Annotated in this window: 59 protein-coding genes and 1 tRNA gene (2 of these 60 only partly in view); 29 read left to right on the forward strand and 31 right to left on the reverse strand. The window is 67.1% G+C overall.

The annotated features are described in order from the left end of the window. Nucleotides 1–43: the start of an FMN-dependent NADH-azoreductase gene (locus K2W61_RS04370; protein WP_175134529.1), read on the reverse strand. The gene continues 590 nt to the left of window position 1, outside the view; the window shows 43 of its 633 coding nt (coding positions 1–43); it begins with the start codon at nt 41–43; the stop codon falls past the left edge of the window. Between the two features lie 124 nt (nt 44–167). Between K2W61_RS04370 and K2W61_RS04375 the strand changes: the two genes are divergently transcribed. Further along, nucleotides 168–1,109 (forward strand): LysR family transcriptional regulator, encoded by a 942-nt coding sequence (locus K2W61_RS04375; RefSeq protein WP_175134528.1) that lies wholly within the window; start codon nt 168–170, stop codon nt 1,107–1,109. Here the strand turns inward: K2W61_RS04375 and K2W61_RS04380 are convergent. The 6 genes from K2W61_RS04380 to K2W61_RS04405 all read right to left on the reverse strand — a co-directional run bounded on the left by K2W61_RS04380 (nt 1,103) and on the right by K2W61_RS04405 (nt 7,163). Further along, entirely contained in the window at nt 1,103–2,032 is a 930-nt protein-coding gene (locus K2W61_RS04380; RefSeq protein ID WP_175134527.1) for a 2-hydroxyacid dehydrogenase, read from the reverse strand. The two genes, K2W61_RS04375 and K2W61_RS04380, sit on opposite strands and share 7 nt — an antisense overlap. Before the next feature lie 113 nt (nt 2,033–2,145). Beyond that, nucleotides 2,146–3,669 carry a tripartite tricarboxylate transporter permease gene (locus tag K2W61_RS04385; protein ID WP_175134526.1) on the reverse strand — a complete coding sequence of 508 codons (1,524 nt, stop codon included), beginning with the start codon at nt 3,667–3,669 and terminating at the stop codon, nt 2,146–2,148. Nucleotides 3,670–3,675: 6 nt separating this feature from the next. Beyond that, nucleotides 3,676–4,104, reverse strand: coding sequence for a tripartite tricarboxylate transporter TctB family protein (locus tag K2W61_RS04390; protein ID WP_175134525.1), 429 nt, complete (start codon nt 4,102–4,104; stop codon nt 3,676–3,678). Between the two features lie 279 nt (nt 4,105–4,383). Then, on the reverse strand, nt 4,384–5,916 hold the full coding sequence (locus K2W61_RS04395; protein WP_236755107.1) for a sensor histidine kinase: 1,533 nt from the start codon (nt 5,914–5,916) through the stop codon (nt 4,384–4,386). A 7-nt stretch (nt 5,917–5,923) separates the two neighbouring features. Beyond that, the gene (locus tag K2W61_RS04400; protein ID WP_020925157.1) at nt 5,924–6,610 is read right to left on the reverse strand and encodes a response regulator; all 687 of its coding nucleotides are present in this window, start codon (nt 6,608–6,610) and stop codon (nt 5,924–5,926) included. Then, nucleotides 6,591–7,163, reverse strand: coding sequence for an RNA pyrophosphohydrolase (locus tag K2W61_RS04405; protein WP_175141610.1), 573 nt, complete (start codon nt 7,161–7,163; stop codon nt 6,591–6,593). The genes K2W61_RS04400 and K2W61_RS04405 overlap by 20 nt, the downstream gene beginning before the upstream one ends. Before the next feature lie 65 nt (nt 7,164–7,228). Here K2W61_RS04405 and K2W61_RS04410 point away from each other — a divergent pair, with 65 nt between their 5' ends. The 10 genes from K2W61_RS04410 (at nt 7,229) to K2W61_RS04455 (ending at nt 16,231) form a co-directional block, all read left to right on the forward strand. Beyond that, entirely contained in the window at nt 7,229–8,959 is a 1,731-nt protein-coding gene (locus K2W61_RS04410) for a proline--tRNA ligase (RefSeq protein ID WP_175134523.1), read from the forward strand. A 67-nt stretch (nt 8,960–9,026) separates the two neighbouring features. Continuing rightward, nucleotides 9,027–9,449, forward strand: coding sequence for a tol-pal system-associated acyl-CoA thioesterase (ybgC, locus tag K2W61_RS04415; RefSeq protein ID WP_175134522.1), 423 nt, complete (start codon nt 9,027–9,029; stop codon nt 9,447–9,449). A 2-nt stretch (nt 9,450–9,451) separates the two neighbouring features. Further along, nucleotides 9,452–10,132, forward strand: a complete 681-nt coding sequence (gene tolQ / locus K2W61_RS04420; protein WP_175134521.1) for a protein TolQ — start codon at nt 9,452–9,454, stop codon at nt 10,130–10,132. Further along, on the forward strand, nt 10,132–10,590 hold the full coding sequence (locus tag K2W61_RS04425; protein ID WP_175134520.1) for an ExbD/TolR family protein: 459 nt from the start codon (nt 10,132–10,134) through the stop codon (nt 10,588–10,590). The genes tolQ and K2W61_RS04425 overlap by 1 nt, the downstream gene beginning before the upstream one ends. A gap of 30 nt (nt 10,591–10,620) precedes the next feature. Then, a complete protein-coding gene (tolA, locus tag K2W61_RS04430; RefSeq protein WP_175141611.1) occupies nt 10,621–11,742 on the forward strand; it encodes a cell envelope integrity protein TolA in 1,122 nt (373 codons plus the stop codon). A 16-nt stretch (nt 11,743–11,758) separates the two neighbouring features. After that, nucleotides 11,759–13,081: a Tol-Pal system beta propeller repeat protein TolB gene (tolB, locus tag K2W61_RS04435; protein WP_175134518.1), complete on the forward strand. Its 1,323-nt coding sequence runs from the start codon at nt 11,759–11,761 to the stop codon at nt 13,079–13,081. A gap of 31 nt (nt 13,082–13,112) precedes the next feature. Beyond that, nucleotides 13,113–13,613 (forward strand): peptidoglycan-associated lipoprotein Pal, encoded by a 501-nt coding sequence (gene pal, locus K2W61_RS04440; RefSeq protein ID WP_175134517.1) that lies wholly within the window; start codon nt 13,113–13,115, stop codon nt 13,611–13,613. An 88-nt stretch (nt 13,614–13,701) separates the two neighbouring features. After that, the gene (gene ybgF, locus K2W61_RS04445) at nt 13,702–14,394 is read left to right on the forward strand and encodes a tol-pal system protein YbgF (RefSeq protein ID WP_175134516.1); all 693 of its coding nucleotides are present in this window, start codon (nt 13,702–13,704) and stop codon (nt 14,392–14,394) included. Next, the gene (locus K2W61_RS04450; RefSeq protein ID WP_236755108.1) at nt 14,394–15,437 is read left to right on the forward strand and encodes a FecCD family ABC transporter permease; all 1,044 of its coding nucleotides are present in this window, start codon (nt 14,394–14,396) and stop codon (nt 15,435–15,437) included. Before ybgF ends, K2W61_RS04450 begins: the two co-directional genes overlap by 1 nt. Next, nucleotides 15,434–16,231, forward strand: coding sequence for an ABC transporter ATP-binding protein (locus K2W61_RS04455; protein ID WP_236755109.1), 798 nt, complete (start codon nt 15,434–15,436; stop codon nt 16,229–16,231). The genes K2W61_RS04450 and K2W61_RS04455 overlap by 4 nt, the downstream gene beginning before the upstream one ends. Before the next feature lie 33 nt (nt 16,232–16,264). Here the strand turns inward: K2W61_RS04455 and K2W61_RS04460 are convergent, their stop codons facing one another. Further along, a complete protein-coding gene (locus tag K2W61_RS04460) occupies nt 16,265–16,762 on the reverse strand; it encodes a YbaK/EbsC family protein (RefSeq protein WP_236755110.1) in 498 nt (165 codons plus the stop codon). 141 nt (nt 16,763–16,903) lie between these two features. Here K2W61_RS04460 and K2W61_RS04465 point away from each other — a divergent pair, with 141 nt between their 5' ends. Next, nucleotides 16,904–17,713, forward strand: a complete 810-nt coding sequence (locus tag K2W61_RS04465; RefSeq protein WP_175134512.1) for an alpha/beta fold hydrolase — start codon at nt 16,904–16,906, stop codon at nt 17,711–17,713. Nucleotides 17,714–17,726: 13 nt separating this feature from the next. Here the strand turns inward: K2W61_RS04465 and K2W61_RS04470 are convergent, their stop codons facing one another. After that, a complete protein-coding gene (locus K2W61_RS04470; protein WP_175134511.1) occupies nt 17,727–18,197 on the reverse strand; it encodes an Lrp/AsnC family transcriptional regulator in 471 nt (156 codons plus the stop codon). A 244-nt stretch (nt 18,198–18,441) separates the two neighbouring features. Here K2W61_RS04470 and K2W61_RS04475 point away from each other — a divergent pair, with 244 nt between their 5' ends. Next, nucleotides 18,442–19,398 carry a DMT family transporter gene (locus K2W61_RS04475; RefSeq protein WP_236755111.1) on the forward strand — a complete coding sequence of 319 codons (957 nt, stop codon included), beginning with the start codon at nt 18,442–18,444 and terminating at the stop codon, nt 19,396–19,398. A gap of 45 nt (nt 19,399–19,443) precedes the next feature. Here the strand turns inward: K2W61_RS04475 and fusA are convergent, their stop codons facing one another. From fusA to K2W61_RS04495, 4 genes are all read right to left on the reverse strand, one after another. Continuing rightward, nucleotides 19,444–21,555 (reverse strand): elongation factor G, encoded by a 2,112-nt coding sequence (gene fusA / locus K2W61_RS04480; RefSeq protein WP_175134510.1) that lies wholly within the window; start codon nt 21,553–21,555, stop codon nt 19,444–19,446. A 281-nt stretch (nt 21,556–21,836) separates the two neighbouring features. Beyond that, nucleotides 21,837–22,301, reverse strand: a complete 465-nt coding sequence (locus K2W61_RS04485) for a universal stress protein (protein WP_006388728.1) — start codon at nt 22,299–22,301, stop codon at nt 21,837–21,839. Between the two features lie 87 nt (nt 22,302–22,388). After that, entirely contained in the window at nt 22,389–22,733 is a 345-nt protein-coding gene (locus K2W61_RS04490) for a protein tyrosine phosphatase family protein (protein ID WP_175134509.1), read from the reverse strand. 46 nt (nt 22,734–22,779) lie between these two features. Next, nucleotides 22,780–24,219 (reverse strand): aminotransferase-like domain-containing protein, encoded by a 1,440-nt coding sequence (locus tag K2W61_RS04495; RefSeq protein WP_236755112.1) that lies wholly within the window; start codon nt 24,217–24,219, stop codon nt 22,780–22,782. A gap of 136 nt (nt 24,220–24,355) precedes the next feature. Between K2W61_RS04495 and K2W61_RS04500 the strand changes: the two genes are divergently transcribed. Further along, nucleotides 24,356–25,282 carry a DMT family transporter gene (locus K2W61_RS04500; RefSeq protein ID WP_175134508.1) on the forward strand — a complete coding sequence of 309 codons (927 nt, stop codon included), beginning with the start codon at nt 24,356–24,358 and terminating at the stop codon, nt 25,280–25,282. After that, nucleotides 25,279–25,920, forward strand: coding sequence for a LysE family translocator (locus K2W61_RS04505; RefSeq protein WP_175134507.1), 642 nt, complete (start codon nt 25,279–25,281; stop codon nt 25,918–25,920). Before K2W61_RS04500 ends, K2W61_RS04505 begins: the two co-directional genes overlap by 4 nt. Nucleotides 25,921–25,972: 52 nt before the next feature. Here the strand turns inward: K2W61_RS04505 and K2W61_RS04510 are convergent, their stop codons facing one another. Both K2W61_RS04510 and K2W61_RS04515 read right to left on the reverse strand, forming a co-directional pair. Next, on the reverse strand, nt 25,973–26,665 hold the full coding sequence (locus tag K2W61_RS04510; RefSeq protein WP_175134506.1) for an LrgB family protein: 693 nt from the start codon (nt 26,663–26,665) through the stop codon (nt 25,973–25,975). Next, nucleotides 26,655–27,059, reverse strand: coding sequence for a CidA/LrgA family protein (locus tag K2W61_RS04515; RefSeq protein WP_175134505.1), 405 nt, complete (start codon nt 27,057–27,059; stop codon nt 26,655–26,657). The genes K2W61_RS04510 and K2W61_RS04515 overlap by 11 nt, the downstream gene beginning before the upstream one ends. Before the next feature lie 92 nt (nt 27,060–27,151). Here K2W61_RS04515 and K2W61_RS04520 point away from each other — a divergent pair, with 92 nt between their 5' ends. Together K2W61_RS04520 and K2W61_RS04525 are read left to right on the forward strand one after the other, a co-directional pair. Next, nucleotides 27,152–28,039, forward strand: coding sequence for a LysR family transcriptional regulator (locus K2W61_RS04520; protein ID WP_175141615.1), 888 nt, complete (start codon nt 27,152–27,154; stop codon nt 28,037–28,039). A 71-nt stretch (nt 28,040–28,110) separates the two neighbouring features. Next, the gene (locus K2W61_RS04525; RefSeq protein ID WP_175134503.1) at nt 28,111–28,998 is read left to right on the forward strand and encodes an alpha/beta hydrolase; all 888 of its coding nucleotides are present in this window, start codon (nt 28,111–28,113) and stop codon (nt 28,996–28,998) included. On the opposite strand, the gene K2W61_RS04530 is transcribed toward K2W61_RS04525, so the two are convergent. Then, complete coding sequence (locus K2W61_RS04530) at nt 28,977–29,441, reverse strand: multidrug/biocide efflux PACE transporter (RefSeq protein WP_175134502.1); 465 nt, start codon at nt 29,439–29,441, stop codon at nt 28,977–28,979. The two genes, K2W61_RS04525 and K2W61_RS04530, sit on opposite strands and share 22 nt — an antisense overlap. 113 nt (nt 29,442–29,554) lie before the next feature. On the opposite strand from K2W61_RS04530, the gene K2W61_RS04535 reads away from it, so the two are divergent. Beyond that, entirely contained in the window at nt 29,555–30,418 is an 864-nt protein-coding gene (locus K2W61_RS04535) for a LysR family transcriptional regulator (RefSeq protein ID WP_175134546.1), read from the forward strand. On the opposite strand, the gene K2W61_RS04540 is transcribed toward K2W61_RS04535, so the two are convergent. Further along, nucleotides 30,415–31,293: a ChbG/HpnK family deacetylase gene (locus tag K2W61_RS04540; protein WP_236755113.1), complete on the reverse strand. Its 879-nt coding sequence runs from the start codon at nt 31,291–31,293 to the stop codon at nt 30,415–30,417. The genes K2W61_RS04535 and K2W61_RS04540 overlap by 4 nt on opposite strands. Before the next feature lie 36 nt (nt 31,294–31,329). Between K2W61_RS04540 and K2W61_RS04545 the strand changes: the two genes are divergently transcribed. After that, nucleotides 31,330–31,725, forward strand: coding sequence for a GtrA family protein (locus tag K2W61_RS04545; RefSeq protein WP_236755114.1), 396 nt, complete (start codon nt 31,330–31,332; stop codon nt 31,723–31,725). Here K2W61_RS04545 and K2W61_RS04550 read toward each other — a convergent pair. Both K2W61_RS04550 and K2W61_RS04555 read right to left on the reverse strand, forming a co-directional pair. Continuing rightward, nucleotides 31,682–33,271 (reverse strand): glycosyltransferase family 39 protein, encoded by a 1,590-nt coding sequence (locus tag K2W61_RS04550; RefSeq protein WP_236755115.1) that lies wholly within the window; start codon nt 33,269–33,271, stop codon nt 31,682–31,684. The two genes, K2W61_RS04545 and K2W61_RS04550, sit on opposite strands and share 44 nt — an antisense overlap. Next, complete coding sequence (locus tag K2W61_RS04555; RefSeq protein WP_175141618.1) at nt 33,271–34,323, reverse strand: glycosyltransferase family 2 protein; 1,053 nt, start codon at nt 34,321–34,323, stop codon at nt 33,271–33,273. Before K2W61_RS04555 ends, K2W61_RS04550 begins: the two co-directional genes overlap by 1 nt. 264 nt (nt 34,324–34,587) lie before the next feature. Here K2W61_RS04555 and K2W61_RS04560 point away from each other — a divergent pair, with 264 nt between their 5' ends. The 5 genes from K2W61_RS04560 (at nt 34,588) to K2W61_RS04580 (ending at nt 38,724) form a co-directional block, all read left to right on the forward strand. Then, nucleotides 34,588–35,091: a GNAT family N-acetyltransferase gene (locus K2W61_RS04560; protein ID WP_175141619.1), complete on the forward strand. Its 504-nt coding sequence runs from the start codon at nt 34,588–34,590 to the stop codon at nt 35,089–35,091. Between the two features lie 152 nt (nt 35,092–35,243). Beyond that, the gene (gene gltS, locus K2W61_RS04565; protein WP_175134497.1) at nt 35,244–36,452 is read left to right on the forward strand and encodes a sodium/glutamate symporter; all 1,209 of its coding nucleotides are present in this window, start codon (nt 35,244–35,246) and stop codon (nt 36,450–36,452) included. After that, nucleotides 36,449–37,951, forward strand: coding sequence for a TAXI family TRAP transporter solute-binding subunit (locus K2W61_RS04570; RefSeq protein WP_175134496.1), 1,503 nt, complete (start codon nt 36,449–36,451; stop codon nt 37,949–37,951). Before gltS ends, K2W61_RS04570 begins: the two co-directional genes overlap by 4 nt. 42 nt (nt 37,952–37,993) lie before the next feature. Next, on the forward strand, nt 37,994–38,257 hold the full coding sequence (locus K2W61_RS04575; RefSeq protein WP_175134495.1) for a hypothetical protein: 264 nt from the start codon (nt 37,994–37,996) through the stop codon (nt 38,255–38,257). After that, nucleotides 38,257–38,724, forward strand: coding sequence for a YaiI/YqxD family protein (locus K2W61_RS04580; protein ID WP_175134494.1), 468 nt, complete (start codon nt 38,257–38,259; stop codon nt 38,722–38,724). The genes K2W61_RS04575 and K2W61_RS04580 overlap by 1 nt, the downstream gene beginning before the upstream one ends. A 46-nt stretch (nt 38,725–38,770) precedes the next feature. On the opposite strand, the gene K2W61_RS04585 is transcribed toward K2W61_RS04580, so the two are convergent. The 7 genes from K2W61_RS04585 to K2W61_RS04615 form a co-directional block, all read right to left on the reverse strand. Further along, nucleotides 38,771–38,938, reverse strand: a complete 168-nt coding sequence (locus tag K2W61_RS04585; protein ID WP_006388695.1) for a hypothetical protein — start codon at nt 38,936–38,938, stop codon at nt 38,771–38,773. Between the two features lie 303 nt (nt 38,939–39,241). Further along, a tRNA-Val gene (locus K2W61_RS04590) sits at nt 39,242–39,316 on the reverse strand. Between the two features lie 60 nt (nt 39,317–39,376). Next, nucleotides 39,377–40,099 (reverse strand): DNA polymerase III subunit epsilon, encoded by a 723-nt coding sequence (dnaQ, locus tag K2W61_RS04595; protein WP_175134493.1) that lies wholly within the window; start codon nt 40,097–40,099, stop codon nt 39,377–39,379. Between the two features lie 4 nt (nt 40,100–40,103). Continuing rightward, nucleotides 40,104–43,220 carry an efflux RND transporter permease subunit gene (locus K2W61_RS04600; RefSeq protein WP_175134492.1) on the reverse strand — a complete coding sequence of 1,039 codons (3,117 nt, stop codon included), beginning with the start codon at nt 43,218–43,220 and terminating at the stop codon, nt 40,104–40,106. Nucleotides 43,221–43,250: 30 nt separating this feature from the next. Continuing rightward, nucleotides 43,251–44,336 carry an efflux RND transporter periplasmic adaptor subunit gene (locus K2W61_RS04605; RefSeq protein WP_175134491.1) on the reverse strand — a complete coding sequence of 362 codons (1,086 nt, stop codon included), beginning with the start codon at nt 44,334–44,336 and terminating at the stop codon, nt 43,251–43,253. 174 nt (nt 44,337–44,510) lie between these two features. Continuing rightward, nucleotides 44,511–44,972: a ribonuclease HI gene (gene rnhA / locus K2W61_RS04610; protein ID WP_175134490.1), complete on the reverse strand. Its 462-nt coding sequence runs from the start codon at nt 44,970–44,972 to the stop codon at nt 44,511–44,513. A gap of 53 nt (nt 44,973–45,025) precedes the next feature. Further along, nucleotides 45,026–45,805 (reverse strand): class I SAM-dependent methyltransferase, encoded by a 780-nt coding sequence (locus K2W61_RS04615; protein ID WP_175134489.1) that lies wholly within the window; start codon nt 45,803–45,805, stop codon nt 45,026–45,028. A gap of 20 nt (nt 45,806–45,825) precedes the next feature. Between K2W61_RS04615 and gloB the strand changes: the two genes are divergently transcribed. From gloB to fabI, 3 genes are all read left to right on the forward strand, one after another. Then, a complete protein-coding gene (gene gloB / locus K2W61_RS04620; protein ID WP_236755116.1) occupies nt 45,826–46,647 on the forward strand; it encodes a hydroxyacylglutathione hydrolase in 822 nt (273 codons plus the stop codon). A 7-nt stretch (nt 46,648–46,654) separates the two neighbouring features. Next, a complete protein-coding gene (locus K2W61_RS04625; RefSeq protein WP_175134487.1) occupies nt 46,655–48,064 on the forward strand; it encodes a transglycosylase SLT domain-containing protein in 1,410 nt (469 codons plus the stop codon). A gap of 122 nt (nt 48,065–48,186) precedes the next feature. Further along, nucleotides 48,187–48,972, forward strand: a complete 786-nt coding sequence (gene fabI / locus K2W61_RS04630; RefSeq protein WP_175134486.1) for an enoyl-ACP reductase FabI — start codon at nt 48,187–48,189, stop codon at nt 48,970–48,972. A 74-nt stretch (nt 48,973–49,046) separates the two neighbouring features. Here the strand turns inward: fabI and K2W61_RS04635 are convergent, their stop codons facing one another. Further along, nucleotides 49,047–49,445 (reverse strand): OsmC family protein, encoded by a 399-nt coding sequence (locus K2W61_RS04635; RefSeq protein WP_175134485.1) that lies wholly within the window; start codon nt 49,443–49,445, stop codon nt 49,047–49,049. Nucleotides 49,446–49,623: 178 nt separating this feature from the next. On the opposite strand from K2W61_RS04635, the gene K2W61_RS04640 reads away from it, so the two are divergent. Further along, nucleotides 49,624–50,301, forward strand: coding sequence for a tellurite resistance TerB family protein (locus K2W61_RS04640; protein ID WP_175134484.1), 678 nt, complete (start codon nt 49,624–49,626; stop codon nt 50,299–50,301). An 82-nt stretch (nt 50,302–50,383) separates the two neighbouring features. On the opposite strand, the gene K2W61_RS04645 is transcribed toward K2W61_RS04640, so the two are convergent. From K2W61_RS04645 to K2W61_RS04655, 3 genes are all read right to left on the reverse strand, one after another. Beyond that, nucleotides 50,384–51,370, reverse strand: coding sequence for a tripartite tricarboxylate transporter substrate binding protein (locus tag K2W61_RS04645; RefSeq protein WP_175141625.1), 987 nt, complete (start codon nt 51,368–51,370; stop codon nt 50,384–50,386). A 28-nt stretch (nt 51,371–51,398) separates the two neighbouring features. Further along, the gene (gene nadC, locus K2W61_RS04650) at nt 51,399–52,277 is read right to left on the reverse strand and encodes a carboxylating nicotinate-nucleotide diphosphorylase (protein ID WP_175134482.1); all 879 of its coding nucleotides are present in this window, start codon (nt 52,275–52,277) and stop codon (nt 51,399–51,401) included. 84 nt (nt 52,278–52,361) lie between these two features. After that, complete coding sequence (locus K2W61_RS04655; RefSeq protein WP_175134481.1) at nt 52,362–53,294, reverse strand: NUDIX hydrolase; 933 nt, start codon at nt 53,292–53,294, stop codon at nt 52,362–52,364. Nucleotides 53,295–53,551: 257 nt separating this feature from the next. Here K2W61_RS04655 and K2W61_RS04660 point away from each other — a divergent pair, with 257 nt between their 5' ends. Then, nucleotides 53,552–53,770, forward strand: coding sequence for a hypothetical protein (locus K2W61_RS04660; protein WP_175141626.1), 219 nt, complete (start codon nt 53,552–53,554; stop codon nt 53,768–53,770). 39 nt (nt 53,771–53,809) lie between these two features. On the opposite strand, the gene K2W61_RS04665 is transcribed toward K2W61_RS04660, so the two are convergent. Beyond that, nucleotides 53,810–53,929, reverse strand: partial view of an STAS domain-containing protein gene (locus K2W61_RS04665; RefSeq protein WP_175134479.1) — the end only. 216 nt of this gene lie beyond the right edge of the window; 120 of the gene's 336 nt are visible here — the last part of the coding sequence; its start codon lies off the right edge, out of view — the gene reads right to left on this strand; its stop codon occupies nt 53,810–53,812.

The raw sequence follows: 53,929 nt of genomic DNA on the forward strand, positions 1-53,929 counted from the left end.
AGCGGCTGCCGAGAATCGAGGACAGGATGACAAGGGTCTTCATAACGTGATCTCCAGTGCGGACCGCGAAAAGCGCGGGTCTTGAGTGCATGGCGTCACTGTAGATCGCTTAATTGATCACATAAACCCAGGTATGATGAACTGTTCGTTCCAAACATAGAACAATCATGCAAGATCTAAACGACCTCTATTATTTTTCCCAAGTCGTCGAACAAGGCGGTTTCAGCGCTGCGGCGCGGGCCCTGGATATTCCCAAATCCCGCCTGTCACGCCGCATTTCGCACCTGGAAGAAAGCCTGGGCGTGCGGCTCCTGCAACGCACCACGCGGCGCCTGCGCCTGACCGCCGCCGGTGAACGCTATCTGCACTACTGCCGCGAGATGGCCGCCTCGGCCCGCGCCGCCGACGACGCCATGCGCCAGCTGCAGGCCGAGCCCACCGGGCCGGTGGTGGTCAGTTGTCCGGTCTCGATCGCGCAGGACGTGCTGGCGCCGCTGCTGCCGGAATTCCTGGACGCCTGGCCGGCCATTTCAGTGCAGTTGCTGGTGACCAACCGCCGGGTGGACCTGATCCGCGAGGGCGTGGATCTGGCGCTACGCGTGCGCACCAAGCTCGACACCGACGCCGAATTGGTGGTGCGCCATCTGGGCACCGCGCGCGGCACGCTGGTGGCCAGCCCGGCCTACATCCAGCGTCACGGCGCGCCCGACACGCCGCAGGATCTGGCATCGCATACCACGCTGAGTTTCAGCGACCCGCAGAACGAGGTGCGCTGGCCGCTACGCAACGACAAGGGTGAAGAGGTGCATATCGAGCTCAAGCCGCAGCTGTCATGCAATGACTTCATCGTGCTGGTGGAAGCCGCCGTGCGCGGCCGCGGCATCGCGCTGTTGCCATCGATCGCGACCCAGGAAGAACTGCGCCGCGGCCAGTTGGTGCCGGTGCTGCCGCAATGGCAATCCCCGGAAGGCATCGTGCACTGCATTTACCCGTCGCGGCGCGGCATGATGCCGGCCGTGCGCACGTTGCTGGACTTCCTGTCGCAGCGCCTGCCCCCCACCTATCAGCGGCTGGAGAAGCAAGGCGCCACGGCGCCTGCGGCTCAATAGCCGCGCGCGCGCTCGACCACGCCGGTGATGGGTTCGCCGCGCATCAGCCGGGCGACCTTGCCGGCGATCTGCTCGATGCTCTCGTCGCGCAGCGTGCGGGCGGCGATGTGCGGCGTGACATGCACCCGCGGATCGCGCCAGAACGGATGGTCCTTGGGCAGCGGCTCGGTATGGAACACGTCCAGCGTCGCGCCGGCGATTTCCCCTTCTTCGAGCATCTGCACCAGGTCTTCCTCGACCAGGTGTTCACCCCGGCCGACGTTGACCAGATGCGCCTCGGGCAGCAACTGGCCGAGCGTGTCACGGTTGAGGATGCCGCGGGTGTCGGACGTGAGCGGCAGCACGTTCACCAGGAAGCGGGTGCGGGCCAGGAACGCCGGCAACGCGTCCTGGCCGGAAAAGGATTGCACGCCAGGGATCTCGCGCGGGCTGCGCGACCAGCCCGCGACCGGATAGCCAAATTCGGCCAGCGTCTGCGCCACGCGCGCGCCGACCTGGCCCAGGCCCAGCACGCCCACCGGCCAATCGGCCTGGCGCGTGCCTTCGCGGGTGTCCCAGTGCTGGCGCGCCTGCGACTCGTCGAAAGCCTGGAAATCGCGCGACACGCGCAGCAGCGCATAGAGCGCGTACTCGGCCATCTGCACCGACATGCCGGCGTCCTCGAGGCGGACGATGCGCACGTGCGGCGGAATCTCTTTCATCTGGAGCAACGCGTCCACGCCAGCACCCAGGTTGAACAGCGTCTCGATGCGGGTCTCGTGCTGGAACAGCTCGACCGGTGGTTTCCATACCAGGGCGACCTCGGCGCCGGACGGCGGGCCATCGGGATTCCAGACGGAAATGCGACAGCCGGGCATGGCGGCTTCCAGGCGCGGGACCCAGACGTCGGGGTCGTGCAGGGGACAGGCAAACAGGATATGCATGGCGGGAATCCGGACGAGCGAGAGAAACCGCAAGCATGGAGGAAGATGGCGCGTAAATCAAACGGCCCGGCATGAAGCCGGGCCGTTCGCCAGAAACAACGACCGCAAGCCGATCAGGCCGCTTGCGTCACCGCAGGCTTGTTCTTGTTGCGGTTGCGGCGCGCAAAGGCCCACAGTTGCAGCACGACCAGCAGCGTACTGGCGGCGATGAACCAGGCGCTGATGGGGCGCTCGATGAACACGGCCAGGTTACCGCGCGACAACAGCAGAGCACGGCGGAAGTTCTCTTCGACCATGGGCCCCAGCACGAAGCCGAGCAGGATGGGCGCGACCGAGAATTCCAGCGTCATCAGAATGGCGCCGATCACCCCGAAAGCCAGTACTTCCCAGATCTGGAACAGGCTGTTCTGGGTACTGAAGACGCCCACCGCGATGAAGAACATGGCCGACGGGAACAGATACCGGTAAGGCACCTGCAGCAGCTTGACCCACACGCCGATCAGCGGCACGTTGAGCACCATCAGCAGCACGTTGCCGACCCAGAAGCTGGCGATCAGGCCCCAGAAGATGTCCGGGTGCTCGGTAATGAGCTGCGGACCAGGCTGGATACCCTGGATCAGCAGGGCCCCCAGGATCAGCGCCATCACCGCGTCACCAGGAATGCCCAGGCTCATGGTCGGGATGAAGTCGACCTGCGTCTTGGAGTGCGACGAGGCTTCCGGCGAGGCCACGCCGGCGATCATGCCGGTGCCGAACTTCTCGGGCGTCTTGGAGATCTTGCGCTCCAGGGCGTAGGCCACGAAGGTGGTGATGGTGGGACCGGTGCCGGGCATGGCGCCGAACAGCGTGCCGACGGCCGTGCCGCGCACCATCGGCCAGAAGGCCTTTTTCAGTTCCTGCTTGCTCGGACGCATGTCGCGCAGGCTCAGCTTGGCGCCGCTGCCGATGATGGTCATGCGGTTGACGCTCATGAGGAAGTCGGCCACGCCGAACAGGCCCATCGAGATCGCCACCAGTTCCAGGCCATCGGACAGGTCGAGCAGGCCGAACGAGAAGCGGATGGTGCCGGTGTTCACGTCGGTGCCGACCACGCCGCACATCAGGCCGAACAGCGTCATGGCCACGCCCTTGAGCGGCGAACCACGCGACATGGTGGCGCCGGCCAGCAGGCCCAGCAGCATGATCGAGAAGATCTCGGTCGGGCCGAACTTGAACGCGATTTCGACCAGCAGCGGCGAGGCGAAGATCATGACGATGATGCCGACCGACGCCGCGAAGAACGAGCAGATCATCGTGATACCGAGCGCCGTCCCGCCCTTGCCCTGCTTGGTCATCGGATACCCGTCAAGGCAGGTGACCGCGTGCGGCGGGTGCGAAGGCAGGTTGAGCAGGATCGCGCCGATGGCGCCACCGTATTGCGAGCCATAGAAGATGCCGGCCAGCATCAGGATGGCAGGCACCGGGTGCATCACGTAGGTGAGCGGCAGCAGGATCGAGATGGCCGACAGCGCGCCCATGCCCGGCAGCACGCCAATGAGGTTGCCCACCAGCACGCCGAAGAACGACCACATCAGATTGTGGAGCTGGAACGCGACGCCGAAGCCGTACCAGAGGTCGGTCAAAGCTTGAGAAATCATGGCGTATCAACCCCAACGAAACAGCGGCAGCTGCAGTTGCAGCGCCCACCAGAAAACCACCACCGCGATGACGGACATGCCGACCGACAACACGAACGCCTGCTTGACCGTATTCTTGCGGTCGCCCAGGGCCGAGATGAACACAATGGCAAACGTGGCCGGCAGCAGCCCGCCGTAATGGCCCAGCAACAGGAAGGCCAGCGTGCCCAGCAGAATGCAGGCGCTGCCACGGAAATCCGGCAGTCCGTGCGCATGGCCGTCGCCAGGCGCGGGAGGCGTGGATTCGCCGGAACGCGCCGAGATCGCGATCAGGATCCCGGTTAGCGCCAGCAGTGCGCCCAGTGCCGCGGGAAAGAACCCCGGCCCCATGTGACTGAGCGTTCCGATGTGATAGTCCGTACCACCATAGATCGCCCCCAATCCGACAAGGACCATCAGCGCACCGCCGTAATAGTCCTTTCTATTAATTGTTTTTTGCACTTCCTTCCTCCTGAAGCAGGGTCGTGCGGACCCTCGGGACGGCACCCAAGACGTGCGCCGTCCGGCTTTTTCCAGCAAGCCGGCTGGCAGATTACGGAAGGAAGCTGCTAATTCGCTTTCTGTGCGCTGTCGCGATGCTGAATTCGGGGGTTATCCCTGATGGGAATCCGAGCGAAGCGCAAGATCGAGGAGGACAACCGAATGAAAGCTTGGGCGCGGCTGCGCGCCCGCCGGTCATTGTTCGCCGCTGAACTCGGCGTCGGCCGGCCGCGGGTATTGCGACACGGTCGTCGCCAGCGGCAGCCACAGCACCGCCGCCAGGCCCACTCCGCCCTGGGCGTTGGGCTCGCCGTCGCGCAATTCGATATCGCCGTCATTGCGGCGGGCATAGGCGCGGGCGATGGCCAGCCCCAGCCCCGACCCCGAGGAAGCCACCGGCTTGTCGGTGCCGACCCGCTCGAAACGGGCGAAGGCCCGGGCGCGCAAGAGCGGTTCCAGGCCAGGACCGTTGTCGGACACGGCCACCTCGATACGCTTATCGACCCGGCCGACCGAGACCGTGATGCGCGCGCCCACCGGCGCGTAGTGGATGGCGTTGTGCACCAGGTTGGACAACGCTTCGTGCAATTCAGCTTCGTTGCCGGACGCCGGCGCCTCGGCTTCCTGGCCTTGCTCGTTGACGGCCTGCACCCAGCCCAGATCCTGCTGTTTCTCGTGCGCCAGCGGCAGGTATTGCAATACCACTTCACGCGATACGGCATTCATGTCGAGCAATTGCCGTGGCACCTGGTCCGACTGGTTGGCGTGGGCCAGCGACAACAACTGCTCGGTCAGGCGCCGGGTGCGTCCCAGTTGGTCGACGATCGCGCGCAATCCCTCCTGGGCCCGGGCCGGATCGCGCTCGCGCAGGGCGTATTGCGCCTGGGTCAGCATGATGGCCAGCGGCGTGCGCAATTGGTGCGACGCGTCCGCCAGGAAGTGTGATTGCTCTTCGAGCACGCGGCGGTAGCGGGCGATGTGGTGATTGACGGCATCGACCAGCGGCGCCACCTCGCTGGGCACGCGCGATGCGTCGAGCGCGGTCAGGTCGTCGGGCCGGCGGTTGCGGATGTCGGCGCGCAGGCGGCGCAACGGCTTCAGGGCCCAGGACACGCCCCACCACACCAGCAGCACCACCAGCGCCAGCATGCGGGCATCGCGCAGGATTTCCTGCCGGCGGGCGCTGTTTTCGGCCTCGATGCGCTTGCCGGTGCTTTCGGCGACCAGCACCAGCACCTGGCGATGCGCCCCTTGGTAGTACAGGTCACGCACCAGCGACACCACCCGCACCGGGTCGTTGCGGTAGACGCCGTCGTAGAACACCGGCGGGCCATTGGAACGCGGCCAGCTCGGCGGGCGCGGCAGCTCGGGCATGCCCAGCAGGGTCTTGCCCTGCGCGGTCGGCACCGGCGCACCGTCCGGCAGCGGCGGATCGATCTGTTCGATGCGGAAGTACTTGCGCAGCCCGGCGCGCGATTCCAGCATGACCTGGGCGTACAGGGGCGTGGCCACCTGCAGCGACCCGTCGGGCGTGAACTCCAGACTGCTTTCCAGGACCCGGGCGGGTTCGACCAGCGCGCTGTCGTAGGCCTCGTTGGTGATTTCGGAAAGGGTGCGGTAGTCGTTCAGGCTGTCGATGACCAGCAGCGCCACCACGCCGGGCAGCAGCAGGATGATCAGCAGCGCGCGGATGCCGACCCGCGGCAACCCAGGAATCCGGAGGCTCACGTGGGGGTCAGGAGTCGGCGGCTTCGCTGGCGACGCTTTCCAGCATGTAGCCCAGCCCGCGCACGGTGACGATGCGCACGTCGCTGCCAGCCAGCTTCTTGCGCAGGCGATGCAGCACCACCTCGATGGCGTCGGGGTTGGCCTCGCTGTCGTGGGTGAACACCTTGCCGAACAGTTGCGACTTGTCCACCGGATAGCCGCTGCGCGTCAGCAGGGCCGCCAGGGCGGCGTGCTCGCGCGGGGTCAGGAACAACAGCGAACCGTCCAGCGTGAAGGCGCGGCTTTCGCTGTCGTAGGACAGCGAGCCGCACTGCAGGCGCGGATGCTGGCGGCCGCGGCTGCGGCGCACCAGCGCGGTCAGGCGGGCTTCCAGTTCTTCGAGGGCGAAGGGCTTGGTGAGGAAGTCATCGGCGCCCAGGTTCAGCCCGCGCACCCGGTCCTGCAGCGCGCCCTGGGCGGTCAGCAGCAGCACTGGGGTGCGGTCGTCGCGATTGCGCATCTCGCGCAGCACCACCAGGCCATGCTTGTCGGGCAGGCGCAGGTCCATGACGATGGCATCGTATTCGGTGCCCGCCATGAACGCTTCGGCCGTGCGCGCGTCGGCGGCGTGATCCGGCACAAACCCGCTTTGCGCGAGCGCGCGCATCAGCCAGGACGCCATGTCCCGTTCATCTTCAACCAACAATATGCGCATGACCGTCCGTTCCTTCGGGCAAGTTTTCTGCCGTCCGCTGCCCATGCACGCGCTGACGCAGGTAGCGGGTTTCGTGATGACGCCGAAAGAGGATTGCCGACAACTCGTTCAACGCCTGGGTGTAGACGTCGCGCTTGAACTCGATCACGGCATCCAGCGGCACCCAGTACTGGCTCCAGCGCCAGGCGTCGAATTCCGGATGCTGCGTCGCGCGCAGGCAAACGTCGCTGTCACGTCCCACCAGGCGCAACAAGAACCAAATCTGCTTTTGTCCTTTATAGTGGCCGCGCCACTCACGCCGGACGAAGTGATCGGGCACGTTATAACGTAACCAATCGCGTGTACGCCCCAAAATACGGACATGCTCGGGCTTCAGGCCCACCTCTTCATGGAGCTCGCGATACATGGCCTGCACCGGGCTTTCGCCGTACTTGATGCCGCCCTGCGGGAACTGCCAGGCATGTTCCCTGATACGCTTGCCCCAAAAGACCTCGTTTCTGTTATTGACGAGAATGATGCCGACATTGGGGCGGTAGCCTTCGCGGTCAAGCATGGGCCACCCCCACCGAATTCAATACAATTACAGTCGATTATACGTATCTGCTGCCACCTTTAAACATGCGCGCATCCAACTACCACATCAACACCCTCAAAGAAGCCCCTTCCGAAGCCGAAGTCGCCAGCCACCAGCTGATGACCCGGGCCGGCATGATCCGCAAGCTCGCGGGTGGCATCTACACCTACATGCCCCTGGGCCTGAAGATCATCCGCAAGGTCGAGGCGATCGTCCGGGAGGAAATGAACGCCTCCGGCGCCATCGAACTGCTGATGCCGGTGGTCCAGCCGGCCGAACTCTGGATGGAATCGGGCCGCTGGGAGCAGTACGGCGCCGAACTGCTGCGCATCAAGGACCGGCACCAGCGCGATTTCGTGCTGCAGCCGACCTCCGAAGAGGTGATCACCGACATCGCCCGCAACGAGATCCACAGCTACCGGCAGTTGCCGTTGAATTTCTATCACATCCAGACCAAGTTCCGGGACGAGCGCCGCCCCCGCTTCGGGTTGATGCGCGGCCGGGAATTCACCATGAAGGATGCCTACTCCTTCGACCGCGACGAGGCCGGCGCCCAGCGCAGCTACGACAACATGTACGCCGCCTACATGCGCATCTTCGGCCGACTGGGCCTGGAGTTCCGCGCGGTGGCGGCCGATACCGGCTCCATCGGCGGCAGCCGCAGCCATGAATTCCAGGTGATCGCCGACACCGGCGAGGACCTGCTGGTCTACAACGCCGATTCCGACTACGCCGCCAACATCGAACTGGCCGAGGCGCCCTGCCTGTACGCCGAGCGCGGCGCGGCCACCCAGCCGATGGCCGACGTGGCCACCCCGGGCGCGGCCAAGTGCGAGGACGTGGCACGCCTGCTGGGGCTGCCGCTGGAGCGCACGGTGAAGTCCATTGTCCTGGCCACCGACGGCGACAAGGGCAAGGTCGACATCTGGCTGCTGCTGCTGCGCGGCGACCACGAACTCAACGAAATCAAGGCCGGCAAGCTGCCGGGCCTGGCCGGTTTCCGTTTCGCCACGGAAACCGAGATCGTCGAGCATTTCGGCTGCAAGCCCGGCTACCTGGGGCCGGTGCGCACCGTGCGCCCGGTACACGTCATCGCCGACCGCACCGTGGCCAACATGGCCGATTTCGTCTGCGGCGCCAACCGCGAAGATTTCCACATCCAGGGCGTGAACTGGGGCCGCGACCTGCCCGAGCCGGAACGGGTGGCCGACCTGCGCAACGTAGTGGCCGGCGATCCCTCGCCGGATGGCAAGGGCACGCTGTCGATCCAGCGCGGCATCGAGGTCGGCCACGTTTTCTACCTGGGTAAAAAGTACTCCGAAGCCCTCAAGGCCACCTTCCTGGACGAGACCGGCAAGCCGGCCGTCCTGGAAATGGGCTGCTACGGCATCGGCGTCACCCGCATCGTCGGCGCCGCCATCGAGCAGAACCACGATGCCCGCGGCATCATCTGGCCGCGCGCCATCGCACCGTTCGAAGTCGTCATCTGCCCGGTGGGCTGGGGCAAAAGCGAAACCGTGCGTAACACCTCTCTGAAACTGTACGAATCGCTGCTGGCGCGCGGCGTGGACGTCATCCTGGACGACCGCGACGCCCGCCCGGGCGTGATGTTCGCCGAGTGGGAATTGATCGGCGCGCCGCTCCGTGTAACAGTTGGAGAACGCGGCTTGAACGACGGTGTGGTGGAATTGCAGGCCCGTCGCGAAACCGAAGCGGCCAAGATTCCGGTAGAGTCCGCGCTTGAAGCCGTGCTGACGAAACTCGACACGCTGTGAACCGCCTTAAACCCTGAAGCAAGAACGGACTTTCCGCGTCCCGACCCGCATTATCGAAACCCGCATCGTGACCGATCCGAAGTCCGCCGAATCCCTCCTGCAAGTCCGTGTCTATTACGAGGACACGGACGCGGGCGGGGTGGTTTTCTACGCCAACTACTTGAAATTCCTGGAGCGCGCCCGCACCGAATGGCTGCGCGACCTGGGGGTCAACCAATCCGGCCTGGCCGCTAGCGAACAGCGGCTGTTCGTCGTCCGCTCGCTGGACATGTCCTATCGCAAGCCGGCCAGACTGGACGATTTGCTTACCATACGCAGCCGGGTCACACGACTGGGCCGCGCTTCGATACACTTCGCGCAGCGCGCAGAACGGGACGGGGAACTGCTTGCCGAAGGCAATATCCAAGTCTGCTGCGTCGATGCCGTCCACATGCGGCCGGTGGAACTGCCGGCCGACGTCCGCGCCAAACTGGAATCAATTCAGGAATAACCATGCAAGCCACCAACGACATGTCGTTGCTTTCGTTGATTACGCACGCCAGCGTGCCGGTCCAGTTGATCATGCTGATGCTCCTTGGCATTTCGATCATGTCCTGGACCTACATCTTCGCCAAGCGGCTGGCCATCAAGCGCGCCCATGCCCAGACCCGCCGTTTCGAGGACGACTTCTGGTCGGGCGGCGACCTGTCGATGCTGCAACAGGCCGTGGCATCGCGCCGCGACGAGCAAGGCGCGCTGGCCCGCATCTTCGACGCCGGCATGACCGAATTCCTGAAAGCCCGCCGTGGCGGCGCCGTCAATGACGCCACCGCCCTGCTCGACGGCCCGCGCCGCGCCATGCGCGCCGCCTACCAGCGCGAAATGGACGCGCTGGAGTCGCACCTGAACTTCCTGGCTTCGGCCGGCTCGGTTTCGCCCTATATCGGCCTGCTCGGCACTGTCTGGGGCATCATGCACGCCTTCATCGGCCTGTCGAACATGCAGCAGGCCACGCTGGCCTCGGTGGCCCCCGGCATTGCCGAAGCGCTGATCGCCACCGCCATCGGCCTGTTCGCCGCCATCCCCGCCGTGGTGGCCTACAACCGCTTCACCAACGACATCGACCGCATCTCGATCCGCTTCGACAGCTTCGTCGATGAATTCCTGAACATTCTGCAACGGCAGGTGCGCTGATGCCCTCGCTAAGCTCGCGCGGCAGGTCCGGCCGCCGCATGAAGGCCGACATCAATGTGGTGCCCTACATCGACGTGATGCTGGTGCTGCTGGTCATCTTCATGGTGACCGCGCCGCTGATCACGCCGGGCCTGATCCAGCTGCCCTCGGTTGGCGCGGCGTCGGACGTTCCGGTCAAGCCCCTGGAAGTCCAGATTTCGGAAGACGGCAAGATCGCGCTGCGCATTCGCGAACCCGGCGCCACGATGCAGGACATCGCCCGCCCCGAGCTGGTGGCGCAGGTGCGTTCGCGCATCACGGCCGAGACGCCGGTGGTGATCGCGGCCGACGGCAAGGTGCCTTACGAAACGGTGGTGAAGGTCATGGACGAACTGCGTACCAATGGCATCACCCGCCTGGGCCTGCTGGTGGACCAATCCGCCGGCGGCAATCAGCCCGCTCCTGCGAAAAAACGCTAACGCGAGGCCTTCCGCCGGCTCGCAATGCCCATGACCCCACCCATTATTCGACACCACAGCGGCCCGCCGGCCACGCCCCCCAACAACGACAACCGGATCGCCCTGATCCTGGCGTTGCTGGTGCACGCGCTGCTGCTGGCCGTGTTGATCGTCAATCTGAACTGGCACACCGAAAATCCCGGTCCGGTGCAAGTGCAATTGTGGGCCGACGGCAATTCACCGGTCTCACCCCCGCCGCAGCCCGAACCGCCCAAACCCGAGCCCAAGCCGCAACCGGAGCCCGAGCCCGAGCCGCAGAAGCAGCCCGAGCCGGCGCCCGCGCCGCCGCCCAAGCCGGAACCGCAGGCCCAGCCCAAAGCGGAAGAAGTGGATCCGGAAATCGCCCTGCAGGAAGCCAAGAAAAAGCGCGAGCAGGAAGAACAGGCTCGCCAGGAGGCCGAGGCTGCAAAGGAAAAGGCGCGCCTGGCGGAAGAGCGCAAACAGGCCGAGTTGAAGGAAAAGAAGCGCCTCGAACAGGAACGCCAGGCAGCCGAGAAAGCCGCCGCTGAAAAGGCCGCAGCCGAAAAGGCCGCCGCGGACAAGGCGGCGGCGGACAAGGCCGCGGCCGAGAAGGCGGCTGCCGAAAAGAAGGCCAAGGAAGATGCCGCCAAGAAGGCGGCCGCCGAAAAGGCGGCGGCGGAGAAAGCCGCGGCCGAGAAAGCCGCAGCCGAGAAAGCCGCCGCGGCGAAGGCCGCTGCCGAGAAGAAGGCCAAGGAAGAAGCCGCCAAGAAGGCCGCGGCCGACAAGGCGCTCAAGGACGCGTTCCGCAACGACGCCCTGGGCGCGGCCGGCATCCCCGGCGGCACCGCGGATCGCAACCAGGCCGGTGGCGGCAACGACAGCGGCTATGGCGCCAAGGTCCGCGCCTGCGTGCAACCTGGCGTGGCCTACCCGCCTCCGCCGCGAAGCGGCTCGAACAATCCGACAGCCCAATACCGGGTAAAGTTAGGTTCTGACGGGAAGGTGAACGGGGTCACATTGACCAGTTCCTCCGGCAACGCGGGCTTCGACCGTGCGGTCGAGACCGGCATCCGCCGCTGCAACCCCTTCCCCAAGCCTTCGACCGGCCGCTACGAGCCCATCATTGACGTTGTCTACAGAATGTATGATTGACAGGAGATTGCTGATTATGACTCCCGCCCCTAGCCGACGAGTTCCCCCCCTCGCTCTCTGGCGATCGTATGGACTCGGCCTGCTGCTGTTGGCGCTTGCCTGCCTGATGGCCATGAAGCCGGCCCAGGCGCAGTTGCGCGTCGACATTTCCGGCACCGGTGCCACCCAATACCCCGTGGCGATCGCCGACTTCGCGGTGGACGACGCCCATGGCCGCGCCCTGGCAGAGGTGATCCGCGCCGACCTGACCCGCACCGGCCAGTTCCGCCTGATCAGCGCCGCCGGCTCGGGCCTGAATGTCGATTCCCCCATCGCCCACGACGACTGGCGTGCCAAGGGGGCCGACTTCATTGCCTATGGCAGCATCGTGCGCGGCAATGACGGCCGCTACGACGTCCGCTACCGCCTGGCCGACACGGTCAAAAAGAACCAGCTCGATGGCGTGGCGTTCTCGGGCACCGAACAGGAACTGCGCCGCGTTGCCCACCAGATCGCCGACCGCATCTACGAAAAGATCACCGGCGTGCGCGGCGTGTTCTCGACCCGCATCGCCTACGTGCTCAAGCAAGGCGCCACCTACGAACTGCAGGTGGCTGACGCCGACGGCCAGAATCCCCAGGTGGCCCTGCGCTCGCGCGAGCCGATCATCTCGCCGGCCTGGTCGCCCGATGGCTCCAAGCTGGCCTACGTGAGCTTCGAATCCGGCAAGCCCGTGGTGTATGTGCATACGCTGGCCACCAGCGCCCGCGTGCCGGTCGCCAACTTCAAGGGCAACAACAGCGCTCCCGGCTGGTCGCCCGATGGCACGCAGCTCGCCGTGGCCCTGACGCGTGATGGGCTGTCGCAAATTTACATCGTCAGCGCGGCCGGCGGCTCGAATATGAAGCGCGTTACGCGTTCTCCCGGGATTGACACCGAGCCGAGCTTTACGCCGGACGGCCGTTCCATTATCTTTACCAGTGACCGCAGCGGCGGGCCGCAAATTTATCAAACCGGCCTGGACGGTGGCGATGCTCGCCGCCTCACGTTTAATGGTGGTTACAACATCTCACCCCGAATTTCCCCAGATGGATCGACGCTGCTGTACGTTGCCAGACGAGACGGCGCGTTCCGTATCGCATCGTTGAACCTGTCCTCAGGCACGGAGACCTTGCTGACCGATGGTCGTGACGATCAGTCGCCAAGCTTCGCGCCGAATGGCATGCAAGTCCTCTACGCCGCCATCCAAAACGGACGTAGCGTGCTTGCTGGTGTTTCGAGCGATGGTCGCGTACGGCAGACGCTTTCGGTACTGAATGGGGAAATACGTGAACCGACTTGGGGCCCATTTACCCGATAACACGTGTGACTCTCTTTGCAAAGGAACTATCATGAAGTCGCGCATTGCCAAAAGCCTAACCATCGCCGCGCTGGCTGCCACCCTGGCAGCTTGCAGCTCCGTCCCTCTCGACGATAAAGCGGGTCAGGGCGGAGGCGCTGGCCAAGGATCCTCGGCTACTGGCCAGATCCTTGATCCCTTCAACCCTCAAAGCATCCTGGCGCAACAGCGCTCGGTATACTTTGACTTCGACAGCTACACGGTCTCCGACCAGTACCGTGGCCTGGTGGAGACCCACGCCCGCTACCTGGCTTCGCACCAGCAGCAAAAAATCAAGATCGAAGGCAACACCGACGAACGCGGCGGCGCCGAATACAACCTGGCCCTGGGCCAGCGCCGTGCCGACGCCGTGCGTCGCATGATGACCCTGCTGGGCGTCAGCGACAACCAGATCGAGACCATCAGCTTCGGCAAGGAAAAGCCGAAGGCGACTGGCTCGTCGGAAGCCGACTTTGCGGAAAACCGCCGCGCCGATATCGTCTATCAGCGTTAAGCTTTCCGTATAGTTAAGTGCCCCACCACGCGTCGGGACGGTCAGCCGGCCGTTCCGACGTTTGTTTTTTTGATCCCTGGGAATTTTCATGCGCGATACCGTTCTGTCCCTGCGTCCCTTGCTGGCGGCCACCGGCCTGGTGCTGGCTGCCCTGGCGGCGCCTGCCCACGCTTTCTCCGATGATGAGGCCCGCAAGGCCATCCTGGATTTGCGCCAGCAGGTGCAGCAACAGAACGAGCAGAACCAACGCGCCAAGCTGCAACTGGCCGACCAGATCCAGGCCCTGCAGCAGGAAATCGCCCAGTTGCGCGACCAGCTCGAACTGGTATCGCGCCAGCAGCCCAGCGGCAACCGGCCGGGAGGCGCCCCGGGCGGCGCCAACCCGCCGGGCGCCACCGCGGGCGATCCGCAGGAACAAGCCGCCTACGATGGCGCCATCGACCTGTTCCGCAAGGGTCAGTACAAGGACGCCTCCGAATCGCTGGCCGCGTTCACCGCGCTCTACCCGGCCAGCCAGCTCGCGCCCAGCGCCCAGTTCTACCTGGGCAGCAGCCGCTATGCGCTGAAGGACTTCAAAGGCGCGATCGAGCAGTTGACCGCCATGGTGCAGAAAGCCCCCGACAACGCCCGCGCGCCGGACGCCCTGCTGGTCATCGCCGGCAGCCAGATCGAGCTGAACAACCGCGCCGGCGCCAAGACCACGCTGCAACGCATCGTGCGCGACTATCCGACCACGCCGGCCGCCACCACGGCCAAGAGCCGCCTGCAACTGCTGCAGTAATGGCGCAAGCCGCCACCGCGGTTGCCGCCTACCGGCACATTCTGCGCCGCCGCGCGGGGCTCATCGCCCTGCTGCTGGCGGCGATTTGCATTGGGCTGCTGCTGGACTTCACCGTGGGGCCGTCCGCGCTGAGTGCCGCCGAGTTGTGGCAGGCCCTGAGCGCGCCAGCCTCGTCCGACCCGACGCTACGCGTCATCGTCTGGGATATCCGGCTGCCCTACGCGCTGATGGCCGCGCTGGTGGGCATGGCGCTGGGCCTGGCTGGCGCCGAAATGCAGACCATTCTGAACAACCCCCTGGCCAGCCCGTTCACACTGGGCGTGTCGTCGGCGGCCGCCTTCGGCGCATCGCTGGCGATCGTGCTGCACCTGGGCGTGCCCGGGGTTTCCGAGGGCTGGCTGATCGCCGGCAACGCCTTCCTGTTCGCCATGCTGGCGGCGCTGTTGCTGGACGGCGTCGCGCGCCGGGGGGGCCTGAATACCCCGGGCGTGGTGTTGTTCGGCATCGCCATGGTGTTCACCTTCAACGCGCTGGTGTCGCTGGTGCAGTTCACCGCCAGCGCCGAGGCCCTGCAGAACCTGGTGTTCTGGACCATGGGCAGCCTGACGCGCTCCAGCTGGACCACCGTGGCCATCCTGGGGCTGGCGTTCGCGCTGGCGCTGCCGCTAGCCATGCGTCAGTCCTGGAAATTGACCGCGCTGCGGTTGGGCGAGGAACGCGCCGCCAGTTTCGGCGTGGACGTGCGCCGCGTGCGCGTGGCGGCGCTGGCCCGCGTCAGCCTGCTGTCGGCGCTGGCCGTGGCGTTCGTCGGCACCATTGGCTTCATCGGCCTGATCGCGCCGCACATCGCCCGCCGCCTGGTGGGCGAGGATCACCGCTTCTTCCTGCCGGGGAGCGCGCTGGTGGGCGGCGTCATCCTGTCGCTCGCTTCGGTGGCGTCCAAGAATCTGGTGCCGGGCGTGATCGTGCCGGTGGGCATCGTCACCTCGCTGATCGGCATTCCATTCTTCGTGGCGGTGGTGCTGCGCCGGAGCCTGCCATGACGGGCGCCGCGCCGGCGCTGGCGGTCGGCGGTATCACCGCCGGCTATGGCGGCACGCAGGTGCTGCACGACCTGTCGCTGCCCCGGTTGGGCGCCGGCGAGGTCACGGCCCTGCTGGGTCCCAATGGCAGCGGCAAATCGACGCTGCTAAAGGCGCTGGCAGGGCTGGTGAAAGTGCGCGCCGGCCATGCGCGACTGGACGACCTGGACCTGGCGCGGCTGGATTTCGCGGCCCGCGCGCGCCACCTGGCCTATCTGCCGCAAAGCCTGCCGGCCGCCGTGCACCTGCGGGTGTTCGAGTCAGTGCTGGTGGCGGCCCGCGCCAGCGAAGCCGAGGGTCCGCCGGCGGACCTGCCGGGGATCGACCGGCTGCTGGAACGGCTGGGCATCGGCCACTTGGCGCTGTCTTATCTGGACGCGCTGTCCGGCGGCCAGAAGCAGCTGGTGGGCTTGGCGCAGGCGCTGGTGCGCCGGCCGCGTGTGTTGTTGCTGGACGAACCGCTGTCGGCGCTGGACCTGAATTACCAGTTCCATGTGATGCGGCTGCTGAAGCAGGAAACCGCGCAGCACGGGCTGATCACGGTGATCGTGTTGCACGACTTGAACGTGGCATTGCAACACGCCGAGCGGGCCGTGATGATCCATGGCGGCCGGCTGGCCGCCGCCGGCGCGCCGGCCGAGGTCATCACGCCGGCATCGCTGGCCACGGTGTATGGGGTCCAGGGACGGGTCGAGGCCTGCTCGCGCGGGCGCTTGCAGGTGTTGATCGACGGCCTTGACGCGCACCCGCGCTGAACAGGGGGCCACGCGGCGCGGAACGCTGATGTACTAGGCGCGCTGCGCCACATCGGCGACCGGCGCGCCGGTCATGGCGGCCAACTGCTGCGGCGTCAGGTTGAACACCGCGTGCGGGTGCCCCGCCGCCGCCCACAGACTGTCGTACTGGAACAGGTCCTGGTCGAGCAGCATGACAGGCTTGACCGCGTGGCCGATGGGGCAGACGCCGCCGATGGCATAGCCGGTCATGTCGCGCACGAACTTGGCATCGGCCTTGGCCAGCGCGCCGACCTGGCTGGCGACCTTGGCCTCGTCGACGCGATTGACGCCGCTGGCGATGACCAGCACCGGCGCATCGTCCGAGGCGCGGCGGAAGATGATCGACTTGGCGATCTGCGCCACCTCGCACCCCAGGCCAGCCGCCGCTTCCGCCGAGGTCTTGCCGGTCTGCGGCAGCACCACTACCGGCTTATCGTGGCCCAACTCGGCCAACAGGCGGGCGACGCGCCGGGCGGACTCGGGAAGATCGGCGGGGGTAGCGATGGACATCTGGCGAACTCCGTTCAAGACAAAAAGATCGGGTGACGAGTTTATCAGTCTCGCCAATGCCCCCGCCGTGGGCGCGGGCGTGACGCTGCCGCGGGGGTGAAACGGCTAGAATGCCCGCCTGGATTTCCCGACCCCGACCCGATGCGTTCCGAACCTGTCCTGCCCCTGCAAAGCGCCAATATCGGCGGCTATGCCATGTCCTACACCGAGTACGGCGAAGGCGCGCCGCTGGTGCTGGTGCATGGCTCGCTGTCCGACTGCCGCTACTGGAAATCGCAGATGGCGCCGCTGGGCCGCTCGTTCCGCGTGCTGGCGGTGTGCCTGCGGCGTTACTGGCCAGAAAGCTGGGATGGCGAGGGCGAGGGCTTCTCGGTGGCGCAGCACGGCGCCGACGTGCTCGATTTCATCGACCGGGTGGCCGGCGGGCCGGCCCATCTGGTGGGCCATTCACGCGGCGGCCGCGTGGCGCTGGAAGCGGCGCTGGCGCGCCCCGACGCGCTGCTCAGCCTGACGCTGGCCGATCCGGGACTGCCCCTGCCCGGCGGCGACGATACCCGCGGCGGGTTTCGCCAGCGGGCGCTCGAACTGATCCGCGGCGGCGCCGTGGAAGAAGGCCTGGCGCTGTTCGTGGACACCGTGACCGGGCCGGACACCTGGCAGCGCATGGTGCCCTGGTTCAAGGAAATGGTGCGCGACAACGCCGGCACGCTGTTCGGCCAGGCGCGCGAAACCCCGGCGGCCCTCGCGCCGGAACAGATCGGTTCGCTGACGCTGCCGACGCTGCTGATCGGCGGCGCGCTCAGCCCGTCGCCTTATCCCGCGGTGCTCGACGCGCTGGCGCAATGGCTGCCGCAGGCGCAGCGGGTGAATATCGCCGGTTCGTCGCATGGCATGAACCTGGGCAACCCGCGCGCCTTCAACGGCGCCATCGAATCGTTCCTGCGCGGCTGAGCCGCGCGCGCCGTCAGGGTTCGACCGACGGCGTGTGCTTGAGGCGTTTGAGCACGAAGGTCGAGCGGCTGTGCCGCACGCCAGGCAGCTTGTAGAGCCGCTTGCGCAGGAATTCCTCGTAGCCTTCGGTGCCGGCCACCGCCACCTTGATCAGGTAGTCGTATTCGCCTGTCACCAGGAAGGCCTCAACCACTTGCGGCAGGCGCGTGATCGCCTCGCCGAAGCGCGCCAGGGTGTCGTCATCGTGGTGCTCGAGCGTGACCTCGATCATGACGGTGTCGGGCAGACCCAGCGCCTTCTGGTTCAACAGGGCCGCGTAGCCCTCGATCACCCCCGCGTCTTCCAGCGCCTTAACCCGGTTCCAGCAGGGCGTGGGCGACAGGCCGACCTGCTCGGCCAGTTTCAGGTTGGTGAGGCGGCCGTCGGCGCGCAAGGCGCGCAGGATCCTGCGGTCGGTTTCGTCGATTTTGGGTGGGCTGGACACGGCGGAGGCTCTTTAGAAGAGAATATCCCTGAAAAACCTGATTCTAGAGGACATATATTCCTCCATTACCGCCAGAATGGCGAGAATCAGGAAACCTATTTTCCCGCTCCCGCCGTAGACTTTCCTGCAAGACGGGCATTACCCCGCCCGTCGGATCCCGCGCCCGCGCCGTGGCACAACCCGGCCTTGGCGCCGGTGTCGTCCACCGCAGTATGCCGCGCGCCGATCCGCGCGGCGGGAAATCATGTCTCACGCAGCAGCAGTACCCGCAAGAACCGGCCTGGGCTGGTCCGGCGCCGCCATGCTCCTGGCCGCGCCGGCGCTATTCGCCTCCAACATGGTGGCTGCCCGCTGGGCCCACGACGCCGCCCTGCCCCCCGTATTCCTGGCCTTCGGCCGCTGGCTGATCGCCTTCCTGATCCTGTTGCCGCTGGCCGGACCGGCCCTGCTGCGGCATCGCCAGGCATTGTGGCATGGCCTGCCCACGCTACTGCCGCTCGCGGTGTTGGGCATGGGCGTGGCGGTGGCGCCGCAATACATCGGCGCCCAGAGCACCAGCGCCACCAACATCGCCCTGATCTTCTCGTGCAGCCCGATCCTGGTGGCGCTGCTGGAAGCGGTGATCTGGCGCAAGCCGCTCTCGCCGCTGCGCGCCACCGGCCTGACGCTGGCGCTGGGCGGCGTGCTGGTGGTGTTGACGCGCGGCGACGCCTGGGCGCTGGCGCGGCTGGCGTTCGGCCAGGGCGACCTGTGGGTGCTACTGGCCGCCACCGGCTGGGCGTTCTATACCGTGCTGCAAAAGCGCCTGACGCTGCCGGCGGTGCCGGACGGCGCGCGGCTGGCCGCGATGATGCTGGGCGGCGCGATCGCGCTGGCGCCATTCGCCGGCATCGAGGCCGCCGCTGGCGCCGTTGCGCCCTGGAGCGATCCACGGCTGGCGGCGGTGCTGCTGTTCCTGGCGGTGGTGCCCAGCCTGGGCGCGTACTACGTCTACGGCCGGCTGATCAGCCGCGCCGGTCCGGCCACGGCGGGCCTGTCGATGTTCCTGGTGCCGGTGTATGCGGCGCTGCTGGCCTGGCCGCTGCTGGGCGAGACGCCGCAACTGTTTCATGCCTACGGCTTCGTGATGATCCTGCTGGGCGTGAAGCTGGCATCCTCGCGCATGCGGGCCACAACGGCCGGCGCCGCGGCGCCGGCCTGAAAACAAGCCGCCGGATCGGCGGCCCCTGCCATCGCATGACGGCAATCAGCGGCCCGCGCCCTGGGCCGCCATCACTTCCTGCGCCACCTGGCGCGGCGCTTCGGCGTAGTGCTTGAACTCCATCGTGTAGGTAGCGCGGCCCTGCGTCAGCGAACGCAGCGAGGTGGAGTAGCCGAACATCTCGGCCAGCGGCACCTCGGCGCGCACCACTTTACCGCCGCCGCCAGCGATGTCTTCCATGCCCTGCACCATGCCACGGCGCGACGACAGATCGCCCATGACGTTGCCGGTGAAGTCCTCGGGCGTTTCCACCTCGACCTGCATCATCGGTTCGAGCAGCACCGGATCGGCACGCCGCATGCCTTCCTTGAACGCCATCGAGCCGGCCATCTTGAAGGCGTTTTCGTTCGAGTCGACGTCGTGGTACGACCCGAAGAACAGCGTCACCTTCACGTCGACCACCGGATAGCCCGCCAGCACGCCGGCGTTGAGCGCTTCGCGGATGCCCTTGTCCACCGCCGGGATGAACTCGCGCGGCACCACGCCGCCCTTGATGGCGTCGACGAACTCGTAGCCCTTGCCCGGTTCCTGCGGTTCGAGCTTGAGCACTACGTGGCCGTACTGGCCACGGCCGCCCGACTGCTTGACGAACTTGCCTTCGACTTCGTCACAGGTCTTGCGGATGGTCTCGCGGTAGGCCACCTGCGGCTTGCCCACCGTGGCCTCGACGCCGAACTCGCGCTTCATGCGGTCGACCAGGATTTCCAGGTGCAGCTCGCCCATGCCGGAGATGATGGTCTGGCCGGATTCCTCGTCGGTACGCACGCGGAACGACGGGTCTTCCTGCGCCAGCCGGCCCAGGGCGATGCCCATCTTTTCCTGGTCGGCCTTGGTCTTGGGCTCGACCGCCTGCGAAATGACGGGCTCGGGGAACACCATGCGCTCCAGCACGATGACGTGCGACGGGTCGGTCAGCGTGTCACCGGTGGTGACGTCCTTGACGCCCACCGCGGCGGCGATGTCGCCGGCGTAGACTTCGGTGATCTCGCGCCGCTCGTTGGCGTGCATCTGCAGGATGCGGCCCAGGCGTTCCTTCTTTTCCTTGACCGGGTTGTAGACCGAGTCGCCGGACTTGACCACGCCGGAATAGACCCGGAAGAACACCAACTGGCCCACGAACGGGTCGGTCATGATCTTGAAGGCCAGCGCCGAGAACGGTTCCTTGTCGGTGGGATGGCGCTCGATTTCGTGGTCGCGTTCGTCGTGGCCCTTGATGGCGGGCACGTCGACCGGCGACGGCAGGTAGTCGATGACCGCGTCCAGCATGGCCTGCACGCCCTTGTTCTTGAAGGCGCTGCCGCACAGCATCGGCACGATCTCGTTGGCGATCGTGCGCAGGCGCAGGCCCTGTTTGATTTCGGCCTCGGTCAGCGCTTCGCCGCCCAGGTATTTTTCGAGCAGCGCCTCGTTGGCCTCGGCGGCCTTCTCGACCATCTTGTCGTGCCATTCCTGCGCCTGCGCCTGCAGCGCCGGCGGGATGTCGCGGTATTCGAAGCGCACGCCCTGGCTGGCGTCGTCCCAGATGATGGCCTTCATCTTGACCAGGTCGATCACGCCCTCGAAGCCGTCTTCGGCGCCCACGGGCAGTTGCACCGGCACGGCATCGCCCTTGAGGCGCTCGCTGATCTGGCGCTGCACGCGCAGGAAGTCGGCGCCGACGCGATCCATCTTGTTGACGAAGGCCAGCCGCGGCACGCGGTACTTGTTGGCCTGGCGCCAGACAGTCTCGGATTGCGGTTGCACGCCGCCGACCGCGTCATAGACCATGACGGCGCCGTCCAGTACGCGCATTGAGCGCTCGACCTCGATGGTGAAGTCGACGTGGCCCGGCGTGTCGATGATATTGATGCGGTGTTCCGGGTAATTGCCGGCCATGCCTTTCCAGAACGCGGTGGTGGCGGCGGAGGTGATGGTGATGCCGCGCTCCTGTTCCTGCTCCATCCAATCCATCACGGCGGCGCCGTTGTGGACTTCGCCGATCTTGTGGGTGATGCCGGTATAGAAGAGGATGCGCTCGGTGGTCGTCGTCTTGCCCGCGTCGATGTGGGCGCTGATGCCGATATTCCGGTATAGCTCGATAGGCGTCTTGCGAGTCATGGCCTCGTTCCTTGCAGTAATCACCAGGAGTGGGCGGCAGGTCCGACCGGATACTGCCGCGGCGGGCGCCATGCCGCGTTGAGAGGTGTGCTCGGGGATTGCGAAACCGCGCCCGCACTATCCATGAATATTACGCGCCGCAAGCCGCATTACAAGCTTTAGCCACATGCGCCATAGGGGTGCGGGCGGACATGAAAAAGCCCCTCGGCGAGGAGGGGCTTGGCATGGCATCGGCGCCGGCGGGCCTGACATTGCCCTGATAACGGCGGCGGCCCGCGGAATTACTTCTTTTCTTCCTTGACGCGGTACACCAGCACCGCGGTGCTGGCCAGCGACAGCACCTTGGCGGTGACGCTGCCCAGCAGCAGGCGCGACAGGCCACTGCGGCCGTGGCTGCCGATGAAGATCAGGTCGCAACCGGCGTCGGCGGCGGCCTGCACGATGCCGTCGGCCACGTTGAAGTTGGACACGGCGCGCGCCTCGGACTTCACGCCGGCGGTGTCGGCGCGGTCGGTGATCTGCTTGAGGTACTTGTCGGCCTGTTCGGCCGAGGCCTTTTCGTAGTCTTCGTCGGTGATGGCGTAGGCGGCGGCCATGCCGTCGAAGCCGATGGTGGCGGCGAAGGGCTGCGTCACGTAGAGGGCGACGACATCGGCGCCGACGGAGCGCGCGAAGGAAATGCCGGCGTTGGCGGCTTGGGCCGACAGCGGCGAGCCGTCGGTGGGAATCAGGATCTTCTTGAACATCTTGCCTGCTCCTGTTTGAGAGGAAGTTCCATGCTACCGGAAACCCGCCAGGTTCACATCAAGCGAACCCGGGGGCCTTGATGCGCATCAACCCAGTTGCTGGGCGGCGGCGAACAGATTGGTGCAGCGGGTGCCGGTGCGGCAGTACGCCAGCACCGGGCCCGGCAAGGTTCGCAGCAGCTCGGCGAAGCGAACCACGTCGGCGGCCGTCATGGCGCTGCCGACCACCGGTTGGTATTCGATTTTCAGGCCGGCGGCGGCGGCGGCCTTGGATACGTCGGCGGCGGTCGGCTGGTCGGGGCCGCCTTCGAAGTCGGGCCGGTTGATGATGACGCTCTTGTAACCGGCGGCGGCCACATCGGCCATATCTTCAGGCCCCAGTTGCGGGGCGACGGCGAAATTCTCGGTAAGGGGCTTGATCGGTGCGGACATGGCGATTCCTGGATGAAGAGAACTGCATATTATTGTAGGAGCGGCTTCAGGCGAAGAGCTTTTCCAGCACATTCCACACGCCGCGATCGTCGGCCATGGATACCGAGAAACGCAGCATGGTCGATGGCTCCTGCGACGGCGAAAACAAGGTGCCGGGCGCCAGCAACATGCCGCGATCGGCCGCGGCCCGGGCCAGCACTTCGCTGTCGCGGCCGCAATCGGCCCACACGAACATGCCGGCCTGCGGCTCATGCTCGATCGTCAGGCCCAGCTTGAGCAGCCCTTTCAGGCAGCGCTGGCGGGCCTCGTCCACCCGCTGGCGTACGCGCTCGATATGGCGACGATACTGGCCCTCCATCAGCACCCGGTGCACCACGCGTTCGCCCAGTTCGGGCGAGGTCAGGCCTGCCAGCATTTTCAGGTCGGCGAGTTTCTGCAGGATGTCGGGGTTGGCGGCCAGGTAGCCCACGCGCAGGCTGGCCGCCAGCATCTTGGAGTAGCCGCTGACCAGGATGACGCGATTGAGCCGGTCCAGCACCGCCAGTTTCATGGCGCCGCCGGGATGCAACTCGCCATAGGTGTCGTCTTCGACCACCAGGAAGTCATGGCGTTCGGCGATGCGCAGGATGTCGTAGGCGGCGCCAGCCGACAAGGTGTGGCCGGTGGGGTTGTGCACCGCGCTGTTGATGATGAACAGCTTGGGCTTGTGCTGCGCCGCCAGCTGCTCGAGCAGCGCGATATCGGGGCCATCGGGACCCCGCGGCACACCGATCAGGCGCGCGCCAAAGGCCGCCAGGCGGCCAAAGATGACGAACCAGGCCGGATCCTCGACCAGCACGGTATCGCCCGGCTGCACCAGCAGGCGGGCGATCAAGTCGAGCCCGTGGGTGACGCCATTGGTGGTGAGCAGGTTGTGTTCGGGATGGGCGGGCACGCCATCGCTCTGCAGCGAGGCAGCGATCTGCTGGCGCAGCGGCAGAAACCCCTGCGGGTGGCCATAGGACACCAGGTGGCCGCGCACCGAACGGCCGACCGCGCGCACCGCGCCCGCCACCATTTCCGGATCGAGCCAGTCGGCCGGCAACAGCCCGGCGCCTCCCGGCATGCCGGGGCCGCCTCCCTCGCGGAACATGCTGCGCAACAGCCAGGCGATATCGACGCGGGCCGGCGGGACGAAGGTCTGGGAGGCGGGCGTCCCGGCGCTGGCGACCGGCGCCAGCGGACCGCTGCGGGCCCGCACGAAGAATCCGGCGCCACGCCGCGACTGCACCAGACCGCGCGCCACCAGCCGGTCGTAGGCCTCCACCACGGTGAAACGGCTGACACCGGATTGCTCCGCCATCTTCCGGATGGACGGCAGGCGAGTGCCGGGGCGCAGGCCCTGTTCGTCGATGCGACGGGCCAGCCCGTCGGCCAATTGCGCCACCAGCGTGGCGTCGGCCTGGCGCACCGGCTGCCAGGGCATGGAAGGGGAAGCAACTGTCATGGGGATTTCACCAGGCCAGTGGTTAAAGTGACATGCAAAAGTGTACCGGTACTGTACCGATGACTATGCGTAGAGTGACAGCAATGGCGCCGACCTGCAAGCCCTGCGGGCCGCCCCCGATTTCCGGATGCCCACGATGCCCCGTTCCGCGCTGTACCCATCGCCCCAGGCCGCGCCAGCCGGCGCCTCCGTCCCGCCCTGGGAAGGCTATGGCTATGGCCTGCTGGGCGTGTTGGTGTTCTCGTTGACCCTGCCCATGACCCGGGTCGCGGTGGCCGAACTGCCGCCGCTGCTGGTGGGCCTGGGGCGGGCTTTGCTGGCGGCCGTGCCGGCGCTGGTCTTATTGTGGCTGACGCGCAGCCGGCGGCCCGACCGCCGCGAGTGGCCGGGCGTCATCCTGGCCGCGCTCGGCATCGTGGTCGGCTGGCCGCTGGCCTCGACCCTGGCGATGCAGACGGTGGCGTCGTCGCATGGCGCGGTGTTCAATGGCTTGCTGCCGCTGTCCACGGCCGTCTTCGCTGCCTGGCGCAGTGGCGAGCGGCCCTCGCCGGCGTTCTGGGGCTGGGCCCTGGTCGGCGCCGCGCTGGTGTGCGCATTTGCACTGCGCGAGGGCCACGGAACCTTGGCGATGGGCGATTTCTGGCTGTTGCTGGCCGTGCTGCTGGGCGGTATGGGTTATGCGGAAGGCGCGCGCGCCTCGCGCACGCTGGGCGGCTGGCGCACCATCTGCTGGGCGCTGGCGATCAGCGCGCCAGTGCTCGCCGTGCCGGTCGGCTGGATGGCCTCGAACCAGGCGGGCTGGCCCGCCGCCGGCGTCCTCTGGGCCTGCGCCTACTTGGCGTTCGGCTCGATGTTCCTGGGCTTTTTCGCCTGGTATCGCGGTCTGGCCGCCGGCGGTATCGCGCGCGTCGGGCAGATCCAATTGCTGCAGCCGTTCCTGACGGTCGTGGCTGCAGCCCTGTTTTTCGGTGAATCGGTAGACCTGACCACGTTTCTGTTCGCCGTTGCCGTCATCGTGGTCATCGCCGGCGGCCGCCGCGCGATCGTTGGAGTCAAGAAATGATGCAGTTCCCCAATCTGGCCGATGTGCCGCTCGCCTCCCTGTCGTTGCTGGGCCCCCTGGCGCTATTCGCCCTGGTCAGCTCGATCACGCCCGGGCCGAACAATGTCATGCTGGCCGCCTCCGGCCTGAATTTCGGCTTGCGCCGCAGCGTACCGCACCTGCTGGGCGTGAACCTGGGCTTCACCCTGATGATTTTCCTGGTGGGCATCGGACTCGGTTCGGCGTTCCAGCAGATACCGGTGCTCTACACCGTGCTGAAGTACGCGGGCGCTGCCTACCTGCTGTACCTGGCCTGGAAGATCGCCAACTCGGGCGGCATGCAAGAAGGCGAGGCGCGTGGCAAGCCCATGACCTTCCTGCAGGCGGCGGCGTTCCAGTGGGTCAACCCCAAGGCCTGGGTCATGGCGGTGGGCATCATCGCCACCTACACGCCGCAGACGGGTTTTTTCGCCAACCTGGTCATCGCCACCGTGGTTTGCGGCATCGTCAATCTGCCGAGCATCGGCATCTGGGTCACCTTCGGCACGGCGCTGCGGCGGGTGCTGCACAAGCCCAAGACGATCCGCGCCTTCAACGTCACCATGGCGTTGCTGCTGGTCGCCTCGCTGTATCCCGTGGCGCAGGAAGCGTTGCATTAGGCAAGCCGGCCCACGCGCGGCCGCCGGCCTGAACGGCGCGCGCCGCCCCCCCTCAGGCCAGCAGCGCTACCACCACGGCGGGCGTGACGAGCACGTTGAACAGGCCCGCCATCACCATCACCAGCCCCGCCACCGCGCCCTCTTCGACCGCCAGTTCGCGCGCCTTGGCCGTGCCGGCGCCATGCGCGCCCATGCCGAACAAGGCACCGCGCGCCAGGGCCGAGCGCAGCGGCAGCCAGCGGCGCATGAACTGGCCGATGGCGGCGCCGAATACGCCCGTGACGATGACGAACACGGCCGTCAGGTCGGGCACGCCACCGACGTGCGACGACACCGCGACCGCAAACGGCGTGGCCACCGAGCGCGGCAACAGACTCAAGCGCAGATCGGGCGGCAGGTCCAGCAGGCCGCCCAGCAGCCAGGCGCTGGCGCCGGCAATGGCGCTGCCGACCGCCACGCCCGCCACCAGCACCGGCCAATAGCGCCGGATCAGCGCGCGCTGCTCGTACAGCGGCAGGGCAAAGGCGACGATGACCGGGCCCAACATCATCATCAGCCAATGCGAGCCGGACATGTAGTCGCGATAGCCGGTATGCAACAGCAAGGCCAGCAACAGCAGCAGGGCCGGCGCGACCACCAGGGTCGACGTCCACCAATAGGCATAACGGCGATAGAACAGGCGCGCGCACACATAGGCCAGCACCGTGGCCAGCGGCCAGAACAGCAGATTGAAGTCAGCCCGCATGGCGGTTCATCCAGCGGTAGCACAGGTCGATCGTCAGCGCGGTGCCGATCATGACCAGGGCCGTGCCCAGCAGGATCACGGCCAGCAGCTTGACCCCCAGCACGCCCAGGAATTCGCGGTGATCCAGCAGCGACATCACCGCCGGCACGAAGAACAGCAGCATCTCGCCCAGCAGCCAGCTGGCGCCGCGGCGCATATTGCGCAGCCGCAACCGGCCCGATGCCAGCAATGCCAGCACCAGCGCCATGCCAATGACGCCGCCCGGGATCGGCAGGCCGGCGGCATGGGCCAGCGCCTGGCCAAGCAGCGAAAACAGGATGAGAACAGCAATTTGCAGCGCGCGGCTGCGGCGCAGCAGGCTGCGCAGGATGGTGCGATAGCGACGGCGAGACATGGGAATTTCCAGCGAACCCCACCGTTTTACGCCGGACCAGCCCATAGATAAAATGAATTTGTTGAATCTACCTATTCGAAAAAGGCATAACTATGGAGCTGCGTCCCCTGCGCGCGCTGGTGGAAGTCGTCCGCCAGGGCGGCTTTTCCCAGGCAGCGAAAGTCGTTTTCGCCACCCAGCCCACTGTCAGCAAGGCCGTGCGCCAACTGGAAGACGAGATCGGCATGCCGCTGCTCGACCGCCAGGCCCAGCCGCCGCAGCTGACCGAGGCGGGTGAAATCGTCTACCGGCGCGCGCTGAAAATGCTGGCCGAGCGCGACGACCTGTATGCCGAGCTGGACGAGTTGCGCGGGCTCAGGCGGGGCGTGCTGCGGCTGGGCTTGCCGCCCCTGGGCAGCAGCACCCTGTTCGCGCCCATGTTCGCGCGCTTTCGCGGCCGCTACCCCCATATCGAGATCAGCCTGCTGGAACATGGCGGCCATCGGCTGGAAGAAATGGTCATGGCCGGCGATATCGAACTGGCCGCGTCGCTGCGGCCGGACTCGGACAACTTCGACTGGCAGCCGGTGGCGCGTGAACCGCTGCTGGCCCTGCTGCCCGCCGACCATGCCCACGCCCGCGCCGCCAGCGTCGGCCTGGAACAATTGCGCGCCTCGCCCTTCATCCTGTTCGAGACCGGCTTTGCCCTGAACCGCATCATCCAGGACGCCTGCCAACGAGCCGGCTTCGCCCCGGCCATCGCCGCCCGCAGCGGCCAGATCGACTTCATCGTGGCGCTGGTCAGCGCCGGCCTGGGCGTGGCCTTCCTGCCCCGCGTCAAGGCCGAGGAAGAACGCCACGCCGGCGTGGCGCTGGTGCCGCTGCGCGATGCCCGCACCGACTGGGAGATGGGCCTGGTCTGGCGCCGTGGCGGCTACCTGTCGCCCGCGGCGCAGGCCTGGCTGGCATTGGCGCGCGAGATGCATCCGGACACCGCTTGAAGCGATCGGCCAACAGTTGGCGTTGTATGCTGGCGGCGCAACCACGCCCGTCGGCGTGGGTCCGATCCCTCATGCCTGCCCTGCCCCGCCCCACCGTCCGCCGTCTGTTCGGCGCCGCCGTCCTCGCCGCCGCCAGCGTGGTCGGCTGCTCGCAACTGGATTCCTGGCAACGCCAGAGGATTTTCTCGCCGCAATCCGAGCCGCAGACCTGGTGGCGCGAGCCGGCCAAAGGCACGCGGGTCTACGATCTGGCATTGGCCAATGGCGAGCAGGTCCGGGCCTGGTACTGGCAAAGCCCCAAGGCCGGCGCGCCCACGGTGCTGTATCTGCACGGCGCGCGCTGGAACCTCAATGGCAGCGCTTTCCGGATCGATGGCTGGACCCGCAAGGGGTATTCCGTGCTGGCGATCGACTACCGCGGCTTTGGCGCATCGACGCCGCGCCTGCCCTCGGAGGCCAGCGCCCTGGAGGACGCCACGGCCGGGCTGAAGGAACTGGCGCAGTTGCAGCCCGACCCGTCGCGCCGCTTCATCTATGGCCACAGCCTGGGCGGCGCCATCGCCATCAAACTGGCGGCGCGCCCGGAACAGCCGGATTTCGCCGGGCTGATCGTCGAGTCCAGCTTCACCAGCATCAGCGACATGCTGGCGACCATGAAGTGGGGTCGCGTACCGGGCGCCAGCCTGCTGGTCACGCAACCGTTCGACTCGGTGCAGACGCTGGCGCAACTGCATACACCAATGCTGTTCCTGCACGGCACGGCCGACCGCGTGGTGCCGCATACCATGAGCGATGCGCTGTATGCCGCCGCGCGCGGCGTGCCGCCTGAACTCAAGCGGCTGGTCAAGATCGAGGGCGCTTCCCATTCGGGCGCGTTCCGCAGCGGCCAGCAATACGATGACGCCGTGCAGGCGTTCATGCGCGACGCCAGCCGTGCCTATCCGCGCAAGACCGGCTGAGCGTCGGCGCGACGCGCCAGCCACGCCATGACACGCGGCCGGGCGCGGTCGTAACCCAGGTTGTAGAAAAAGGCGTACGGCAGGTAGAACAGCACCAGCGCGATATCCAGCACGAAGGCCTGCCACAGGCTGATGTCGAGCCACCAGGCGGCCAGCGGAATCACGATGAGGATCAGCCCCAGTTCGAAGCCGAAGGCATGGATCACGCGCACCCGCAGGTTGCGGGTGATGCCCAGGCGATTTTCGAGGCGATCGAAGGCGGCGTTGTAGATCATGTTCCAGACCAGCGCGATCCAGGCGATCACCGCGGTCAGCACGCCCATTTCGAACAGCGATTTGCCCATGGCCCAGGCCGCGACCGGCGCGCACAGGCCGATGGCGAGGATTTCGAACAGAAAAGCGTGGAAAAAGCGCTCTTTGATGGTTTTCTTGGCTTGCGTCATGACCCACCTCTAAGGTCGGTTGCTTCGGGAACACGGCGATTTTCGACGATATTTCCGGTACGATAAAGATAGAATCCATCGGAAATTCCGATACCAACCGCAGGCAGCCCATGATGCGCCATTCCCTGGAATCCCTGGCCACCTTTGCCCAGGTGGCCGCCGAAGGCACGTTTTCGGCCGCGGCCCGCAAGCTGGGCAAGAGCCAGTCCACCGTCAGCGAGACCATCGCCAACCTCGAGGTCGACCTGAACGTGACCTTGTTCGACCGCAGCCAGCGCCAGCCCACCCTGACCGAGGCCGGCCAGGTGCTGCTGCACCAGGCCTTACAGGTATTGGCGGCCAATGACCGCCTGAACCGCAGCGCCAGCCAACTCTCGGCCGGCCTGGAACCGCGCCTGACCGTCGTGCTGTCGGACACATTTCAGTCGGAGACCTTCGAGACCATGCTCGGCCAGATCGACCAGCGCTATCCGACGCTGCGCTTCGAGTGCCTGATCGCGGAATACGAGGATGTGGTGGCGCTGGTGCAGCAAGGCCGCGCCCACCTGGGGCTGATGGCGGCGCAGGACAGCTATCCGCCCGACATGGCCCGCGCGACACTGCGCGAGGCGTCGGAAATCGTGTTGTGCGTGGGCCGTGGCCATCCGCTGGCGGCATTGCCGGCGGTGACCGAGGACCATCTGACGCGCGCACGCGAACTGCGCCTGAGCACCTACGAACTGGATGACCGGGAGAACGCCCCATCGCATTCGACCTGGTCGGCGCCGGGCTACCTGATGCTGCTGGAAATGGCCACCCTGGGGTTCGGCTGGACCGAGCTGCCACGCTGGATGCTGCAACGCTTCGGTGGCGGCCAACTGGTGGAACTGACGGTGCCGGGCTGGCCGCGCCAGATCCGGGTGGACGCGGTCTGGTCGACCCGCCGGCCGTTGGGACCGGCCGGCGCCTGGCTGCTGCAGAACCTGACCCAGGCCTAGCGAGGTCCGCCGAGGAGGGCGCCGCCGCGCGCGGCGCATCGGCCGCTGGTGGGCGCCGCGCGCGCGTCCAGCGGCAGGCGCGCGATACGCACGCCGTTGGCCGCCAGCCAATCGCCCAGCTTGGGGCAGGCCAGCACCTCGTATTCGGCGCGGCGCTGGCGCGCCATGGCGCTGTCGCCGTGACTATCCTTGGCCGGATGGCACATCAGCAGATCGCAATCGCGGGCATTGAACAGCCAGTTCTGCAACAGATCGGCATAGCGCCGCTTGCCACCCTCGAAGTCATAGACGCCCAGCAGGCGGCGATTGGTGCGCAGGCCTTCGCGACGGGCGCTGCGGGCCAGCGCGGCCGCGCCCAGCGCCCCGATGACGCGGGCCTTGATCGATTCCTTCAACGGAATGCCGCAAAGCATGCCGGGCGCGGTATGGCGCAACCAGGGCATGCGGCCCCCGTAGCGTTGCTTGAGCAAGGCCAACAGGCGCTCACGGATCACCGGCAACTGATGCACATGCTGGTGGCCATCGACATAATCGGGCGCGCGGCCGAAAGCGGCTTCGAAAGCGTCGAACTGGCGCGCCAGGTGCCGGTCGATCCAGTCCACCGGCAGGCGCCGGGCATAGGCGCGCAGGATCAGGCGCGGCAGCGAAGGCAGGTCGGCATCGGCGCCGCCGCCAAGGGGTTCGGTGAAGTTCACATGCAGGCCGAGGTCGGCGTCCTGCGCCGCCAGCCGAGGGGCATTGGCCAGAAAGGTCGGGCCCAGCGACAGGCAACTGACCGCGCTCAAACGGCCCATCGCGGCGAGCGTGATCATGCCTTCATCAATGTCGCCATTCATGCCAAAATCATCACCGCAAACCACTATGCGTTTGGTCAAATCCTCTCCCCGCATTTCTTCGTCGACACGCCCCACATGCGCGCCCTGGTCCAGCAAGTCATCCTGTTCATCGCCGTCGGATGCGCAGCGGCCGCCACACACTGGGGCGTCGCCGTCACCTGCGTGGAAGCCTTCGGCGCCGCCCCGTTGCTGGCCAACCTGGTCGGCTGGCTGGTGGCGTTCGTCGTTTCCTTCAGCGGACACTACCGGCTCACGTTCAGACATTCGAAAACACCCTGGACCATAGCAGCCCGCCGTTTCTTCTTCATTTCAGCCGCAGGCTTCATCATCAATGAATCCGCGTACGCCTGGTTGCTGCGGGTAACGGCGGTTCGCTATGACATCCTGCTGGCCCTCATCCTGATCGTGCTGGCGTTCGCCACCTTCATCACGAGCCGGCTTTGGGCGTTCCGCCACAAGTCCGCTGCTTGAAGGCGGCATCCGACACCACCAGCCACATCACGTATTTCACACTGGTCGCCACCGGCTCCAGGCCGGCCAGCGCGCGGTAATTGCCCGAATCCGACCGGGTGCCCCAGACCCAGTAGCGGGCGCCGTCGGGCGCCGCGCACAGGCGGGCATGGAATTCATCCGAGCTGACCAGGACCTGCTTGCCGACCGCGGGCTCGAACTTGGCCGCGTCATAGAGCTCCTTGCGCCAGTTGTCGCGCACCGGCACTTCCGGATTGAGCCAGTCGTCCACCACCCAGCTCGGCTTGGGCGCCTGGGCATACAACGCCAGGTCGAACGGGTAGGTGTGCAGCGAGACATAGGTATCGCCTGGCTGGGCCAGCGGCCGGATCACGGCGGCCAGCGGTCCCGCGCTGCCCCGGGCGCTGTGGGCGGCGATGCCAATGGCCACCACGCAGATGCCAGCGCCCACGCCAGCGCAAATCCGCACCAGGCGCGAAAACAGCGCGTCGGACTTCTGGCGCCCGGCGGCGGCGATCACTTCAGCCAGCAGGAACGCCAGGGGCGGCAGCGCCGGCACCACATAACCGATCAGCTTGGAATGCGGCAGCGAGAAAAAGCCCACCACCACCACGCACCAGATCAGCGCCAGGCGCCGCAGGTCGCGCTGCGGACCGTCGCCCCAGAAGGCCTTGCGCAGCAGCCCCCCGCCCCACAGCGACCAGGGCAGGCTCAGGCCCACCACCACGGGCAGGTAGAACCAGAACGGCTGGGCGTTGTTGAAACCGCTGGCGGCGAAGCGCTGGAAATGCTGGTAGACGAAGAAGTAGTCGTAGAAGCCGGGGTAACGGATCTGCATGAGCACGAACCACGGCACGGCCACGGCCGCGAACACCAGCAGCGCCGGCGGCCACAGCAGCGCGGCCAGGGCACGCCAGCGACGGCCCCATACCAGCCAGATGAACAGGATGGCGCCGGGCAGCACCAGGCCGATGAGCCCCTTGGCCAGCACCGCCAGGCCGGCCAGCGCCGCGGCGGCCAACGACATCCAGCGGTAGGCCTGGCCGCGCTCCAGGCGCAACACCGCATCGGCCGCGGCCAGCACGCACAGCGTGATCATGCCGGCCACCAGCATGTCCAGGTTGGCGAACTGCGCGCCGCCGTAGAAAAAAGGCATGGTGGCCAGCACCAGCGCGGTCAGCGTGGCGGTGGCGGCATCCCGATAGCGCCGCACGAAGCCATACAGCGCGGCCAGCGCGGCCCAGGCAACCAGCAACGACGGCAGGCGCGCGGCCCACGGATGCACGCCGAACACGCTGAACGACAATTCGGTGAGCCAGTAATAGAGCGGCGGCTTGTGGAAGTAAGGCATGCCGTCGAGCAACGGCACCATGTGCGAGCCGCTGCGCAGCATGTCCCAGGCGACACCGGCGTAGCGGCCCTCGTCGGGCAGCGTCAGGGGCCGCACCCAGGCCAGAAAGGCCAGCCAGAAGCCGATGGCGAGCAGCAATCCGCCCGCCGGCGGGATCCAGTTGGAACGCGCCGGGTCTTGCTTGACGGCGGCCATCAGTGCGGTACCTTGCCGTTACGGGCGGCCTGCCCTTGGCGGCGACGCACCACGAATAGCGGCCGTCCCTTGACCTCGTCGAAGATGCGGGCGACGTATTCGCCCACCACGCCCAGCGAGATCAGGTTGACGCCGGCGAAGAACAGGACGGCGGTGACGATCGTGGTCCAGCCTGACACGGGATTGCCCGACACCAGATAGTCGACCACCAGGAAGGTGGCATAGGCCATCGCCACCACCGCGAACAGCACGCCGACCAGACTGACCAGGCGCAGCGGCCAGGTGGTGAATGCGGTCAGGCCGTCCAGCGCCAGCCGCGCCAGGCGCATGCCGCCGAAGCGGCTGTCGCCATGCATGCGCTCGTCGGGCGTGTAGGGCAGCGCTTCGCCCTTGAAGCCGACCCAGGCATACAGGCCTTTCATGAAGCGGGTGCGTTCGGGCAGCGCGTTCAGCGCATCGACCACGTTGCGGCTCATCAGGCGGAAATCGCCGGCGTGGGCCGGCACATCCACGCCCCTGGCGCCGCTGAGCAATTTGTAGAACCAGCGGGCGCCGGTACGCTTGATCCAGGATTCATCGTTGCGGCCTTCGCGCACCGCATAGACCATTTCGGCTCCGGCGGCCCAGCGCGCCAGCATCTGCTCGATCAGCGCGGGCGGATGTTGCATGTCGGCGTCCAAACAGATGACGACATCGCCGGTCGCGCTTTCCAGGCCGGCGCTGAGCGCGGCTTCCTTGCCGAAATTGCGCGACAGCTGCACGTAGCGGAACCCGTCATATTGCGACCATTCGGCCATCAGCGCCTCGGTGCCGTCGGTGCTTCCGTCATCGGCGACGATGATCTCCCAGCCGGTGCACAGGGCCGCCAAGCGGCTGCGCAGCAGCGGCAGCAGCACGCGCAGGTTCTCGCATTCGTTGAGGCAGGGAATGACGCAGGTGACGCAGGCGTCGTAGGGCACGTTGGCGGCGGCGGTGCGCCAGACCGCGTCCACGGGCAGCGGTTTGGCCAGCACTTGTTGCCCCAGGGGCTCGGACCGGAATTGGATATGCATGATGCTCGGCAATGGGAATGCGGGAGTCTATGCCGCGCAGTATGCGTAAGCCGACGTTGAATTTTCATCAAATGCCAAGCCTATCGGACCAAGGGCAAGCACACCGATTCCGGGGACGGTGGCGCCCCCGCGGCAAGGCGGCGCGCAGACCGTATTTTTATACGTCCCTATTTTTTAAGTGCGTAAAGCGGCGTCCTCCAGGCATCGGTAAAATGCGCAAAGTTCTTGTTTTCACTGATGGTTATGCAATATCGAGTCCGCCCCATGCTGAGCGGTGACGTGGACGGCATCCTGGACATCCAGGCCCGCGCCTATCCGGATTTCCTGCTGGAAAGCGCCGGCTTCTTCCTGAACCGGCTGGCGCTGGCGCCGGCGCATTGCTGGGTGGCGCAAGCTGCCCACGGCTCCGCCGCGCATGGCCTGTTGGGTTATCTGGTGTCGTATCCCTGGGACGCGGGCCTGCCGCCCACCCTGGATGCGCCGCTGACCGCCCTGCCCGAGGCGGCCGACCATTGGTTCCTGCATGACTGCGCCGTGGCCCCGGCCGCACAGGGACTGGGCGTAGGACAGGCCCTGCTGCGGATGGCGGCCGGACACGCGGCGCAGGCGGGGCTGTGCCGCGCCAGCCTGGTGTCGCTGGGCACGGCCGTGGGCTACTGGAGCCGCCACGGTTACACGCCGGTCGCCGATGACAGCCGCAGCCTGACTGCCAAGCTCGAAGGCTACGGGCCACAGGCCACCTATATGACGCGCGCCTTTCCACTCTGAGCCAGGAAGGAGGCGCGCCCTCCTCCCGCCGTTGCCACGCGTGCCGCATGGGCGGCACCCCGTTAAGATGGGAACGCAATCCCGGAAAAACAGGGTGGCAACAATCCCGACAGCCTGACTTCGCTGCGTCCCGCCGGGGCGCGAAGGTTTCCATGATTTCACTCTCGCCCGTCCAATCCCTGCTGGCCTGCTGCCTGGTCCTGGCCATCGGTCGCGTCCTGACCTCCCGTATCGGGGTGCTGGGCCGCTACAGCATCCCGGACCCCATTGTCGGCGGCCTGCTGTTCGCGATCGGCGCCTATGCGCTCTCGACCTGGGGCGGCCACGCCATCTCGCTCGAGACCAGCATCAAGCCGACCCTGTTGCTGCTGTTCTTCGGCTGCATCGGCCTGACGGCGAACCTGAAGCTGCTGGCCAAGGGCGGCCCGCGCCTGATCGCCTTCCTGCTGGCGCTGGTCCCCTTCCTGGTGCTGCAGAACCTGGTCGGGCTGGGAATGGCCTGGTTGCTGGACATGCACCCGCTGATGGGGCTGCTGGGCGGCACCATCACCCTGGTCGGCGGCCACGGCACGGGCGCGGCCTATGCCAGCCGCTTCGCCGACGTCAACAACATCCAGGATGTGATGGCCCTGGCAATGACCGCGGCAACCATGGGCCTGGTGCTGGGCGGCGTGGTCGGCGGCCCGGTCGCGGAATGGCTGATGCGGCGTCACAAGCTGGCGGGCAGCCTGGATCGCCAGGCCGCGGCGGGCCACGCGGTGCCGGACCTGAGCGAGGCTCAGCCGCCCTCGAGCGCCGCCTCGTTCATCACCTCCATGACGGCGGCTTTCATCTGCCTGGTGGCGGGCGGCTATCTGGCCACGCTGGTGGAAGGCGCACCGGTGAGCCTGCCCAACTTTCTCTGGTGCCTGGCGACCGGCGTGCTGATCCGCAACGGCGGCGAGCGCCTCGGCTTGAAGCTGGACGACCGCGCCACCGAGATCATCGGCACCATCGCGCTGTCCTTGTTCCTGGCCATGACCATGATGGCCCTGGACCTGAGCAGCGTGGCGCGGCTGGCCGGACCGCTGGCGCTGATCCTGGCGGTGCAGATGCTGTTCTGCGCGCTGTATTCGGCCTTGGTGGTGTTCCGCCTGCTCAAGCGCGACTACGAGGCCGCGATCATGTCGGCCGCGTTCTGCGGTTTTTCGCTGGGCGCCACCGCGACCGCCATCGCCAATATGCAGGCGCTGACGCGGCGCCATGGCCCGGCGCCGCAGTCTTTCATCGTGGTGCCGGTGACGGGCGCGTTCCTGGTGGATATCCTCAACGTGATCGTGCTGACCTCGTTGATCTCCTTGCCATTCGTGGGGGGGATATGAACATGCTCAAGCGTATCCTGCTGCTGGCCTTGTGCCTCCTGCTTGCCGCGTGCAGCCGCGCGCCCGACAGCGACATGCTGCGCGCGGATGTCGAGCGCGGCCTGGCGGCCACCTATGGCGCGGGCCTGTTCCGCATCGACGAACTCAAGCGGATGGGCTCCGCCACCGACAGCAATGCCCCCGCCGGCGAAACCCGCCGCGTGGTCTATTACGACCTGCGGCTGGAAGTCACCCGCGACATCTCCCTGGGCGCCTGGGATCAGCCCGGCGCGGCGGCACTGGTGACCCTGCTGGGCGCAGGCCCGCGCAGCATCAGCGGCGTGACATCCAGCGGCAACCACGCCGGCGACCTGATTGTCGCGCACGCCAGCGCCATCTACCGCAAGGACGGCGATACCTGGACGCTGGTGACGCCGGCCGGCTTCAAGGCGGCCGAAGCGCCGTCGCTCGACACCGGCGCGCCCCCGCCCGTCACGCAGCGGCTGCTCGACACGCTCGACCAGATCACCCATTCGGTCGCCTACAGCGCGTCCAGCACGGCCCAGCACGTGGTGCAGCAGGAACTGGAGCGCTCGGTCGCCCGCATCAACGGCCGCCTGGCGCGTATGCAGCAGGGCTACCCGCTGGCGGGCGGCCCGGATCGCGGCGAATACGTCACGTTCGCGCGCGCCCTGGCCGCGGTCGGCCAGGCCCGCCAGATCCGCGTCACGCCGCTGATCACCACGGGCGGCGCCGAGAACATCGCGTTGCTACGCAGCGGCGACGCGGTGGTCGGGCTGGCCCAGGCCGATACCGCCAAGCTGGCCTACGAAGGCCGCGGCCCGTTCGCCGACCAAGGGCCATTCGCCAGCCTGCGCGCGCTGGGCAGCCTGTATCCCGAAATGGTGCACATTGTGGTGCGCGACGACACCCACTTGCGCGCGGTGCGCGACCTGAAAGGCAAGAAGATCGCGCTCGGCGCCGAAGGGTCGGCGGTACGCACCACGCTGCAGGCGGTGCTGGCGGCGCACGGCCTGCAGGCCGGACGCGACTACGAGGCCGTTGCGACCCCGTTCGCCGCCTCGCTTCCGGCGCTCAATGCCGGCGCGATCGACGCCGCCGCGCAGGTGATCGGCATCCCCGCCACGCCCTTGCGCGATGCGCTGACACAAGCGCACCTGAAACTGCTGCCGCTCGATCCGGCCGCGATCAAGGCCCTGGCCGCGCAGAACGACGCGCTGATGTCGCTGGCCATCCCGGCCGGCACCTACCCGAACCAGCCCGAGCCGGTCGCCACGATCGGCACCGCGGCCCTGCTGCTGACCACTTCGGACCTGACCCGCGACGAGGCCCTGCAAGTGGTGCGCGCGGTCTACCAGACCGGGCAGGACCTGCTGGCCGCAGGCTCGGCCCAGGGCGCCCAGGTCAATGTCGCCAACGCCCGGCGCGGCCTGACGGTGCCGCTGCACGATGGCGCCGAGGAAGGCCTGGCCGCGCTCGAGAACGCCAAACCCCGCTGACGGCGCTTGCGCTTATGATGGCGCTCCCTCTCAGGAATCCTCATGAATAAATTCGATCTGCAAAAGAACCAGGCGCTGAAGCTGGCCGGCCAGCTCAAGCAAGCCGCCACGCCCGACCGTTTCGGCACGGCCTCGCAAATGCCCGACCGGCGCGAACAGCGCAAGCTCGACCAGGCCGCCGGCCTGGTGCCCTTTCCGCTGAAGCTGTCGCAGGCGCAGGCGGATCAGTTGCGGGCCGCGGCCGCCGAACGCGGCCTGAGCACCAACGACATCGTCGCAGAGGCGTTGCAGAAGGCCCTGGGCTGATGCACATCTGGGTCGACGCCGATGCCTGCCCCGGAGTCATCAAGGACATCCTGTTCCGCGCCGCCCAGCGCTGGCAGTTGCCCCTGACCCTGGTGGCCAACCAGGCACTGCGCACACCGCCGTCGCCACTGATACGCGCGGTGCAGGTGCCGCGCGGCTTCGATGTGGCCGACGCGCACATCACCGAGCGCGCGGTGGCGGGCGATCTGGTGATCACCGGCGACATTCCATTGGCCGCGCAAGTGCTGGAGAAAGGCGCACTGGCGCTGAACCCGCGCGGTGAACGCTATACGCCGGAAACCATCCGCGAACGGCTGGCGCTGCGCGACATGATGGAGGAATTGCGGGCCAGTGGCGTAGACACGGGCGGGCCATCGTCGTTCAGCCAGGCCGACCGCAAGGCGTTCGCCAATCAGCTCGACACCCTGCTGGCGCGAGCGGCGCGGCTGGCCCCGCCCGGCGCCTGACACGCGCCGAGGCCCCGAGCCGCCGCGGGTGGACGCGGCGTCGGCCTCAATAGAAGGTGATGTACGCCTTGTAGATGATGGTGCCGATGGCCGTGATGAGGCCAATGCCCATGAGCCCCATGCCGATGTTGCGGTCGCGCAGGCCAAACCCGAGCAGCATGAGCGCCACGCCCGTGACGATGATGATCAACATGGTGTTGGTGCTGGGGTGCATAGTGGGGTCTCCCGGTAAGCGACGCGTCTTTGTTCCGGCCAAGGCATGCGGGGCCGCCCTGCCTGCACATCATAGACAACCCGCGACACGATGGGACGCAAACCCGGCAATCACGCTTGCGACAGATCAAGCGCAACCTCGCTTGCGACAGAGAGAACCTCCCCAAGACGCGCAAAAACAAAAAAGCCAACCGCTAGGGTTGGCTTCATTGCTGTGGCGTCGGGCTTGCCATGAGGCTTGCCTTCGACCCGTCTCGAATCGCGATTGCCACGGTACAGCCTGGCGATGCGTTTCGAGGGTCTTTGGTGGGTAGTACTGGGTTCGAACCAGTGACCCCTGCCGTGTGAAGGCAGTGCTCTACCACTGAGCTAACCACCCCGAAAGAGGCGAAATATTAGCACGCTTTTTTGCAAGTGCGCAAGTCGCCTCGAAAAAACTTCAAGCGGCCGCCACCGGCGCGTCCAGTTTGCGCCAGACACACTCGCCGCCGACCGACTTGTCCAGCGCCGCCAGGTAGGTTTCGTGCTCGGCCAGTTCGGCGTCGCTGGCCTTCACCACCGGCAGGCCGGAGGCATCGAATTTCGCCAGCACCACGCCGTTGCCGGCGCCGGAGTCGTTGTCGTCGACATCGATCAGCAGCGCGTCCTGGCCGCGGGTCATGGCCAGCCAGACTTCCGCCAGCAGCTGCGAGTCGAGCAATGCGCCGTGCAGCGTGCGGTGCGCGTTCGAAATGCCGAAGCGGTCGCACAGGGCGTCCAGCGAGTTGCGCTTGCCGGGGAACAGGGAGCGGGCATGCAGCAACGAGTCCGTGATGGTCTCGCAGTACTCGGTGATCTGGCCGCGGCCGGTCTTGGCCAGCTCGGCGTTGAAGAACTTCACGTCGAAGGACGCGTTGTGCGCGATCAGTTCGGCGCCCTGGATGAACTGGACGAACTCATCGGCGATATCGCCGAAACGCGGCTTGTCGGACAGGAACTCGGTGGTCAGGCCGTGCACCGCCAGCGCCTCGGGGTCGCTGTCGCGGTCCGGATTCAGGTAGATATGCAGGTTGTTGCCGGTGGCCATCCGGTTGACCAGTTCGACGCAACCGATTTCGACGATGCGGTGTCCCTGGGCCGGATCCAGCCCGGTGGTTTCAGTGTCAAAGATGATCTGGCGCATAAAGCTATTCCGACGCGTGGGCCGCGGACGCCGGCGGCGCCGGGTCATCCGGCGGCTCGGCCGAAGGATGCGCTGCGCTGCCGGCCGGGCCGGGTTTCCTGCGTGCGGTGGCGATCAGGGTGTAGGCCACCGGCACGACGAACAAGGTCAATAGTGTACCCAGCATCAGCCCGCCCACCAGGACCCAGCCGATTTGCTGGCGCGATTCGGCGCCCGCGCCCGAGGACAACGCCAGCGGCACGGTGCCGAGCACCATGGCGCCCGTGGTCATCAGGATCGGCCGCAGGCGCAACACGCTGGCCTCGGTCACGGCCTCGAACAGCGCCTTGCCCTCGTCGCGCAACTGGTTGGTGAACTCGACGATCAGGATGCCGTGCTTGGTGATCAGGCCCACCAGGGTGATTAGGCCGATCTGGCTGTAGATCGACAGCGTGCCCCCCGTCAGCCACAGCGCCAGCAACGCGCCGGTCATGGACAGCGGCACCGACAGCATGATGATGAAGGGATTGCGCCAGCTTTCGAACTGGGCCGCCAGCACCAGGTAAATGAAGGCCAGCGCCATGGCGAACACCAGGTAGATGCTGCCGGAAGAATCGCGGAATTCGCGCGACTGGCCGTCCAGGTCGGTCACCACGGTGTTGGGCAGCACATCGCGCGCCACTTGGTGCATGTGCGTCAGCACCTCGCCCAGCGCGTAGCCCGGCGCCACGGCGGCGTCGATCTTGACCGCGCGCAGTCGGTTGAAGTGATTGAGCGACTGTGGCGAAACGCCCTCGTGCACGCCCAGCAGATTGTCCAGCTGCACCATGCTGCCGTCGCGCGCCCGCACGTAGATGCCGGAGATGTCGGTGGGATTGGCACGGTCGCGCGGCGTGACCTGCACGATCACGTCGTACTGTTCGCCCTGGTCCTTGTAGCGCGTGACCTGGCGCCCGCCCAGCATCGATTCGAGCGTACGGCCGACGGTATCGACGTTGGCGCCGACGTCGGCCATCTTGTCGCGGTCGACCCGCACCCGCAGCTCGGGCGTGTTCAGGCGCAGATCGGTGTCCAGGTTGAGCAGGCCCGGATACTTGCGCAATTCCGCCAGGAACACCGCGGTCAGGCGCGCCAGCTCCTCGTACGAGGCCTGGCTCATGATGATGAATTCGATCGGCTTGGAGCGCGCCGACTGGCCCAGCGACGGCGGATTGGTCGGGAAGGCGCGCACGCCGGGCAGCGACGCGAACAACGGCTGCAACTCCCGCGTGATGGCCTGTTGCCGGCGCTCGCGCTGTTCCCAGGGCTTCAGGCGCAGGATCGCGGTGCCGTCGGTGACCGTGGGAAAGCCCACCGTCACCTGGCTGCCGCTGGCCTCGGGGATGGCGGCATAGAACTGTTCGATGCCGAGCATGCTGTCCAGGGTGTAGTTGAGCGTGGCGCCCTCGGGCGAGCTGACTAAGCCGAACACCACGCCGCGGTCCTCGACCGGCGCCAGTTCGCTCTTCACCACCTTGAACAGCACGCCGCTGCCGGCCGCAACCGCGAGGCCGACCGCCACCACCACCCAGCGGTGGCGCAACGCCAGCCCCAGGGCGCGGCGGTAGCCGTTGCTCATCGCATCGAGCCAGCCTTCGATCAGGTTGTACCAGCGGCTGTGGCTGCTCTGGTGGCGCAGCAGCACCGAACACATCATGGGCGTGAGCGTCAACGCCACGAAGCCGGACACCAGCACCGCGCCGGCCAATGCCAGCGCGAACTCAATGAACAGGCGTCCGGTGCGGCCGGTGGCGAACGCCAGCGGCGCGTACACCGTGACCAGGGTCATGGTCATGGCCACCACGGCGAAGCCGATCTCGCGCGAGCCGCGCAATGCCGCCTCCCTGCGCGGCATGCCCGCCTCGATATGGCGGAAGATGTTCTCCAGCACCACGATGGCGTCATCCACCACCAGGCCAATGGCCAGCACCATCGCCAGCAGCGTCAGCGTGTTGATGGAAAAGCCGAACAGGTACATCAGGGCGCAGGCGCCCACCAGCGATACCGGGATGGTGACAATCGGAATGATGCTGGCGCGCAGGTTGCGCAGGAAGAAGAAGATCACCAGCACCACCAGGACGATGGCCTCGCCGATGGTATGGAACACCGAGTCGATGGAACGCTCGATGAACACCGACGAGTCATAAGCGATATTCAGCTTCATGCCGGCCGGCAGGTTCTCGTTCAGCCGCGCCACCTCTTCGCGCGCGGCCTTCGACAGTTCCAGCGGATTGGCGGTGGACTGGCGCGTCACGCCGATATTGATGGCCGGCTTGCCATTGAAGCGCGACAGGATGCGGTCGTTGGCCGCGCCGATCTCGACCTTGGAGACGTCGCGCAGGCGCACCGGATAGCCCTTCACGTTGGCGACGATGACGTTCTCGAACTGCGCCGGCGTCTGCAGGTCGGTGGACGACACCACCGAGAACTCGCGCGCCCGCGACTCAATGCGGCCGGCCGGAATTTCCACGTTCTGGCTGCGCAACGCGGATTCCACGTCCTGCACCGTCAGGCCGTAGGCCGCGAGCTTGTCGCGGTCGACATAAATGCGCATCGACGGCAGGCGCTCGCCGAATACCCGCACCTCGGCCGCCCCGGGCAGCACCGACAGGCGGGTCTTGATGTAGCGGTTGATGTAGTCGGAGGTCTGGATCGCCGAATATGTACCGGACTCGACCGCGATGTAGATGATGGGCTGCGAATCGGCCTCGACCTTGCCGATGATGGGTTCGTCGATCTCGTCGGGCAGGAAGCGGCGCGCGCGCGAGACCTTGTCGCGCACTTCGGCGGCGGCCGCGTCGGGATTGCGCGACAGGTTGAACCTGATGTTGATCAGGCTGCGCTCGGAGCGGCTGCGCGAAGTCATCACGTCCACCCCCTCGATACCGGCCAACTGGTCCTCCAGCGGCTTGGTCACCTGCGACTCGATCACTTCGGGCGAGGCGCCCTTGTAGGTGGTATCGACCGAGACGATGGGCTCGTCGATCTTGGGATACTCGCGCACCGTCAGCCGCGAATACGAGATCAGGCCGATCAACACGATGACCAGCGACAGCACCGATGCGAACACCGGCCGCTTGATACAGGTTTCCGAGATACGCATGAGAGGCCGCCGTTCGCTGGAAGGATGGCGTCAGGCGCCGGTCTTGACGATCTGTACCGGGCCGCCGTCGGTGACGCGCTGCAACCCGGACACCACCAGTTGATCGCCGACGGCGACCCCGGTCAGGATCTCGACCTTGCCCTCGCGGCGCTCGCCGATCGTGACCTCGCGCCGCTCGGCCACGCCGTCCCTGACCCGGTAGACGTACTGCGTTTCGCCGGACGGCGCCAGCGCCGCCTCGGGCGCGACCAGCGCCTTGTCCTGGTTGAACAGCAGCTGCACGCGGGCAAACATGCCTGGGCGCAGCAGCGAATCCTGATTCGCCACGGTGGCGCGCAACAGGATGGAGCGGCCGCCGGCATCGACCAGCGGGCTGACCGCGTACACCAGGCCGGGGCGCTCCTGGCCGGGCAGCGCATCCATGCGCAGCGTCAGCTGCTGGCCCACGCCGACCTTGTTCAGATACATTTCGGGCACCCGGAAATCCACCTTGAGCGGGTCGATCGCCTCGAGCGGCGCCAAGTCCTGGCCCTGGTTCACGTAGTCGCCCACCGACACGCTGCGCAGACCGGCGAACCCGGCGAACGGCGCGGTGATAGTCATTTTGTCGAGCCGCGCCTGGGCCAGGGCCACCGCGGCTTCCTGCACTTTGAGATTGCTGGCCGACTCGTCGCGCGCCTGCTGGCTGACGAAGCCCTTGCCCTGCAACTCGACGGCGCGGCGGTAATGGCTCTGCGCCAGCGTCAGATTGGCGCGGGCCTGCGCCAGTTCGGCGCGCGGCACGGAATCGTCCAGGCGGACCAGCACCTGGCCGCGCTTGACCGGCTGGCCTTCCTCGAATTCGATCGACTGAATCCGGCCCGCGACCTCCGGCCGCAGCATCACCGCTTCATTCGAGCGCAGGCTGCCCACCGCCGACAGGCCGCGGGCAAACGGGATTTCCGTGACCGCGGCCACCTCGACCCGCACCGCGACGGGTTTGGCCGCAGGTCTGGCGGACACGGCGCTGCCAACGGCGGCCGGCGCGGGCGCCAGCCAGCGCGGCACGTATACGCCCAGAGCGGCCCCCGCGGCCACTCCGGCCGCGATGGCGGCCAGCAATGCTGTTTTTTTCATGCGATTGTGGCGGTATCGCGGCGCGCGCCAGGCATCCCCCGCTGGAACGGCGCCGCTGGAACAGGAACAAGGCTTGGCACTTTAGCACCGGATTTACAACCTGGAACATTCCTGAAGCGGGCTGAAAGCACGAAACTGGCCGACCCAGGGTATTTCCCGATGCGGGGCGGCGCGTCAACCGCGCCGCACGGACTCCACGCCCTGATTGGCCAATTGGTCGGCGCGTTCGTTGCCGGGATCGCCGGCATGGCCGCGCACCCAGCGCCACGACACGGTATGGCGGCGCACCTGGTCATCCAGCGCCTGCCACAGCTCGGCATTCTTGACCGGTTTCTTGTCGGCAGTCATCCAGCCGCGCCGCTTCCAGTTGGCCAGCCATTCGGTCATGCCCTTCATGACGTACTGGGAGTCGGTGTGGATGGTGACGAGGCAGGGGCGCTTGAGCGCGCGCAGGCCCTCGATCACGGCCAGCAGTTCCATGCGGTTGTTGGTGGTCTGGGCCTCGCCGCCGTGCATGGTCTTTTCGTGCGCGCCGGCGCGCATCAGCACCCCCCAGCCGCCCGGACCGGGATTGCCCTTGCAGGCGCCGTCGGTCCACATTTCCACTTTTTGCTCGTTCGCGTTGTTGTCCTGCATGGTGCTGCTTGTATGTCCTTGTTCTTTCACGATGGGGAGGGCGGCCGCGGCGCTCAGGAACGGTCCAAGCCGTCGCCCGCCTGGCGGTTGACCACCACGGAGGCCGCGCGGGCGCGCTTGGGCTTGGTCTTCCAGGCCGGGCCGATGATACGCATGCCGGCCACGCGCTTGACGGCCGACACCAGGTAGACCGCGCCGCCCACGCTCCACCAGCGGGCGCCCGCCGACTCCAGGAAGCCCCAGCGCTGCAGCCATTTCTCGCTGCGGCAGGCCGGCGCGTAGCAGCCGAAATGGCTTTGTTCGACCTCCAGCGACAGCAGCTTGAACCAGTCTTTCAGGCGCGGCAGCGACACCTGCGACGCAGGCGGTTGCGGCAGCCAGGGCTCCATGCCCGGCATGCGCGTGCGCGCGCCCCACATGCTCCAGGGGTTGAAGCCGGAGATCACCACCCGCCCTTCCGGCACCAGCACCCGCTCGACCTCGCGCAGCACGTTGTGCGGCTCGTCGGTGCACTCGAAGGCATGCGGCAGGATCAGCAGATCGACGCTTTGCGATTCGAACGGCAGCGCCTCGGGCTGGGCCAGCACCACCCGCGACTGCCAGCCGGCGATGTTCTCGGGCGTGGGAGTCTCGGTGCCGACGTAGCCCTTGAAGGGCATGCGGTTGGCGCGCAGCAGGTTCAGGTCGGCCAGCCCGACCTGCCAGGCGTAATATCCGAAGACATCGGCCACCGCTGCGTCGAACTGCGCGCGCTCCCAGGCCAGGGCATATTGCCCTGGCGGCGTCTGGAACCATTCGGCCAGTTCTACAATCGGCGGAGTCTCTTCTGCCACGTCCATTTCCTTCGAATCCCATGCAAGCCTTGACCGCCCCCGCAGGCGGCCGCGAAAGCAACGCCGCGGTCTTGCCTTTGCCCGCCTTCAGCGACAACTATATCTGGGCCATCGCGCGCGCCGGCCAGGCCGCCGTGGTCGACCCCGGCGAAGCCGGCCCGGTGCGGCAATGGCTGGCCCGCGAAGGCCTGCAACTGCGCGCCATTCTACTCACGCACCATCACGGCGACCATGTGGGCGGCGTGTTGGAATTGTCCCGCACCGGCGACGTCACGGTGTATGGCCCGGCGCGCGAAAAGCTGCCGCGCTGCGATGTGCCACTGGTCGAAGGCGACCGCGTGGTGCTGCCGGAACTGGACCTGGACCTGGGCGTGCTGGACGTGCCGGGGCATACCGCCGGCCACATCGCCTACATCGGCCGGGCGGCGGGAAAACAGCCTGTGCTGTTCTGTGGCGACACCCTGTTTGCCGGCGGCTGTGGCCGGCTTTTCGAGGGAACTCCCGAGCAAATGTCTGATTCCTTGGAAAAATTTTCTGTTTTACCGCCAGATACACAGGTTTTTTGCGCACACGAGTACACTCTAGCCAACTTGCGCTGGGCCATGGCGGTCGAACCCGCCAACCGCACCCTGCAACGGTGGTATCAGCGGGCCCGGCAATTACGCGCAGAAGGTCTCCCCACGCTTCCGTCGACCATCGGCCAGGAACGCGCGACCAATCCGTTTTTGCGTACGCAGCAAGCTGACGTCGTCCGCGCCGCAGACCACTGGGCCGGCCACGACCACCCGACGCCGGTAGAGGTGTTTGCCTCCCTTCGTGAATGGAAGAACGATTTCAAGTGACCGCCCGATGAATTTCTCCCGACTCCTTCTGCCGCTTCTGCTGGCAGTCCTCGCCGGTTGCGCAGGAACCCAATCCCACGACAGCAAGAACCTCACCACCAACTCCCAAGGGCGCTATATCGCCCGCGACACGTCCCGCACGGTCGACCTGACCAACCCGCCGATCGATGCCTGGGACCGCATCCGCCGCGGCTTCGCCATTCCCAACCTGAACACCGACCTCTCGCAGCAGTGGACCGACTACTACGCGTCCCACCCCGAGGCGGTGCAGCGCATGGCCGAACGCGCCGGCAAGTACCTGTATTTCATCGTCGACGAGATCAACCGCCGCGGCCTGCCGACCGAGCTGGCGTTGCTGCCGTTCGTCGAGAGCGCCTACAACCCCACCGCGCTGTCGCGCGCCCAGGCCTCAGGCCTGTGGCAGTTCGTGCCGGCCACCGGCCAGCATTTCAACCTGAAGCAGGACTGGTGGCGCGACGAGCGCCGCGACCCCATCGCCTCGACCAACGCGGCGCTGGACTACCTGGAAAAGCTGTTCGAAATGCAGGGCGACTGGTACCTGGCGCTGGCCTCGTACAACTGGGGCGAAGGCTCGGTGCAGCGCGCCATGGCCAAGAATGAAGCCGCCGGCCTGCCCACGGACTACCTGTCCCTGAACATGCCGGACGAGACCCGCAACTACGTGCCGAAGCTGCAGGCCATCAAGAACATCATCGCCGACCCGCAGCGCTACGCCGTGGTGCTGCCGCCGGTCGGCAACACCCCGTATTTCGTGACGGTGCGCAAGAACAGCGACATCGACCTGGAAATCGCCGCCAAGCTGGCCGAAATGCCGCTGGACGAATTCAAGGCCCTGAACCCGTCGTTCAACCGGCCGGTGATCCGTGGCGACCACGCACCCACGCTGCTGCTGCCCGCCGATCGGGTCGAGATCTTCAACGCCAACCTGACCAACTACAAGGGCGACCTGAGCGCCTGGAAGGTCTACCACTCGCGCCGGGGCGAATCCTATGCCTCGATCGCCAAGCGCTTCGGCCTGACCGAATCCAAGCTGCGCGAAATCAACGACATCGGCTCGCGCCACAAGACCGCCTCGGGCCAATCGCTGCTGGTGCCGGGCGACCCGGGTAACAGCGGCGTGCAACTGGCCTCGCTGGCCGCGCCGGTCGGCGCCCTGGACGCGGCCTCGGCCGACAGCGGCAAGGCGCCACGCGGCAAGGCCGTCGCGCCGTCCGCGCGCGCCGCCGCCCGTCCCAATGTGCGCACTCACAAGGTGCGCCAGGGCGACACCCTGTTCTCGCTGGCCAAGCAGTACGGCACCTCGGTCCAGGCGCTGCGCGCCCTCAACAACCTCAAGGGCAGCAATCTCAAGATCGGCGTGCGGCTGCGCGTGCCGGGCACCAACGCCCGCGGCTGATCCCGCCCGATCCGTCTTTCGCAGCGGCGCCCCCCCAGGGCGCCGCGCTGTTTTGTCCGCGCGGCCGCCAAACTCCTTAAAATAGGCGGTCTCCAGCAGGAAAAAAATCAAAGGAACCACACATGGGCTTTCTCGCCGGCAAACGCATCCTGGTCACCGGGGTGCTTTCCAACCGCTCCATCGCCTACGGCATCGCGCGCGCCTGCCACCAGCAGGGCGCCGAACTGGCCTTCACCTACGTCGGTGACCGCTTCAAGGACCGCGTGGCCGAATTCGCCGCCGAATTCGGCAGCGACATCGTGCTGCCCTGCGACGTCGCCGAGGACAGCCAGATCGAAGCCACCTTCGCCGACCTGGCCAAGCGCTGGGACGGCCTGGACGGCCTGGTGCATTCCATCGGCTTCGCGCCGCGCGAAGCCATCGCCGGCAACTTCCTGGACGGCCTGTCGCGCGAGGGCTTTCGCATCGCCCACGACATTTCCGCCTACAGCTTCGCAGCCATGGCCAAGGCCGCGCTGCCGCTGATGGAAGGCCGCAACGGCTCGGTGCTGACCCTGACCTACCTGGGCGCCGAGCGGGTGGTGCCCAACTACAACACCATGGGCCTGGCCAAGGCCTCGCTCGAAGCCAGCGTGCGTTACCTGGCCACGGCGCTGGGCCCGCGCGGCATCCGCGCCAACGGCATTTCGGCCGGCCCGATCAAGACGCTGGCCGCCAGCGGCATCAAGGACTTCTCGGCGATCCTGAAGTTCGTCGAGGCCCAGGCGCCGCTGCGCCGCAACGTCACCATCGACGATGTCGGCAACGTGGCCGCGTTCATGTTGTCGGATCTGGCCGCCGGCGTCACCGGCGAAATCACCCACGTCGACGCCGGTTTCTCGACCGTCGTCCCGGGCATGGAAGAGTAATTCCGCGGGTGGGCCGGGCGCCCTGCCCGGTCACGTTCCGTGCCGGGTGGCCCCCCACCCGGCACGCCGGCGTCTCAGGCCGGCCGCACGATCAGCGTGGACACCTGCACGTCCACCGCCGTCATCAGCTTGTGGATGGGGCACTTCTCGGCCACGGCCAGCAATTCGTCGATCTGCGCGTCCGACAACTCGCCATGCAGCGTCAGCTTGGCTGTCAGGCGATAAATGCCTTTGCGTTCTTCGCTCGCGTCGCGCACCACGTCCACCCCCACCGATTCCAGCGGCAGGCCCTTGCGCTGCGCATAGACCATCAGGGTCATGGCCTTGCAGCCGCCCAGCGCCGTGTCGAAATAGTCGTGCGGATCGGGGCCGGCCCCTTGCGGCTGCGGCATGTCCAGCGGCAGGTCGCGGCCTTCGGCCGTGGCGGTGAATTGCAGGGTGTTGGGCGCGTTCTGGCGCACGTGGATAGTCATGGGCGGAAGTCCTCGCGTTGCGGGCGGCGCGCGCGGCCGCCCCAACCCAGGTTGTAGCATCCGCCGCCATCGGGCCGCCCCGGTGCAACATCCATTTCTGACTGTAAGCTGAACTTCCGTCCGGAACGGCGGTCGGACATTCCTGTCCGCAAGAGGCTTGCACACACAGGAAACCCGCATGAGCGCCAGACAACTTCTAGACCAATTACTGCAATCCGGCCAGGGCCTGTTGGCCGACGCCGGCTCGACCGTAAAAAACGCCACCGGCGGCAAGGGTGGCTCGCTCCTGGCCGGCCTGGGCGGCGGCGCCCTGGGGGCCGGCGCGCTCGGCCTGCTGCTGGGCAGCAAGAAGGCCCGCAAGATCGGCGGCAAGGTCGCCATGTATGGCGGCATGGCCGCCCTCGGCGCCCTGGCCTACCGGGCCTACGGCGACTGGCAGCGCAACCAGGCCGGCGCGGCGGCCGCGCCGCCGCAGACGCTGGACCGCCTGCCCGCGCCCGAGGCCGAGCAGCACAGCTCGGCGGTGCTGAGCGCGATGATCGGCGCGGCCAAGGCCGACGGCCATATCGGTCCCGAAGAACGCAGCCTGCTGGAAACGGAGCTGGCCAAGCTGTCCAACGACGCGCAGGACCGCGGTTGGCTGGAAGCCGAGCTGTCGCGCCCACTCGATCCGGCCCAGATCGCGCGGGCCGCCAGGACGCCCGAAATGGCGGCCGAGATGTACCTGGCCAGCCTGTTGGTGGTGGACGAGGAAAGCTATATGGAACGCGCCTACCTGGATGAACTGGCGCGCCAGCTCAAGCTGCAGCCCGGCCTGAAGGAACAGCTGGAGCAGCACGCCCGCGCCGCGGCCTGACGGTCGCCATGGCGCGACCGGGGGCCGCAACCCTCGGCCTGGCTGGGCGCCATGCGCCCGGGCAGGCCTGGGTGAAGCCCGCTCAATCGGCCCGCAGGCCGATCGCGGCGGTCAGCGCCGTGTAGCGGTCGATATCGGCATTGATCATGTCCTGGAACCCGCGCGGCGTGCTCGTGGCGGGTGTGAAGCCCTGCTCGCGCAGGGCTTTCTGCACATCGGCGCGCTGCATGACGCGCGTGGCCGTGGCATTGAGCTTGGCAATGACGGCCGGCGGCGTGGCGGCCGGCGCCAGCAGGCCATGCCACTGATCCAGCGCATACCCGGCCACCCCCTGTTCGGCCACCGTCGGCACGGTTGGCAGCAGCGGGGAACGCTGCGGCGAGGTGACCGCCAGGGCGCGCAGCTTACCCGCCGCGATCAGGGGCGCGGCGCTGGAAGCCGTGACCACGCCCATACCGACCTGGCCCGACGCCACGCCGGTCAGGGCCGGCCCGCAGCCTTTGTAGGGCACATGCTGCAACACCGCGCCGCTGGCCCGGGCCAGCATCTCGCCCGCCAGGTGCTGCGGCGTGCCGTTACCGCAGGAGGCGAACGCCAAAGGATGATCGCGCCGCGCGGCATTGCGCGCGTCGTCCAGCGTGCGCAGCGGCGATGCCGCCGGCACCACGAATACGGACGGTACGAAGGCCACGTTGATCACCGCCGCGAAGTCGCGTTTGGGCGCGAAGCCCAGATTGCGGTAAACCCCCGGGTTGATCGCGAACGAACTGTTGACCATCAGCAGGGTGTAACCATCGGGCGGCGCTTCGGCCACGATGCGGGCGCCGATGTTGCCACTGGCGCCAGGCCGGTTCTCGACCACCACCGGCTGGCCGAACTGCTCCTGCAGGCTGGCGCCCAGGCGCCGCGCCAGCAGGTCGGTGCCGCCGCCGGGCGGGAAAGTCACCACAATAGTGATCGGGCGGCCGGGGTAGGCCGCGTCGGCCGGCGTGTCGCCGGATGGCGGGTTGCCGCAGGCGGCCAGCGCCAGGGCCAGCAGCAAGGGGGAAAATCGAAGCGCGCGTTTCATGATGCGTGTCCGTGGCGGCGGGCCGGGCTCAGGCGTCCAGGCCGATGTCCAGCACCTTGGCGCTGTGGGTCAGCCAGCCCACCGCGATCTGGTCGACGCCGGTGGCGGCCACCGCGGCGGCGGTGTCGGGGGTGATGCGGCCGGATGCTTCGGTGATGGCGCGGCCGCGCGCCATGGCGACAGCCTGGCGCAGCTCGTCCAGGCTCATGTTGTCCAGCAGCACCACGTCCACGCCCAGCGCCAGCGCGGTTTCCAACTGCGCCAGGGTGTCCACTTCCAGTTCGATCTTGACCATGTGGCCAACGCCGGCACGGGCGCGCCGCACGGCGGTCTCGACACCGCCGGCCAGCGCGATGTGGTTGTCCTTGATCAGCACGGCGTCGTCCAGGCCGTACCGGTGATTGCTGCCGCCCCCCACCCGCACCGCGTACTTCTGCACCGCGCGCAGGCCTGGCATGGTCTTGCGGGTGCAGGTGACGCGGGCGCCGTAGCCGGCGATGGCGCGGGCGATGGAGGCCGTGGCCGTGGCCACGCCGCTCAGGTGGCAGAGGAAGTTCAGCGCCACCCGTTCGGCGCTGAGCATGGCGCGGGCATTGCCACGCAGCGTGGCGATTTCGGTGCCGGGCGCCAGATCCGCGCCATCGCGTTGCGCCACGCTGAACTCGATGGCGGGATCGAGGGCGCGGAACGCCAGGCGCGCCAGGTCGAGCCCGGCCAGGACGCCATCCTGGCGCGCCACCAGGCGGGTATGCGCCACCGCGTCAGCCGGCACGATGGCGTCGGTGGTCAGGTCGCCGGCGCGGCCCAGGTCTTCGAGCAGGGCCGCGCGCACCAGCGGCTCCAGCATGACATCCGGCAGGGAGGGAATGGCCAAACGGGGGGCAGGCGCTTCAGCTTTAATGCTCATTTTGAGTATTTTGTGGTTAAAAAAAGGCGCGCACACGATGCGCAGGCACTTATGCTAGAGATGAGTATATGCGCTTGTCAAGCGTCACAGGCTGCGCGACAAGGGCAGCTTGCTGCCGGCGATGGCGCGCTCGAGCAATACGTCGCGGCGGAAGCGGAACAGCTTGGCGGGCCGGCCCGCCGTGCCGGTCGCCATGTCGCCGGTCTCTTCCACCAGCGCCTGCTGCTCGATCAGACGGCGGAAGTTCTGCTTGTGCAGGCCGCGCCCGGCCAGGGCTTCGACCGCCTGTTGCAGTTGCAGCAGGGTGAATTGCGCCGGCATCAGTTCGAACACGACCGGCCGGTACTTGATCTTGGCGCGCAGCCGCGCGATGCCGGTGGCCAGGATGCGGCGATGATCGTGGCGCATCGGCTCGCCCGGCACCAGCGCGGCCGCCGCGCCCGGTTGCCGCCGCGCCGCCTCGGGCACCAGGCCGGCCTCGAACAGCAATTCATAGCGCTGCAGCACCATGTCTTCGTTCCAGGCCGCGCCGTCGAGCCCGAAGGTGATGGCGACACGCTGTTGGCGGCGCTTGCGCAGCGCGGCGTCGGCGGTATCGTCGCACCAGGCCCGCAAGCGCGGCACGATCAGATCGTCGACCAGCGCCGTGTCCGCGCGCCGGTCTTCCCAGGGGAAATAGCGGTACCAGTCCTGCCAGCCGACTTGCGCCACGCCGGTCTCGCCAGCCTCGCGCGTGAGGCCGAGATAGCTGACCGACATGACGCGCGCGCCCGACTCGTCGGAGCGGTCGCCGTCGGCAAAGGTGTAGAGCTGCTCGACATAACCCAGCGGATGATGGGTCTGCGCCTCGACCCAGGCGCGCAGGCCGGCCTGCAGCGAACGGTGGGACAGTTCGAACGGCCCGGCCGGCAGCGCCCGCGCGTCTTCGGTCGTCAGCACGCGCGGCTCGCCATGGGTGACGGCGACCAGGACGGCGACGAGTTCGGCATGCAAGGAGCGTTCGACGGATTCGGTCAAGGTGGGCAGCTGGAAATGAAGAAGGCCGGGCGCGGTCGCGCGGTGTCGCGCCGCCCCCGGCAGTGGCGCTGGCGCGACGGGGACACGCGCTCGGCATTATAAGGGCCGGGGCCGGCGGCAAAGGCGGCCCGGGCGCTGCAACAGCCCCTTGCAAACGTGACAGCGCAATCCGCGCGGCGCGCCGCCCGCGGCCCTAAGATGAGGAGAGATCCCTGGCGCGTCGCCATCCCGGGACGCCCGCAACCGGAGACTTCATCATGCTGAAAACCGCCAGCGATTCCTCCCGCGCCGCACCCCCGCCGACGCCGGCCGTCGATCCGCGCAAGGGCACCGAAATCCTGCCGATGCCCGACCAGAGTCCCATGGTGGCGGGCATGCCGCGGCAGGGCCGCGCCATCGAGCCGCCCGGCGACCCCGGGGTCATTACACCCGAGGATGACGTGCTGGATACCTCGCACGAAAACCGCAAGCGCTGACGCGCGGGCCGCGCGCGCCGGCAGGCTGCGCGCGGCGTCTCAGCCGACCTTGGCGACCGCTTCCTGGCGCGTGTCGACCACCGTGAGGATGGCCAGGAATCCGCTGATATCGAATACCTCGCGCACATGCGGCTGCATGGCGCAGAGCGCGAGCGCGCC

This window comes from Achromobacter pulmonis (genome assembly GCF_021733725.1).
GTDB lineage: Bacteria > Pseudomonadota > Gammaproteobacteria > Burkholderiales > Burkholderiaceae_B > Achromobacter > Achromobacter pulmonis.

What these genes read in the sequence shown, in the direction of transcription:
- K2W61_RS04375 (WP_175134528.1), top strand. Translation starts at nt 168, where the DNA reads ATGCAAGATCTAAACGACCTCTATTATTTTTCCCAAGTCGTCGAACAA.
- K2W61_RS04380 (WP_175134527.1), bottom strand. Translation starts at nt 2,032, where the DNA reads ATGCATATCCTGTTTGCCTGTCCCCTGCACGACCCCGACGTCTGGGTC.
- K2W61_RS04385 (WP_175134526.1), bottom strand. Translation starts at nt 3,669, where the DNA reads ATGATTTCTCAAGCTTTGACCGACCTCTGGTACGGCTTCGGCGTCGCG.
- K2W61_RS04390 (WP_175134525.1), bottom strand. Translation starts at nt 4,104, where the DNA reads ATGGTCCTTGTCGGATTGGGGGCGATCTATGGTGGTACGGACTATCAC.
- K2W61_RS04400 (WP_020925157.1), bottom strand. Translation starts at nt 6,610, where the DNA reads ATGCGCATATTGTTGGTTGAAGATGAACGGGACATGGCGTCCTGGCTG.
- K2W61_RS04405 (WP_175141610.1), bottom strand. Translation starts at nt 7,163, where the DNA reads ATGCTTGACCGCGAAGGCTACCGCCCCAATGTCGGCATCATTCTCGTC.
- K2W61_RS04410 (WP_175134523.1), top strand. Translation starts at nt 7,229, where the DNA reads ATGCGCGCATCCAACTACCACATCAACACCCTCAAAGAAGCCCCTTCC.
- tolQ (WP_175134521.1), top strand. Translation starts at nt 9,452, where the DNA reads ATGCAAGCCACCAACGACATGTCGTTGCTTTCGTTGATTACGCACGCC.
- K2W61_RS04425 (WP_175134520.1), top strand. Translation starts at nt 10,132, where the DNA reads ATGCCCTCGCTAAGCTCGCGCGGCAGGTCCGGCCGCCGCATGAAGGCC.
- tolA (WP_175141611.1), top strand. Translation starts at nt 10,621, where the DNA reads ATGACCCCACCCATTATTCGACACCACAGCGGCCCGCCGGCCACGCCC.
- tolB (WP_175134518.1), top strand. Translation starts at nt 11,759, where the DNA reads ATGACTCCCGCCCCTAGCCGACGAGTTCCCCCCCTCGCTCTCTGGCGA.
- pal (WP_175134517.1), top strand. Translation starts at nt 13,113, where the DNA reads ATGAAGTCGCGCATTGCCAAAAGCCTAACCATCGCCGCGCTGGCTGCC.
- ybgF (WP_175134516.1), top strand. Translation starts at nt 13,702, where the DNA reads ATGCGCGATACCGTTCTGTCCCTGCGTCCCTTGCTGGCGGCCACCGGC.
- K2W61_RS04450 (WP_236755108.1), top strand. Translation starts at nt 14,394, where the DNA reads ATGGCGCAAGCCGCCACCGCGGTTGCCGCCTACCGGCACATTCTGCGC.
- K2W61_RS04455 (WP_236755109.1), top strand. Translation starts at nt 15,434, where the DNA reads ATGACGGGCGCCGCGCCGGCGCTGGCGGTCGGCGGTATCACCGCCGGC.
- K2W61_RS04460 (WP_236755110.1), bottom strand. Translation starts at nt 16,762, where the DNA reads ATGTCCATCGCTACCCCCGCCGATCTTCCCGAGTCCGCCCGGCGCGTC.
- K2W61_RS04465 (WP_175134512.1), top strand. Translation starts at nt 16,904, where the DNA reads ATGCGTTCCGAACCTGTCCTGCCCCTGCAAAGCGCCAATATCGGCGGC.
- K2W61_RS04475 (WP_236755111.1), top strand. Translation starts at nt 18,442, where the DNA reads ATGTCTCACGCAGCAGCAGTACCCGCAAGAACCGGCCTGGGCTGGTCC.
- fusA (WP_175134510.1), bottom strand. Translation starts at nt 21,555, where the DNA reads ATGACTCGCAAGACGCCTATCGAGCTATACCGGAATATCGGCATCAGC.
- K2W61_RS04485 (WP_006388728.1), bottom strand. Translation starts at nt 22,301, where the DNA reads ATGTTCAAGAAGATCCTGATTCCCACCGACGGCTCGCCGCTGTCGGCC.
- K2W61_RS04490 (WP_175134509.1), bottom strand. Translation starts at nt 22,733, where the DNA reads ATGTCCGCACCGATCAAGCCCCTTACCGAGAATTTCGCCGTCGCCCCG.
- K2W61_RS04495 (WP_236755112.1), bottom strand. Translation starts at nt 24,219, where the DNA reads ATGACAGTTGCTTCCCCTTCCATGCCCTGGCAGCCGGTGCGCCAGGCC.
- K2W61_RS04500 (WP_175134508.1), top strand. Translation starts at nt 24,356, where the DNA reads ATGCCCCGTTCCGCGCTGTACCCATCGCCCCAGGCCGCGCCAGCCGGC.
- K2W61_RS04505 (WP_175134507.1), top strand. Translation starts at nt 25,279, where the DNA reads ATGATGCAGTTCCCCAATCTGGCCGATGTGCCGCTCGCCTCCCTGTCG.
- K2W61_RS04510 (WP_175134506.1), bottom strand. Translation starts at nt 26,665, where the DNA reads ATGCGGGCTGACTTCAATCTGCTGTTCTGGCCGCTGGCCACGGTGCTG.
- K2W61_RS04515 (WP_175134505.1), bottom strand. Translation starts at nt 27,059, where the DNA reads ATGTCTCGCCGTCGCTATCGCACCATCCTGCGCAGCCTGCTGCGCCGC.
- K2W61_RS04520 (WP_175141615.1), top strand. Translation starts at nt 27,152, where the DNA reads ATGGAGCTGCGTCCCCTGCGCGCGCTGGTGGAAGTCGTCCGCCAGGGC.
- K2W61_RS04525 (WP_175134503.1), top strand. Translation starts at nt 28,111, where the DNA reads ATGCCTGCCCTGCCCCGCCCCACCGTCCGCCGTCTGTTCGGCGCCGCC.
- K2W61_RS04530 (WP_175134502.1), bottom strand. Translation starts at nt 29,441, where the DNA reads ATGACGCAAGCCAAGAAAACCATCAAAGAGCGCTTTTTCCACGCTTTT.
- K2W61_RS04535 (WP_175134546.1), top strand. Translation starts at nt 29,555, where the DNA reads ATGCGCCATTCCCTGGAATCCCTGGCCACCTTTGCCCAGGTGGCCGCC.
- K2W61_RS04545 (WP_236755114.1), top strand. Translation starts at nt 31,330, where the DNA reads ATGCGCGCCCTGGTCCAGCAAGTCATCCTGTTCATCGCCGTCGGATGC.
- K2W61_RS04550 (WP_236755115.1), bottom strand. Translation starts at nt 33,271, where the DNA reads ATGGCCGCCGTCAAGCAAGACCCGGCGCGTTCCAACTGGATCCCGCCG.
- K2W61_RS04555 (WP_175141618.1), bottom strand. Translation starts at nt 34,323, where the DNA reads ATGCATATCCAATTCCGGTCCGAGCCCCTGGGGCAACAAGTGCTGGCC.
- K2W61_RS04560 (WP_175141619.1), top strand. Translation starts at nt 34,588, where the DNA reads ATGCTGAGCGGTGACGTGGACGGCATCCTGGACATCCAGGCCCGCGCC.
- gltS (WP_175134497.1), top strand. Translation starts at nt 35,244, where the DNA reads ATGATTTCACTCTCGCCCGTCCAATCCCTGCTGGCCTGCTGCCTGGTC.
- K2W61_RS04570 (WP_175134496.1), top strand. Translation starts at nt 36,449, where the DNA reads ATGAACATGCTCAAGCGTATCCTGCTGCTGGCCTTGTGCCTCCTGCTT.
- K2W61_RS04575 (WP_175134495.1), top strand. Translation starts at nt 37,994, where the DNA reads ATGAATAAATTCGATCTGCAAAAGAACCAGGCGCTGAAGCTGGCCGGC.
- K2W61_RS04580 (WP_175134494.1), top strand. Translation starts at nt 38,257, where the DNA reads ATGCACATCTGGGTCGACGCCGATGCCTGCCCCGGAGTCATCAAGGAC.
- K2W61_RS04585 (WP_006388695.1), bottom strand. Translation starts at nt 38,938, where the DNA reads ATGCACCCCAGCACCAACACCATGTTGATCATCATCGTCACGGGCGTG.
- dnaQ (WP_175134493.1), bottom strand. Translation starts at nt 40,099, where the DNA reads ATGCGCCAGATCATCTTTGACACTGAAACCACCGGGCTGGATCCGGCC.
- K2W61_RS04600 (WP_175134492.1), bottom strand. Translation starts at nt 43,220, where the DNA reads ATGCGTATCTCGGAAACCTGTATCAAGCGGCCGGTGTTCGCATCGGTG.
- K2W61_RS04605 (WP_175134491.1), bottom strand. Translation starts at nt 44,336, where the DNA reads ATGAAAAAAACAGCATTGCTGGCCGCCATCGCGGCCGGAGTGGCCGCG.
- rnhA (WP_175134490.1), bottom strand. Translation starts at nt 44,972, where the DNA reads ATGCAGGACAACAACGCGAACGAGCAAAAAGTGGAAATGTGGACCGAC.
- gloB (WP_236755116.1), top strand. Translation starts at nt 45,826, where the DNA reads ATGCAAGCCTTGACCGCCCCCGCAGGCGGCCGCGAAAGCAACGCCGCG.
- K2W61_RS04625 (WP_175134487.1), top strand. Translation starts at nt 46,655, where the DNA reads ATGAATTTCTCCCGACTCCTTCTGCCGCTTCTGCTGGCAGTCCTCGCC.
- fabI (WP_175134486.1), top strand. Translation starts at nt 48,187, where the DNA reads ATGGGCTTTCTCGCCGGCAAACGCATCCTGGTCACCGGGGTGCTTTCC.
- K2W61_RS04635 (WP_175134485.1), bottom strand. Translation starts at nt 49,445, where the DNA reads ATGACTATCCACGTGCGCCAGAACGCGCCCAACACCCTGCAATTCACC.
- K2W61_RS04640 (WP_175134484.1), top strand. Translation starts at nt 49,624, where the DNA reads ATGAGCGCCAGACAACTTCTAGACCAATTACTGCAATCCGGCCAGGGC.
- K2W61_RS04645 (WP_175141625.1), bottom strand. Translation starts at nt 51,370, where the DNA reads ATGAAACGCGCGCTTCGATTTTCCCCCTTGCTGCTGGCCCTGGCGCTG.
- nadC (WP_175134482.1), bottom strand. Translation starts at nt 52,277, where the DNA reads ATGAGCATTAAAGCTGAAGCGCCTGCCCCCCGTTTGGCCATTCCCTCC.
- K2W61_RS04660 (WP_175141626.1), top strand. Translation starts at nt 53,552, where the DNA reads ATGCTGAAAACCGCCAGCGATTCCTCCCGCGCCGCACCCCCGCCGACG.